Raw genomic sequence first — 57,508 nt, 5'->3', positions numbered from 1 at the left:
GCGGAGGGAAGGGGAAAAGGGCAGGTAACGCCCATAAAAAAAGCCAACCGGAGGGTTGGCTTTTCAGAAAGCATTACATTATTTGCCGTCGTGGGCGTGCTCATCTTCGCGGCAATCGCCTTCGGCGCAGTGACCGTAAAGATAGAGGCTATGGTTAGTTAAGCGAATGCCATGTTTAGCCGCAATCTCACGCTGGCGGGCTTCGATGGAATCATCGCTGAACTCGACCACTTTGCCGCAGTCGAGGCAAATGAGGTGATCGTGGTGATGCTGTTGAGTCAGTTCGAAGACGGATTTACCGCCTTCAAAATTATGGCGGGTCACGATACCGGCATCATCAAACTGGTTCAGCACACGATACACGGTCGCCAGACCAATCTCTTCACCCATATCGATCAGGCGTTTGTATAAGTCTTCCGCACTGACGTGATGGTTATCCGGTTCCTGAAGAACTTCCAGAATTTTTAAACGAGGAAGCGTTACTTTCAGGCCAGCCTTCTTTAATGCGGTATTGTTGTCAGTCATGCGGAATCTGTCCTGTAGCTAAACGATTCACTTCATTAACAGAAGTGACAGAAATTGCACTTGAGATAATGCGTATCATTATAGAACTGCCATGGCTAAATGAAAACTGCAAGTCTCTGGCATATATTGTTAATCAAAACGTGGTATCGCCGACAAACACACTGTGCAACACCCGATTGGCATCCAGCCATTGTACAGGGTCAGACGAAAAAGTTACAAATTTGTAGCAATTATTTTGATTGGTTTTATCTATTGATGCGGCGCAGATGGAAATCTGCGCCGCACGAAATCAGGCATTAATGATTTCGTCGAGGTGCAGCTCTTCAGAGATCTGCTTAACCCATTTTTCTACGCGTTCTGCTGTCAGTTCTGGCTGGCGATCTTCATCGATAGCCAGACCGACAAAGTGGTCGTCGTCAGCCAGGCCTTTAGACGCTTCAAAGTGATAACCCGCAGTCGGCCAGTGACCAACGATAGTTGCGCCGCGCGGTTCGATGATGTCGCGAATGGTCCCTAACGCATCACAGAAATATTCTGCGTAATCTTCCTGGTCGCCGCAGCCGAACAATGCAACCAGTTTGCCATTAAAATCAATGTCTTCGAGGGTAGGGAAGAAGTCGTCCCAGTCACACTGCGCTTCACCGTAGTACCAGGTTGGGATGCCGAGCAGCAGAATGTCATAACCTTCGAGGTCTTCTTTGCTGCTTTTTGCAATGTCATGAACATCGGCAACGTCTTTACCAAGCTGTTTTTGAATCATTTTTGCGATGTTTTCGGTATTACCGGTGTCGCTGCCGAAAAAGATGCCAGTGATTGCCATGAGTAAAATAACCTCTTGAAACTTATTGAAATGGTGGTGGCGCATTGCCCACGGATAAGGGCAATCATAGCAGAACAGTCAGGCATGCGGAAACAGCAAACACGCAGGACTGCACTCTGTGCTACACGATTTATGATTTAGAGCAGAAATTCAGACTATGCCTGACCGCGCAATGTGCTGAGTTGGGTCATCAGCATCTCTTCGATGAGTTCACTGCGACTCATGTTGCGCGCCTCGGCCAGCTCGTTCAGAGCGTCAACGGCATCAGCGTTCAGTTTCAGTTCGACACGCTTAAGCCCGCGAACTTTGTCACGCTTAAGCTGATTACGTTTATTAATACGTAACTGTTCATCACGCGAGAGCGGATTAGTTTTGGGTCGTCCCGGGCGACGCTCCTGCGCGAACAGATCTAATGTCGTACGGTCCGTTTGTTCTTTGGCCATGATCTTGGTGACTTCGGGGAAACAATCAGCCAGGCGTCTGCCCGGATGGATAGCGCGCCATAATACATCAGCAGGGGTGACACGCCAACGCCCACGCGCGTAATCGCGCGCAGACGCTGAGTTTTTAATCAGTTAGCCTGTTCGTTCAGATAACGACGGATGGCGCGCAGCACCGCCTCCGGTTTTTCCGCATGCACCCAATGACCGGCTCCAGCAATAACATGCGCCCGAGCCTGTGGGAATTGCGCCAGCAGTTGTTCGCGATACGCTTCGGTAACATACGGTGAGTTGCCGCCAGGGATAAACAGCGCCGGGTGCTCCCATGCAGGAATGGTTTCCCAACCGACGATATGAGGATACTGATCCCACAGCACGGGAACGTTAAAACGCCACTCGCCGTCGACGAAAGATTTCAGCAGAAACTGGATTACGCCTTCTTCATGCAGATGTTGACGCATGACGCTGGCCGCTTGCTGACGCGAAGTGGCCTGGGCATCGGTTACGGCATTAATAGCGGTAAAGATCGCATCGTGACGGCGAACATGATAGTCGACCGGCGCAATATCAATGGCCACCAGTCGATCGATACGATCAGGAGCCAGCGCGGTTAACGCCATGACGGCTTTTCCCCCCATCGAGTGACCAATAAAGGTCGCCTTTTCTATTTGCTGAGCGTCCAGCGTATCCAGCAAATCTTGCGCCATGGCCGGATAATTCATCTCAGGGGAACGAGGGGAGAGGCCATGATTTCGCATATCGACCTGGATGATATCGTGATCGACCACCAGATCGCGTGCCAGGATCCCCAGGTTATCCAGACTGCCAAACAGGCCGTGAACCAGGACGATGGGAGAATTATTGTGCAGGTTTTGCGCAGATTGCGCTCGGATATTCAATTTCATGGCAAAGTTCTTTTTTTCACACTCACGGGTTAGGGTATCATGTTGACCATTCTGCCACATGGCTGCAACAACTACGGTTACTCTGAGTTTTGCTGGTCACCAGGCTTGACGCTATCCGCTGTTGGGATTTGCCTTTACACTACGTGTGTTTACCCCGACAACTTGTATTCAGCTAAACACTGCACTGGATTAAGATGAAAACGATTGAAGTTGATGATGAACTCTATAGCTATATTGCCAGCCACACCAAGCATATTGGCGAGAGCGCATCCGACATTTTACGGCGTATGTTGAAATTTTCCGCCGCATCACAGCCTGTCACTCCGGTAGTCAAAGAAGTCCGCGCTGTGCAACCTGTCGTGGAAGCTAAGCCGGTTAACCCCGTAAAAGATAAAGTGCGCGCGATGCGTGAACTGCTGCTGTCCGACGAATACGCGGAACAGAAGAAAGCAGTAAATCGCTTTATGCTGGTGCTGTCTACACTCTATTCACTGGATCAAAACGCGTTCGCCGAAGCAACGGAATCGTTGCATGGCCGTACGCGCGTTTATTTTGCAGCGGATGAACAGACGCTGCTGAAAAATGGTAATCAAACCAAACCGAAACACGTGCCAGGCACGCCGTACTGGGTGATCACCAACACCAATACCGGCCGTAAATGCAGCATGGTTGAACACATCATGCAGTCAATGCAATTCCCTGCGGAATTGATTGAAAAGGTTTGCGGAACAATTTAATCCTTGCATTAGAAGGACCAGGCAATGGCAATCCACAACCGTGCAGGTCAACCTGCGCAACAGAGTGATTTGATTAACGTCGCCCAACTGACGGCACAGTACTATGTACTGAAACCAACAGCAGGGAACGCTGAGCACGCCGTTAAGTTCGGTACGTCCGGACATCGTGGCAGTGCAGGTCGTCATAGTTTTAACGAGCCGCATATTCTGGCTATCGCTCAGGCGATTGCTGAAGAACGTGCGAAAAACGGGATTACTGGCCCGTGCTATGTGGGCAAGGATACCCACGCGCTGTCTGAACCGGCTTTTATCTCTGTACTGGAAGTGCTGGCGGCGAACGGCGTTGACGTCATCGTGCAGGAAAATAACGGCTTTACGCCAACCCCTGCTGTGTCGAATGCTATCCTGGTCCACAACAAAAAAGGCGGCCCGCTGGCTGACGGCATTGTGATCACGCCGTCCCACAACCCGCCGGAAGATGGCGGCATTAAATATAACCCGCCAAACGGTGGTCCGGCAGATACCAACGTCACCAAAGTGGTGGAAGACAGAGCCAACGCGCTGCTGGCTGACGGTCTGCAAGGCGTGAAGCGCATGTCGCTGGATGCTGCGCTGGCATCTGGTCATGTAACAGAGCAGGATCTGGTTCAGCCGTTTGTTGAAGGACTGGCTGACATCGTCGACATGGCAGCGATCCAAAAAGCGGGTCTGACACTGGGTGTCGATCCGCTGGGCGGTTCCGGTATCGAATACTGGAAGCGTATTGCTAAGCACTACAACCTGAACCTGACTATCGTTAACGATCACGTTGATCAGACTTTCCGTTTCATGCATCTCGACAAAGATGGCGCAATCCGCATGGACTGCTCCTCCGAGTGCGCGATGGCGGGCCTGCTGGCGCTGCGCGACAAGTTCGATCTGGCCTTTGCCAACGACCCAGACTACGACCGTCACGGTATCGTCACCCCGGCAGGGCTGATGAATCCGAACCACTATCTGGCGGTGGCGATCAACTACCTGTTCCAGCATCGTCCGCAGTGGGGCAAAGACGTTGCCGTTGGTAAGACGCTGGTGTCCTCGGCGATGATTGACCGCGTGGTGAATGATTTAGGGCGTAAACTGGTCGAAGTGCCGGTTGGCTTTAAATGGTTTGTTGACGGTCTGTTCGACGGCAGCTTTGGCTTTGGTGGTGAAGAGAGCGCGGGGGCATCTTTCCTGCGTTTCGACGGTACACCGTGGTCGACCGACAAAGACGGCATCATCATGTGCCTGTTGGCGGCAGAAATTACTGCAGTGACCGGTAAAAATCCGCAGGAGCACTACAACGAACTGGCTGCCCGCTTTGGTGCGCCGAGCTACAACCGCCTGCAGGCAAGTGCGACCTCCGCGCAGAAAGCGGCGCTGTCTAAGCTGTCTCCGGAAATGGTGAGTGCCAGCACGCTGGCGGGCGACCCGATCACCGCACGTCTGACGGCGGCACCGGGCAACGGTGCTTCTATCGGCGGTCTGAAAGTGATGACTGACAACGGCTGGTTTGCCGCTCGTCCGTCCGGCACCGAAGACGCTTATAAAATCTACTGCGAGAGCTTCCTCGGTGAAGAACATCGCAAGCAGATTGAAAAAGAAGCGGTTGAGATCGTCAGCGAAGTGCTGAAAAACGCGTAAACCGTAGGCCGGATAAGACGCTAGCGTCGCTATCCGGTATGAATAAAAAAGCCGGATAGCTTTGTGCTGATCCGGCTTTTTTTATTCGGCTTAGATTCACGGCATAAACCGATAACCAATCCCGGTTTCGGTCAGAAAATGACGCGGACGCGCCGGGTCCTGTTCCAGCTTCTGGCGCAGGTGTCCCATGTAAATTCGCAGATAGTGACTGTGTTCGACGGCGTTCGGTCCCCAAACCTGATTTAGCAACTGGCGTTGCGTTAGTACCTTTCCGGCATTATTCAGCAGTACCGCTAACAGGCGAAACTCAATCGGCGTCAGATGAATCTCTTCATCACCACGATGTACGAGGCGGGCGGCGATATCTACTTTTACGTTGGAAAAATGCACCACCGGCTCGGGAGACGCGCCGCTGGCGTGGCGGCGCAATGCCACGCGTAATCGCGCCTGTAGCTCGCCAATACCAAAGGGTTTACTGAGATAGTCATCGGCACCGGCATCCAGAGCGGCGATTTTATCGCTTTCTTCGCTGCGGGCTGAGAGCACAATTACCGGTATCGCGCTCCATTGTCGCAGGTCACGAATAAAATCAATGCCGTCACCGTCCGGCAGACCGAGATCGAGAATGATGAGATCGGGTTTTCGCGTGGCGGCTTCCAGCAGACCACGTTGCAGCGTTTCCGCTTCATATACACGCAGACCATCGGCTTCCAGCGCGGTGCGCAGAAAGCGACGGATAGCCTGTTCATCTTCAACAATCAGTACGTTCGTCACATATCCTCATGAAAATCTTCAAGTTCAGGGGGGATTTCCTGGGGCAGTGTAACACGGAAACATGCTCCTCCCTGTGCGCGATTGTGGACGGAAATCGTACCGCCGTGCACGTCCACAATGGCCTGACAGATTGCCAGCCCCAGCCCAACGCCCGGTACCGATGACTCTTTGTTTCCCCGGGAAAACTTGTCAAAAACTCGCTGCTCCATACCCGATGGAATGCCGGGACCATTATCCCAGACGTCCAGTTGCAGGTGCTCGCCATCGACGCTGGCATCAATACCGATTTGCGCCGCTGGACCTGCGTATTTAACGGCGTTTTCCAGCAGATTAATCAGCACCCGTTCAAAGAGTGGGCCATCGACGTGGATCAGCGTTAACGGTGCTGGTAGCGACAAATTAATAGGAGCAGAGAGTCCTGGCTCCAGCATCTGCAGGGCGCTGCCGACCACCTCTTCCAGTGTTAACCACTCCTTCTTAAGATTAAAGCCGCCAGACTGAATTCGCGCCATATCCAGCAGGTTATTAACCAGTCGGGTAGTATTCAGGACGTGCTGGCGAATCTCACTGGCCTGGCGCGCGTGCGGCGATCCTTCGCTTGCCAGATCCAACGTTAAGATCTCTGCCTGACCAAACAGCACCGTTAGCGGTGTACGTAAATCGTGGGAAAGGGCGGCGAGCAGCGCGTTGCGAATGCTTTCGCGCTCGCTGGCAAACCGGGCTTGCTCTTCGCTGGCAGTCAGCGTCAGACGCTCCAGCGCACTGGCGACCAGTAAAGTGAAAGTTTCTAGCAGGCGTTGCTGTTCGGGGATCATCAGCTGGCGTAAATTTCCCGGTTCCACCACCAGCAGCCCATGCGTTTTGTCGGCACTTTTTAATGGTAATATTTGATACGGCACACCTGGCAACGTGTCAGTACCTGCGCCAGCCGGTTGCCCTTTATCAAAGCTCCATTGGGCAATGGCATCATCCCACGGCGTCATGCCCTGTTGATGGGTGAGAGGGGCCAGCTTACCGTTCTCACCGGGCAGTAAAACCTGGCTGCGGGCCTGGAACGTTGAGGCAATAAACTGTTCGCTGGTGGCGGCAATATCTTGCTGACTACGCCCAACGGCCAGCGCTTTTGACATCTCATACAAATGGCGCGTACGTTGTTCACGATAACGGGCCACCCGCGCCTGATAACGCACTCCGGCGGTAAGATTACCGATTACCAGCCCTACCGTTAGCATCACGGCGAAGGTAAGCAGGTACTGGACATCGGAAACGGCCAGCGTGCCGCGCGGAGCAATAAAGAAGAGATCGAAGCTGGCGACGTTAATAAAAGTTGCCAGCACCGACGGCCAGCGTCCGTAAAAGAGGGCGATAACCACCACGCCCAATAAATAGATCATCACCAGGTTGGCGGCGTCAAAGGCCATCAACCACTGCATGGCAATCAACGTAATGATGGCGCACAGCGCGACGGCAACCACACAACCCTGAATTTGTACCCGCCATTTATCCTTAAAGGTGCGGTTATCTGCAGTTTGTAGCACAGGGCGCGAAGGTGGCTCATCGAGCGCAACAATCATCAGGTCGAGATCCGGTGCGCGATGGGCCAGTTTGTCAGCAAAGGAATCACTGCGCCACCAGCGTCGTGTAGTCGGACGTCCGAGGACAATTTTTCCCAGATTATGCTCACGGGCGTAGCGGATTACCGCCTTGTCTTCAGCGGGATCGGAAAGGGTGGCGGTTTCTGCACCCAGCTCCTGGGCTAACCGCAGAGCGCTTAGGATTGCCCGGCGCTGTTTTTCGGGCAGTCGGTGCAGCGCTGGCGTTTCGACATACACTGCATGCCAGACGCTGCCGAGGCGCGCTGCCAGACGCGCGGCAGCACGCACCAGTTTTTCGCTGCCGGTATTGTGTCCAATGCACAGTAAAATGGCGTCACGGGTATGCCAGACTTTTTCTTCCCCCGGACGCCCTCGCCAGGCACGCATCTGATCGTCAACCCGATCGGCCGTGCGGCGCAGGGCCAGCTCACGTAGCGCGATCAAGTTCCCTTTGCGAAAGAAATGCTCGATGGCTCTTTCCGCCTGACCGGCGATATAGACCTTGCCTTCGTTCAGGCGTTGGCGCAAATCGTCGGGGGGAAGATCGACCAGCACCACATCGTCGGCGGCATCGAAAAAAGGATCGGGGACGGTTTCGCGAACCTGAATGCCGGTGACGCCGCTGACCACATCATTGAGGCTTTCCAGATGCTGCACGTTGACGGTAGTAAAAACGTCAATGCCGGCTTCGAGCAGTTCTTCAATATCTTGCCAACGCTTAGGGTGGCGTGAGCCAGGCGCATTACTGTGTGCCAGTTCATCCATCAAAATGAGCGCCGGACGGCGGGCCAGCGCCGCGTCGAGATCGAACTCGCTGATATGACGACCATGGCGCGCCTGTCTCTTTAGCGGCAGGATGCTGAGACCGTCCAGCAGCGCGGCGGTCTCTTTGCGTCCGTGGGTTTCCACCACGCCAATCAGCACATCTAACCCCTGCGCCCGCAGCCGCTGGGCCTCTGCCAGCATGGCCCAGGTTTTACCGACGCCAGCACACGCGCCGAAGAAAATTTTCAGTTTTCCGCGGTGCGGGGCAGCGGTCTGCTCCAGCAGGCGATCGGGGTCGGGGCGTAAGGGTTCGTTATGCATGTCCTTTTTCTCAGTGCTTATCCAGCGCTAAATTAAGTTCCACCAGGTTCACCACCGGCTGGCCGATAAAACTGACCAACGGCTTTTGCGTGTATTGTGCAACCAGGCGCGTGACCTCTTCAATGCTGAGGTTGCGAGCCTGCGCCACGCGGGGGATTTGCCAGGCCACCGCGGCGGGTGTCAGGTTGTTGTCCAGCCCGCTGGCAGAAGCCGTTACCAGCTCTACTGGAACGACAGCATTTGCCTGCGGGTTAGCTGCACGCAGCGCGGCTATCCGGCTTTGCAGCTGTTTATCCAGTTCCGGGTTGCTGGCTGCCAGGTTACTGCCGCCTGAAGCCATTGGATTATAGGGCATTTCTGCTGTAGCAGACGGACGTCCCTGAAAATAACCGGCCGCGGTAAAATGTTGCCCAATGAGCGCAGAGCCGCGAACGACCTGACCTTCGCGCAGAAGCGAGCCGTTAGCCTGGTGGGGAAACCACCACTGCCCCAACGCGGTGGTCAACAACGGGTAAGCCCCGCCGGTGATAAGCATCAGGAAAATCAATGTTGATAATGCAGGACGTAATCCACTCATCTGAAACCTCACACCAGACCCAGCAGGGTCAGCAGTAAATCAATTGCTTTGATACCGATAAACGGCACAACCAGACCACCCAGACCATAGAACCACAAATTACGGCGCAGCATTGCGGATGCGGATAACGGTTTGTAGCTCACGCCTTTAAGCGCCAGCGGGATCAGAAAGACGATAACCAGCGCATTAAAGATAACCGCGCTGAGGATCGCCGAGTCCGGCGAATGCAGACCCATCACGTTAAGCGCATTGAGCTGCGGGTAGGTGGCGGCAAACGCGGCCGGGATAATGGCGAAATACTTCGCCACATCGTTGGCGATACTGAAGGTGGTCAGCGAACCACGCGTCATCAGCATCTGTTTACCAATGTGCACCACTTCAATCAGCTTGGTGGGGTTAGAGTCGAGATCCACCATGTTGCCCGCTTCCTTCGCCGCCTGGGTCCCGGAATTCATGGCGACCGCCACGTCGGCTTGCGCCAGCGCCGGGGCGTCATTGGTTCCGTCGCCGGTCATCGCCACCAGACGACCTTCCGCCTGATACTGACGAATCAGCGCCAGCTTGGCTTCCGGCGTGGCTTCAGCTAAGAAGTCATCTACCCCGGCTTCTGCCGCAATCGCGGCGGCGGTTAAACGGTTATCGCCGGTGATCATCACCGTTTTGATGCCCATTTTGCGTAGTTGGGCAAAACGTTCTTTGATTCCGCCTTTTACGATATCTTTCAGGGCAATCACGCCCAGTACGTGGGAGCCTTCGGCAACCACCAGCGGTGTAGCGCCTAGGCGTGCGACGTTTTCGACCTTCTGCTCCACGTCGGCAGGGAAGTGGCCGCCGTTGGCTTCGACGTGACGACGAATAGCATCGACCGACCCTTTGCGGATCATGCGGTTGTCGATGTTGATCCCGCTCATCCGACTTTGGGCGGTAAACGGTACAAAGGTGGCGTGTAGCGATTGCACGTCGCGAATACGCAGATTAAAGCGCTGTTTTGCCAGAATCACGATACTGCGGCCTTCAGGGGTTTCATCGGCCAGAGATGAAAGCTGCGCGGCGTCGGCCAGCGTTTTTTCGTCCACGCCCTGGGCGGGCAGGAAATCTGAAGCCTGGCGGTTACCCAGCGTAATGGTGCCGGTTTTGTCCAGCAGCAGTACGTCCACGTCACCCGCAGCTTCTACTGCACGTCCGCTGGTGGCGATGACGTTCGCGCCCAGCATGCGGCTCATCCCGGCGACGCCAATTGCAGAGAGCAACCCACCGATGGTGGTGGGGATCAGACACACCAGCAGGGCAACCAGTACCGTGACGCTGACCGCGCTACCACCCCAGGCGGAAAACGGCCACAGCGTGGCGGTCGCCAGCAGAAAAACGATGGTCAGGGCTATTAACAGGATCGTCAGGGCGATTTCATTCGGCGTTTTACGCCGCTGCGCGCCTTCAACCATGGCGATCATCCGGTCGAGGAACGTTTCACCAGGGTTTACGCTACATTCGATCACCAGCCAGTCGGAGAGGATGCGGGTCCCGCCGGTGACGGAGGCGAAATCACCACCGGATTCACGAATGACCGGCGCGGATTCACCGGTAATGGCGCTTTCATCCACCGATGCGCCACCTTCGATGACTTCGCCGTCACACGGGATAATATCGCCCGCTTCTACTAACACGATATCTCCTTTGCGCAAATCCTCCGCCGGAACGTGATCCATGGCGGCACCGTATTTCGGTTCGCGGAGTTTGCGAGCAAAAGCGGTTTTTTTCACTCCTTTCAGACTGTTAGCCTGAGCCTTACTGCGTCCTTCCGCCAGCGCTTCGGCAAAGTTGGCGAACAGTACGGTGACCCACAGCCACAGACTTATCGCGCCGGTAAACCACGGATTGCCTTGCATATGGCCTGTGGCCATTGCCAGCGTTAACAGGGTTGTCAGCAGACTGCCCAGCCAGACGATAAACATCACCGGATTGCGCCACTGGGTATGTGGGCTTAATTTTTTCACGGCATCCATCAGCGCCTGTGCGACCAGAGATGGTTCGAACAGCGCCAGTTGCTTGCGACTCATAGTCATGTGCTCCGCATCACTCAGTGTAATGACAGGTATTCTGCGACCGGGCCAAGCGCCAGGGCAGGAACAAAGGTGAGGGCGCCAACCAGTAACACCGTACCGATTAACAACCCGACAAACAGTGCACCGTGGGTAGGCAGCGTGCCTGGACTTGCTGGCTGGATCTTTTTACTGACCAGCGATCCGGCAATTGCCATCACGGGGATGATCACGCCGAAACGGCCGAAGAACATGCACAGGGCCAGCAGACAGTTCCAGAACGGGCTGTTGGCGCTTAATCCGGCGAAGGCGCTGCCGTTGTTGTTCGCGGCAGACGATACGGCGTACAACACCTCACTAAAGCCATGAGGACCAGGATTGAGCATGGCGCTGCGTCCGGCGTCGCTCATCATCGCTATCGCCGTACCGAGCAGCACCAGCGCAGGGGTGACCAGAATCGCCAGCGCGGTCATTTTCATTTCACGCACGTCTATTTTCTTACCCAGATATTCCGGCGTGCGACCAATCATCAGGCCCGCGATAAACACCGCCAACAACACGAACAGCAGCATGCCGTACAGGCCCGAACCGACACCACCGAAGACCACTTCGCCAATCTGCATTAGCCACATCGGCACCATCCCGCCCAGCGCGGTGAAGGAGTCATGCATCGCATCGACAGCGCCGCAAGATGCCGCTGTCGTCATGACGGAAAAAAGACTCGTAGCCAGCACGCCAAAGCGGCTTTCTTTGCCTTCCATGTTGATATTACTGTCTGCACCGAATGCCATCAGGTGCGGGTTGCCTTGAACTTCGGCCCACATCACCACGGCTACGCAGACTACAAATATCAGCGACATGGCCCACAGCAGGGTCCGCCCCTGGCGACGATCGCCAACCACATCACCAAAGGCAAAACACAGCGCGGTAGGAATTAAGAAAATGGCCAGCATCTGTACCAGATTGGTCAACGCGGTAGGGTTTTCAAACGGATGTGATGAGTTAGCGTTAAAGAACCCGCCCCCGTTAGTGCCAAGCATCTTAATCGCTTCCTGTGAGGCGACGGGCCCCATCGGCAGCAGCTGTTTCACCCCTTCAAGGGTAGTAATGGGCTGATAGGGCAACACGTTTTGCAGCACACCTTGCTGAATGAAGAACAACGCAATGAGCAATGCAATGGGGAGCAGGATCCACAGCGTAATGCGAACCAGATCGACCCAGGCATTGCCCAGCGTGTTCATGCTCTGGCGAGTAAAGGCACGGGCCAGGGCAAAAATCACCGCAATCCCGGTTGCCGCTGACAGGAAGTTCTGCACGGTCAGCCCGACCATCTGGCTGAAGTAGCTTAAGGTGGTTTCGCCAGCATAGGATTGCCAGTTGGTGTTGGTGACAAAACTTACCGCCGTGTTGAGCGCCAAATCCCACGAAAGCCCAGGTAGCTGTTGCGGATTTAGCGGCAGCAGGTTTTGCGCCATCAGCATTGAAAACAGGACCAGCAACCCCAGCACATTGAGCGCGAGGATCGCCAACAGATACTGCCGCCAGTTCATCTCCTGCTGCGAGATGCCCAGACCGCGCCAGAGCAGATGTTCCACGCCAGCCAGGCCCGGCAGGGACGTATTATTGATCAGCCGAGCCAAGCCAAAACCCAGCGGTCTGGCGATGATAAACAGTACCAGCAAGAAACTGGCAATGAGTAAAAATCCTTGGGCCGCCATCAGAACGCCTCCGCATTAATCAGGGCATACACCAGATAACCTAATAATAAAAAGACCAGCACAATGCCGGTTATCACGCCTGCACTCACGGTGCACCTCCAGTGGCATAAATGTGATAACCAGAGCGTAGATTTTTGCTTGCAAAGATTTCGCAAAAATCAGTGGGAGGGGTGTAAAAAAAGTATAAAAATGGCAAAGACCATTATTTAACTAATGATTAGTATTAATTTAACCTTTATGTAACTTAATTACGGTTTTTAGCTAAACGGAGCATCAATAGATAAAAATAAGTGGTCGGATGAGTAGCAAAATTACACACAAGGCGGTATTATTTTCATCAGTTAACCAAGTTTATTTTTCCGGTGCGATTCACCGAACAGATATATGGGAGAGGATTATGGACTTTTATAAAGAATATCCAGCACACATTGTTTTCTTGCGCCGTACCTTTGCCGTTGTGGCGGGCGTGCTGGCGCTGCCGGTCATGTTGTTCTGGAAAGACCGCGCCCGTTTTTACAGCTATCTGCACCGCGTCTGGTCCAAAACTAGTGATAAACCGGTGTGGATGGAGCAGGCTGAAAAAGCTACCTGCGACTTCTATTAAGTTGTCGTTATTGTTCAAGAAAACCGCCAACAGCAATGTGGCGGTTTTTTTATACGCCGACGTCTACACTTATCTGAGTAACGGATAAGGAGTGGCGATGAGCACGAGAATTCCTGTTGGTATCCGCACCTGTCTGACCACAGAAGCGAGTGAGGCACCTCAGTTCGACGAAAATACATTAATACGTGTTTACGCTTTGCATGAATTGCACCGCCTGCGTCAGCGAAAATTAACGCGGGGCGCATTAATTGACTATCATACCCGCTACAAACTGGTACTACTGGCGCATTCCCAGCCAGAGTATCGGGAGCTTGGCCCCTTCGTTGCCGCAATCCATGAATGGCAAGATCTCGATGCTTTTTTTACCGAGTATCGCCTACGATTGATCCATCTGTTATTAAATCCTGCTACCCGGCGTAACCATACCAATGTATTGATGCACGTACAGGGCTATTTCCGTAATCAGCTCGATCTGCGTCAACGTCAGGAATTGACCTCGATAATCGATAACTATCGACGCGAGGCGCAGCCGCTACTTGCACCCTTAATGTTCCTCAAACACTATATGGCTGAGCACCCGAACACCTGGTTGTCCGGGCAACGTTATTTTGAACTCTGGCCTGCGATTTGGCGTTTACAGGGCAATGATTAATTTTTATCAGGGAGTGTTATGACCACGCATCTGGTCTGGTTTCGGCGTGATTTACGCCTGCATGACAATCTCGCGCTGGCGGCGGCTTGTCGGGATCGTTCTGCACATGTACTCGCGCTCTATATCTCCACGCCTGAACAGTGGAAGGCGCATGATATGGCCCCACGTCAGGCGGCATTGGTTAACGCGCAGTTGAACGCGTTGCAAACGGCGCTGGCAGAAAAGGGCATCCCGCTTCTGTTTCATGAAGTCGGTGATTTTGCGACCAGTGTGGAAACCGTCAAAAACGTCTGCGTACAGCATGGCGTCAGTCGAATATTTTATAACTATCAATATGAAATAAACGAACGCCAGCGTGATGCTGCCGTTGAAAAGTCAATACCTCAGGTGGTGTGCGAAGGGTTTGACGACAGCGTGATCCTGCCTCCGGGGGCGGTCATGACCGGTAATCACGAGATGTATAAAGTCTTTACGCCGTTTAAAAATGCCTGGCTGAAGCGGATAAAAGACGGGATCCCAGAATGTGTCAGTGCGCCGAAGGTGAGAGAAAGCGGTGCTCTTGACTCTCCATTAACATCCATCACGCTGAGCTACCCGCAGCAGGATTTTGATTCGCAGCAATTTCCGGCAGAAGAAAAATTGGCCATCGCGCAGTTACGCCATTTTTGCCAGCAGGCCGCCGGAGAATATGAACAACTGCGTGACTTTCCGGCGATTGATGGAACCAGTCGATTATCCGCGAGCCTGGCGACAGGAGGGCTATCGCCGCGCCAGTGCCTGAATCGACTGCTCGTGGAGCAGCCGCAGGCGCTTGAGGATGGGGCAGGCAGCGTTTGGTTGAATGAGCTTATCTGGCGCGAATTTTATCGTCATCTGATGACTTACCATCCGGCGCTGTGTCGGTATCAACCTTTTATTCGCTGGACCGATCGCGTGCAATGGCAGAATAATCCGACGCATTTGCAGGCCTGGAAAACAGGGAATACGGGCTACCCCATTGTGGATGCGGCCATGCGTCAGCTCAACGCCACGGGCTGGATGCATAATCGTTTACGAATGATTACCGCCAGTTTTTTAGTGAAAGACCTGCTGATCGACTGGCGTAAAGGCGAACAATATTTCATGTCGCAACTGATCGATGGCGACCTGGCGGCCAATAACGGCGGCTGGCAGTGGGCAGCCTCAACCGGAACCGACGCCGCACCGTATTTCCGTATCTTTAACCCCACGACGCAGGGCGAAAAATTCGACCGTGACGGTGAGTTTATCCGCCAGTGGGTGCCGGAACTGCACGACGTGCCGGGTAAAGCCATTCATGAACCGTGGTCGTGGGCTGAAAAAGCGCAGGTAACACTGAGTTATCCTCGCCCGATTGTGGATCATAAACAGGCGAGGCTGGCGACGCTGGCGGCATATGAGGCGGCGCGTAAGGGATAAGCGCGCAGCGGATTTCTGCGTAATACCTTCCAGCAGAATGAATATGTTGCAGTGGGGGGCATTTAGCGCTGAAGCGTGTACGCAAGGCTGCTAATGCCTTGATGAAGATGTTTTCCGCCAGCAGTAAAGTGCCGTCATCTTCATTCAGGTGACGGAATTTGATGACAACACCAACGACATCTACACCGCACGATGCGGTATTTAAAACGTTTTTACATCATCCAGAAACAGCTCGGGACTTCCTCGAAATTCATCTACCCGCAGATCTGCAAACGCTTTGCGATTTAAATACGCTGAAGCTGGAGTCAGAAAGCTTTATTGAAGCGGATTTACGTACCCGCTACTCCGACGTGCTCTGGTCTGTGCATACGCACGATGGTGAAGGTTATGTATACGTGGTTATAGAACACCAGAGTTCAGCCGATCCGCATATGGCTTTTCGTCTGCTGCGTTACGCAATAGCGGCGATGCAGCGTCATTTGGATGCCGGGCACAAAGAACTGCCGATTGTGATACCCATGCTGTTTTATCATGGCTGTCGAAGTCCGTATCCGTACTCACTGTGCTGGCTTGATGCGTTTACCGATCCTGTAACGGCACGGCAACTTTATGCCAGCGCATTTCCATTGGTGGATATCACAGTGGTGCCCGATGACGAAATCATGGCTCACAGGCGAATGGCACTGCTGGAACTAATGCAAAAACATATCCGTCAGCGGGATTTGATGGGGCTGGTAGATCAACTGGCCACGCTGTTACTTACAGGGTGCGCTAATGACACGCAACTACAGGCGATGTTTAATTACATCCTGCAATCCGGCGATGAATCTCGCTTTAATGAATTTATACAAGAGATGGCGCAACGGATCCCCCAACATAAGGAGAAGCTGATGACGATTGCCGAGCGGTTACGCTTAGATGGATTACAGGAAGGGTTGCAGCGAGGCAAACGAGAAGCCGCATTACGTATAGCGCAAACTATGTTGGAGCAGGGAATAGATCGCAACATGGTGCTTCTGGTTACAGGTCTTTCTGAAGAGGAGTTGACTGCCAGCCATGCGTAATTCCTGAAAAAAGCCCGAATCAGATTACATCATCGGGCCCCTACACTCAGGATTCTACCGCCAGTGAACGGTTTCTGAACTTAAGCGACTGGTACAGCCAAATCAGCAGCACCAGCACCACACAGGCCAGCGCGCCCCAGGTAATTTCACTAAAGACATCAATGTATGCATTGATGGAGTAGTTGATAGCGCCCGCAGCATCAAACGAACCTTGCGAGGTCTGATCGGCGATAACACCAGCCAGGTAGTTGGCGATGGCACCGGAAAGCAGCATATAAATGCCGGTTAATACGCCGGTAACACCAGGGATCTCAATACGCGTAATTTGTGACATTGCCACCGGATCGATAAACAGTTCGGCAAAGCCCATGACCGCTAACCCAAGTACCATCAGCGGCATGGAAGAGTGGCCGTAAGCAGCGGACCAGCGAGCGCTCAAGGTTAGAATACAGAATCCAGCGCTCATTAAGCCGAGGCCAAGGGCAAATTTACCCCAGATACGTACGGTACGATTGCCACTTACGCTTTCTTTGACTACCCACGCCAGTACGATACCGCACAGCATAACGGCAAAAGCGTTAACCGACTGGAACATCGCGGTAGGGACGGAATACCCCAGAATATCGCGGTTAACGAAGCGGTCGATATACAGGCTGATCGAACTGCCGCCCTGTTGAGCAAAGGCCCAAAACAACAGGCTAAAGAAGGTCAGTGTGACGATAAGCCCCAGCTCTTTGCGCTGTTTCTGCGTCTGTGCCTGGCGATAAATCTTCGCCAGAACTGCCAGACCAATAACAGTGGCAACAATCAGTGCATAAACGGACCACTCTTTCCAGAACAGCACGGTAATCAGCAGCGGTGTGGTAACTAGCAGAACTAACAGCCAGGCCCAGTTTGGCAGAATAAAGGTTTTAGCACACAGAACGGCCTTGTTGACGCCGGTGGTGTGGGCGAAATGGCGATTTCCACATAAGAAAATCACCAGCCCTGCCAGCATGCCGATGGCAGCCAGCGCAAAGCCCATCGCCCAACTGTACTCTTCCTGCACGTATCCGCAGGCAATTGGTGCGATGATCGAACCGATGTTACCGGCGGCGTAGAGCAGAGAGAATCCACCGTCGCGACGCGGGTCTTCAGGTTGATATAACTCGCCCAGCAGGCAACTGATATTTGATTTAAACAGACCGTAACCGCAGACAATTATCGCCAGCGACAAATAGAGGAACGCCGGAGCCATTTCACTGGCACCTAATACCAGATGTCCCACCGCCATTAAAAATGCGCCGATCATCACCGCCATTCGATTGCCGAGCACTTTATCGGCCAGGTATCCCCCGAGAATAGGGGTGACATAGACCAGCGAGCAGTAGGCGCTGAACAGTTCATATGCGTGATTATCGTCGTACTTAAGCTGGTTAGTGAGATACAGGATCAGCAGCGCACGCATGCCGTAAAAACTGAAGTATTCCCAGATTTGTAGCGCGACAACGTAGTATATCGCCCGTGGTTGAGATGCTTGTTTATTCATTATTTTCTCGAAGTAAATGCCTCGCGACTGGCTGAACGTGCTGCGCGAGTGTGTTTCCTTAAAGTTGTAACTTTGATACAGATCTGATTATTTTTGCAATATGCTGTCTGATTGCATAAATATACATGAATTAGATCGCGTAGTGGTAAGCAAATCACGTTCAAAGCGGGTGTGATTGTTTCTTTATGTGTCAGTGAAATGGCTATCGACGAACGCAGGCGGGGACGCTATTTTAACCTAAGCTGTGTTGCTGATTGGGCAGGCAGAAATGATGACTACGAGGACGATGATGAAAAACACCGAACTGGAACAACTGATCAACGACAAACTAAACAGCGCCGCCATTAGCGATTATGCGCCGAATGGTTTGCAGGTTGAGGGCAAAGAGACGGTGCATAAAATCGTGACCGGTGTGACTGCAAGCCAGGCATTGCTGGACGAGGCGGTACGCCAGCAAGCGGATGCGGTTATTGTTCACCACGGCTATTTCTGGAAAGGCGAATCTCCGGTTATTCGCGGCATGAAGCGCAATCGTCTGAAAACGCTGTTAGAAAATGATATCAACCTGTATGGCTGGCACTTGCCGCTGGATGCACACCCGGAATTGGGGAATAACGCGCAGTTGGCCGCGCTGTTGGGAATCACCGTGATGGGGGAAATTGAACCGCTGGTGCCATGGGGAGAACTCTCCATGCCGGTTCCGGGGCTGGAGCTGGCATCGTGGATTGAAGCGCGTTTAGGCCGTAAACCGTTATGGTGCGGTGATACCGGGCCGGAGAAAGTTCAGCGCGTTGCCTGGTGTACCGGTGGCGGTCAAAGTTTTATTGATAGCGCAGCCCGATTTGGTGTCGACGCCTTTATTACCGGTGAAGTCTCTGAGCAAACCATTCACTCAGCCCGCGAGCAGGGGCTGCATTTTTATGCTGCCGGTCACCATGCGACCGAACGCGGCGGCATTCGCGCATTAAGCGAATGGCTGAATGAAAATACCGATCTGGACGTAACCTTTATCGATATACCTAATCCAGCGTAATAAAGAGGGATGAAAGTGCAGCGAGCGCGTTGTTATCTGTTAGGTGAAACGGCGGTGGTTCTTGAACTGGAGCCCCCCATCACGCTGGCGACTCAGAAACGCATCTGGCGTCTGGCTCAGCGTTTAGTTGACGCCCCGAATGTGCTTGAAGCTATTCCGGGAATGAACAATATCACGGTTACTCTACGCGACCCGCAAACGCTGGCGCTGGATGCGATTGAACGCCTGCAGCGCTGGTGGGAAGAGAGCGAAGCACTGGAGCCGGATTCACGTTTTATTGAAATACCTGTGACCTATGGTGGTGAGTTTGGCCCTGATCTGGCAGAGGTCGCCCGACACAGCGGATTAAGCGACAAGCAGGTCGTCGAACTTCATGCGTCAGTTGACTATGTGGTGTGGTTTATCGGTTTTCAGCCGGGATTTCCCTATCTCGGGAGCTTACCTGAACAGCTGCATACCCCCAGACGTGCGGAACCGCGTTTGCTTGTTCCGGCAGGTTCTGTCGGTATCGGTGGATCTCAAACGGGGATCTACCCGCTTGCAACACCTGGTGGATGGCAATTGATTGGGCGTACCTCCGTTTCGTTATTTGATCCAAAACGGGAGGAGCCGATTCTGTTACGGGCTGGCGATACCGTGCGTTTTGTCCCGCAGAAGGAGGGGATATGTTAAACATCATCCGCGCTGGCATGTACACCTCAGTACAGGACGGGGGACGCCATAGTTTTCGTCAATCCGGAATTAGTCACTGTGGCGCGCTGGATAAACCGGCGTTGAACGTGGCTAACCTGCTGGTGGGTAATGATGCGAATGCCGCAGCGCTGGAAATCACGCTGGGGCAACTGGTGGTGGAGTTTGAAGCCGATGGCTGGTTTGCCCTGACCGGTGCTGGATGCGAAGCGCATCTGGATCGAACTCCCGTATGGAGCGGATGGCGGTTACCGGTAAAAGCCGGGCAGCGCCTGACGCTAAAACGCCCGCTTCATGGCATGCGCAGTTATCTGGCGGTAGCGGGCGGTATTGATGTTCCTGAAGTGATGGGTTCGCGTAGTACCGATCTGAAAGTGGGCATTGGTGGGTTTGAAGGGCGTCTGCTGCGTGATGGCGACCGACTGGCGATTGGCGTATCGACCCGGCAATTCAGCGGGCCACAAGGTGTAAAACAACTGATGTGGGGTAATCTCATTCGCGCACTGCCCGGCCCTGAATATCAGGAGTTTGATGAGGTATCGCAGGCCTCTTTCTGGCGCTCGCCGTGGCAGCTTAGCCCGCAAAGTAACCGTATGGGGTATCGTCTTCAGGGGCAACCGCTGACGCGCACGACCGATCGCGAGCTGCTGTCGCATGGTTTGCTCCCCGGCGTGGTGCAGGTTCCGCATAATGGCCAGCCAATCGTGCTGATGAACGATGCTCAGACGACGGGTGGCTATCCGCGCATCGCCTGTATTATCGAGGCAGATATGTATCATCTGGCGCAGATCCCGCTCGGTCAGCCGATTCATTTTGTGCAGTGTTCGCTGGAGGAAGCGCTGAAGGCGCGGTACGACCAGCAGCGTTATCTTGAACAGTTAGCATGGCGACTTAACAATGAAAATTGATCTCAATGCAGACCTCGGTGAGGGATGTGCGAACGATGCAGCGTTGCTGCAATTGGTGTCATCGGCCAACATCGCCTGTGGGTTTCACGCCGGCGATGCGCAAACTATGCTCTCAAGCGTGCGTGATGCGTTAAAAAATGGTGTGGCGGTAGGCGCACACCCCAGCTTTCCGGATCGGGAAAATTTTGGTCGTAGCGCCATGACCCTGCCTGCACAAACGGTGTATGCGCAGACGCTGTATCAAATTGGCGCGCTGGCTGCCATCACGCGGGCAGAAGGCGGCGTGATGCGCCATGTCAAACCGCATGGCATGCTCTATAACCAGGCGGCGAAAGATCCTCAATTGGCTGATGCGATTGCGAAAGCGGTTCATGCCTGTGATCCGTCGCTGGTTCTGGTCGGGCTGGCGGGAAGCGAACTGATTCGCGCTGGAGAACACTATGGCTTGAAAACGCGTCAGGAGGTTTTTGCCGATCGGGGTTATCAGGCCGATGGCAGTCTGGTACCTCGCAGCCAGCCGGGCGCACTGATTGAGGATGAAGAGCAGGCGCTGGCGCAAACGTTAGAAATGGTGCAATCCGGCAGAGTAAAAAGCCAAAGTGGAACATGGGCAAGCGTAACTGCCCAGACGGTATGCATTCATGGGGATGGCGAGCACGCACTCGCTTTTGCCCGTCGCTTGCGTAGCGCCTTTAATGCATGCAATATTGAAATTGGTGCATAAGATTTACCATACAAAACAACAATATATTACACAACAACATATACGGGAATGAATTATGGGAGAGGTAATTTCTCTCTGGCCATTGACGGGGATCGCCGTCATCGTGGTCGGATTTCTTTTACGTTTTAATCCGGTATTGGTGGTTATTATTGCCGGGATCGTCACGGGACTGGCGGCGCATATGCCGATCGCCACCATCCTCGAGAAGCTGGGTGAAGGTTTTCTTAACACCCGCAACCTGCCGTTTATCCTGCTGATCCCACTGGCGGTTATTGGCCTGCTGGAACGTCACGGACTCAAAGAGCGCGCTCAGGCGTGGATTGCGAAAATCCGCAGTGCCACCAGTGGCCGTCTGCTTATTGTCTATCTGTTCATTCGTGAAGCGACCGCTGCGTTAGGGTTGACGAGCCTGGGGGGGCATCCGCAGATGGTGCGCCCGCTGCTGGCGCCAATGGCGGAAGGGGCCGCCGAGAAAAATCACGGCGAGATACCCGGCGCGGTTCGCTATCGCCTGCGCGCAATGTCAGCGGCGACCGATAACGTCGGGCTGTTTTTCGGTGAAGATATCTTTGTTGCCTTCGGCGCGATCATATTCATGCACAACTTTATGCTGGAGTCTGGTGGGATCCAGACCGAACCGCTGCATATCGCCTTGTGGGGGATCCCGACGGCAATTTGTGCTTTCCTGATCCACGGCACGCGTTTGTGGCGTCTGGATAGCTATTTGCAACGTGAAGTGGCGAAAGCGAATGCCGCAGCGAAAGGGGAAGCGAAATGAATTTTCAACAAAGCTATCTCTACTGGCTGGCAGGTGCGGTATTACTGATTGTGGCGCTGATGTCCTGGCAGGACAAAGCAAACCCGCGCCGTTTCACCACAGGCCTGTTTTGGGGCATATATGGCGTACTGTTTCTGCTTGGTGACTGGACATACTCGCTGTTTGGCGATAAACGCGCAGTGCATATTGCCGTCGGCGTTGCGGTGGTTGTGCTGGCCCTGATCGCGGGTTTTGGTGGTGTGAAGCTGGGAAGCTACCATCAACGCACGCAGCAACAGCGCGAAGAAAGCGCCAGCCGCCTGGGCAACCGCCTGTTTTTCCCGGCATTAGCGATCCCGGTGGTAACGGTCATTGGCGTACTGATGTTCAACCATATTCCGGGCTTACAGGATGCGCTGTTCGGGCCGGGTAATCACGCCACGCTGGTAACGCTCTTTTCAATGACAGCGGGCTCGTTGATTGGTCTGGCGATGGCGATAAAAATGACCCATGAGCGGGTGCATCAACCGATTCAGGAGGCACGCCGTCTGCTGGACTCCATTGGCTGGGCGTTCATTCTGCCGCAGATTCTGGCTACGCTTGGGCTGCTGTTTACAGCGGCGGGTGTCGGTAGCGGCATTTCATACCTGACGCAGGAATATCTGGCGGTGGATAGTCGCTTTATCGCGGTGGCGGTGTACACCATCGGCATGGCATTGCTGACCATGGTTATGGGTAATGCGTTTGCTGCTTTCCCGATCGTGACCGCTGGGATTGGTATTCCAATCCTCGTACTGCAACACGGCGGCAACCCAGCGGTAATGGCGGCGATTGGTATGTTCTCCGGCTATTGTGGGACGCTGATGACGCCGATGGCGGCGAACTTTAATATTGTTCCTGCAGCGTTGCTGGAACTACCGGACAAAAATGCGGTGATTAAAGCGCAGGTGCCAACCGGCATACTGCTGCTGCTGGTCAACGTGTTCCTGATGTATTTCCTGATGTTCCTGTAAGGAGGAAGGATGAAAACAGTACTCATCACGGGATTTGAACCCTTTGGCGGCGAGTCAGTTAACCCTTCCTGGGAAGTGGTCTCGAGCCTCGACAATGCTATTATCGGCGGATGCCGCGTAATAGCCCGCCAACTACCGTGTGTCTTTGGTGAGTCTCTCGCTGTACTCAATGCCGCGATTGACGCGTTGTCGCCATCACTGGTGCTGGCTGTGGGGCAGGCGGGTGGTCGCACGGATATCACCGTGGAACGCGTGGCGATTAACGTTGACGATGCGCGTATTGCGGATAACCAGGGGCAACAGCCGGTCGATGTGCCGATTGTGGTCGATGGCCCGGCGGCATGGTTTAGTACGTTGCCGATTAAAGCGATGGTTGTCGCCATGCGCAACGCGGGAATTCCGGCCTCGGTTTCCCAGACTGCGGGTACTTTCGTGTGTAACCACGTGATGTATGGCCTGCTGCATAAACTACGCGACGTACCGGCGGTGAAGGGCGGCTTTATTCATATCCCTTATTTGCCGCAACAGGCTGCACAGCATCCCGGGGCGCCAAGTATGGCGACAGAAACGGTGCGCCGTGCGCTGGAGATTGCGATTGCCACCGCCTTGCAGGTGGAAAGCGATATCGCAGTGACGGGCGGCGCAACACATTAACAAAGGAAAGTATTATGCCTGAAGGCCCGGAGATCCGCCGCGCGGCGGATAACCTGGAGGCGGCAGTCAAAGGCAAACCCCTGACGGATGTCTGGTTTGCCTTTGAGCAGTTAAAACCGTATCAATCTCAACTGATTGGGCAACGTGTTACCCAGCTTGAAACGCGGGGGAAAGCATTACTGACCCATTTTTCTAATGGCCTGACGCTGTACAGTCACAATCAGCTCTATGGCGTGTGGCGAGTGGTGGACACCGGCAAAATCCCGCAAACTTCGCGGGTACTGCGCGTCAGGCTGCAGACACACGACAAAACTATCCTGCTCTATAGTGCGTCTGATATTGAAATGCTGACGCCAGAACAGCTCACCACCCATCCGTTCCTGCAACGGGTAGGGCCGGATGTACTGGATTTACGTTTAACGCCTGATGAGGTTAAAGCGCGTCTGTTATCTCCGCGTTTTCGCAATCGCCAGTTTTCTGGTCTGCTATTGGACCAGGCATTTCTGGCGGGATTAGGTAACTACCTGCGGGTAGAGATCCTTTGGCAGGTTGGGTTGACCGGGCAGCATAAAGCGTTGCAGCTTAGTGATGAGCAACTGGATCAACTGGCACATGCGCTGCTTGATATTCCGCGGCTGTCTTATACTACCCGCGGCCTGGTCGATGAGAATAAACATCACGGTGCGTTGTTTCGCTTCAAGGTCTTTCATCGGGACGGCGAAACCTGTGAGCGTTGTGGTGGAATAATCGAGAAAACGATGCTCTCTTCGCGCCCCTTTTACTGGTGCCCGGGTTGTCAGCACTAAGCGGGTTGTTTTGGTGCGTGCACCGAAATAAACCGCGCGACTGCGGGGCCAGTTAACAAAATGCTGAACAGTCGCAGGGTTTGCATCGCCATGATGAGCGCCATATCAGCGTGGCTTCCTGCGGCGATCACCGCAACAGAATCCACTCCTCCAGGACTGGTTGCCAGATAGGCAGTGAGAAAGTCGATCTGCATGTAATGCGCCAGTCCCCAGGCCATGGCTGCGCAGATCGCCATCAGTGAAAAAATGGACAACAGGATCTGTGGCAGTGGTCGTAACGCCATCAAAAAGATCTGCTTGTCAAAGCCAAGACCGATTTGCCAGCCAATTGACATATAGGCTATTGCCAGTAGCCATTCCGGCAGTTCAATCACCATCACTCCGCTTGCATTCAGCAAGGCCCCCACCAGCATTGGCAATAGCATAACACCAGAGGGAATACGCAGTAGGCGCCCAGCCGTGCCGGCAACGGCGGCCAGCATCAGAGTGCTGAAAAGATTGCCGCTTAGCGGCGGAAACCAGATGATTTGTTCACTGACCGTTTGGGCCTGGTCGCCCATCACCAGCCGGGTGACCAGCGCTGCCGCGCCGACCACCAACAGTACGCGCAGATACTGCATAAACGCCACCAGCCGGATGTCGGCGCCATAATCCTGGGCCATTGCGACCATTGCTGCTGCACCGCCTGGTGACGAGCCCCACGCACCGGTATTCCCCGGTAGATTACTATAGCGAACCAGCAGCCAGCCGATTATCGCGCTGCTGATAAGGGTTGCCAGCAGGATAACAATCACCATCGGCCAGTGGGCTGCAAGGGTTGTGAAGATTGAACCGGTCAGATTTTGGGCAATCATGCAGCCGAGAATCGCCTGTGCGCCAAGAAACGTGCTGCGAGGAGGATGCAGCGAGATGCCGCGCATACTGAAAATGATGCCGACGATCATCGAACCGAGCAGCAAGGGGCCTGGAAGATGGATAAACAGAAAGAGCAGGGAAAGAAGGAGCGATAGCACAAACAACAGGCTCCACTGCAAAACAGGCATCCCATGCTCCCTTGTTTTATACTGCATTCAATGTCTTGATACAGCATAGAGAAAAAGTCAGCTGAAAAAAATATCAGGTATCAATAAAAACGGACTAACCGGCGATCGGGTATTGATGCCTGTTATCTGAAAAAATCGTCGACAGCATCATTCCAGGCATGCCCGAAGATAGACCACTCCTGACTGATTGTAGGTGGAAAATCGCTCCGGCAGTATCCATTCTTAGATTCAAAATCAAAGACGCCATGTGGGTAACCATTTATCAGCAACACACATTTCTTACTATTTTCTGACCAACCGATCTTCACATCTGATGGGATATGTCCATCTGAAACGTCTTCTGCATTGTAAATATGTAGAGCATCTTTGATAGGATTTCCGTCTACAGATTCATCAAGTGCATAGAAATATTCGGTTTGACCATTATCTTCAAATACAGCAGCGTATGAACCTTCAGGAGCTAAACTTTCTATTACCTGCTTTTCACCGACGATGAGTTGAGCTTGAACCGTGACCGTTATTGTCATTTTAATTTCCCTGGATGTATAAAACTACGCTATTCTGAAATTGATATTAATGATTTAAATGCTTGATTTGAAATGTTTAGGTTGATTCTTTAAATGATGAGCGTCCCTGGGACTTACGCCATTTTTTGATTTCATCGATGATGCCTTGTGGGCTATCTTCCTTGTCATCCGGGGGATAAAAAATCAATCCATCACTTTCCGGATGATCCACGATTTTATCGAAATGATCGACTAATGAGTCAATATGAGATTCAAGTTCTCTTCCTTTCAGATTGTAAACGTTACTGAAAAATTCATTCAGAAATTCTATAAATTCAGCTTCAGTGTAGTCTTCTATTTTTTGTTTAAAATGAATCATATATTCACCTTAATAATAAGAGGCTTTGCAAAATGCTGTTATTTGTTTTTGAAATAGTTATTCAGCTTTTAAAATTAAAAGCAACTGACCTAAAACCTTGTTTAACTTTTCAATCAGCTCATTTTTATCCCATCCTGAGGATGTTTTTATCATAGGGTGATCCCAATCGTCATCCGATATAACCTGGATAAGAAACTCCCCTTTCTCGTCAAGCGAGGGGTACCAGCCGATGTCTATGACAACACCATTATTTTGGGTTAGTTGAAATAAATCTTCATCTAGTCGGATAGCCTCCTCTGATACTGTTTTGGTAAAATCTATAGTAGATAACTCATCGTAAATACTCTTCACATTTTCAATGAAATAATCTATCCCTAAAATATTGAAATTGGTTTTCAATTTGTTTTTCCATTACCTGTGAAGGTTTTTATTCTGAATCTTTAAATGACGCTCGTCCCTTGGACTTACGCCATCTTTTGATTTCATCAATGATGCCTTGTGGGCTATCTTCCCTGTCATCCGGGGGGTAGAAAATCAAACCATTACCTTCCGGATGATCTACGATTTTATCGAAATGATCGACTAATGAGTCGATGTAAGATTCACGGTCCATTTCGCCTTGATAGCGCGGATTTGCGGAGAATTCATTCAAGAGTTCTATGAATTCAGCTTCGGTGTAGTCTTCGATCTTTTTAAGATGATTCATATACTCACCTTTATAATAAGTTTCTTTGTATAGCTCATTTAGAATCTTTAAATAACTCTAATCCATGAGATGTTCTCCACTTTTTTATTTCCTTAAATATTCCTAAGGGTGAACATTCAATCTCATCTGGAGTATTAAAAATCAGTCCATTACCAAGTGGATGCTGGGTGACTTTGACTACATGTAGTTGTAGGTTATCGATAAATTTACCAAAATCACTAGCATTTAGTCCATGTTTATTCTCAAAAAAGTTAGATAGTAGATCAATGAACTCTGACTCAGTGTAATCGCTTATTGTTTTTTCATTATCTATTAGCATTTTTATGTATTCCTATATGTAAGCGAGGAGTAGTAATATTTATATTATCCATATTAAACGCTTCTCCGCCATGCTGGATTTCTTCTAAGTGATGAAGTTCAAAAGTGCTTCTGCCACCTACTTGCTCTGAAGGACCAGGATATGGTGCTAACCCCATTCTTATCAGGGTTTGGTTAGAAGGTTTAAAATCCTTCATAAGCTCAGGGCACTCTGACACCGCAAGCCAGAACTCTCTTCTGAAATGGTCAAAGTTGCGAAACGTTCTTCCCCGCAGCTTATCTGCCACCTGTGCCGGTATCGGCGCTCTCAGCCCTGAACTGGCGGCTTCAAGCCAACGATTATTTCCGGATAAAATTTCACCGTGGCCGGTTGCTGTACCGGGTTCGTCCCGGGCTGTTTTCAGGTATACATATATCGGCTGAATGCCTGAATCGGCCGGAAAGACCAGAATATAATCGTTAAAATCGGCGACATCCGGCACAAGGAACGGTGGCGTGGTGTACTCATTTTTGCCATCCGGGATGGGTGTCACCAGAATTGTTGGCTGATCAAGCGGTGGAACATTGCTTCCTGTGTGATTAGGTAAATCACCCGTCGCGGGGTCATCCGGCGTCCAGGTGATTAACGGCCCGTCTACGTCGTGGGCGGGTGTAAATTCATAGCGATGATGGTCATCATTCCACACCATATTTGCGACGCGCACGTTTTCATACGGAGTACCTTCGCCGGTATGCACGCCGTAGACTTGCGACTTACCGTGAATGTCGGTTCCCCAGAAAAAACGAACGCGGGTTGTGGCAGTGCCACCTACCAGCGCCTTTTTCCGCAGTTCTTCTTCATACCAGAACTCATCGCGTCCGGGAACGCGTGCGCTGCCCGTACCCGCGGACGGAATATACAGCGCGGAAGCCAGCGCTCCGATATAAGGAACGCCTCGTGCGGCGCTGAGCATGCCACCGAGTGACCACTCGCCCCACACCTGCGTCAGCCCACCTAAGATCGGCTGCGCGGTCGAGGCTTCTGCAGGCTGCGCATATCCGCAACAATCATTGACGGAAGATTGTGCGAAAACCGCCATCTGACCGAAGTTTTCAGCCGATTCTTCACGGCTCCCTGCGTCTGTACAGCCTTTCTCTTTCAGACAGGATTTGGCATAGACCGGTGTGACTGCAGGAATGAGTGGTGCTGGGGGGGGAGGTCGGTTCGCAACGGGTATTATCGAACTAGCCGGCTGATTGCGGGGTGGTATAAATAAACGGTTGTACTCAGCATGCAATGTCAGGTAGTTAAATTCCGTATTGGCAATCAGGTGCTTGCAAAGAATATAGTCATACGATACCGCAATTTCTTCGGTATCCAGCTCGTTTAGGGCCACATAGGTTTGTATGCTTTTTACCGAAGCATTTCTTAATTGAATATAATAGTAGCGTTCCCATCTGCCGAATCTGTTTATTCGCCATAAATCAATTTCAATAAATAGACGTTCATTGTTATTGATGGCGTTAATAAATAGTGGTGTGCTTTTATCAATTAATTTTTCAAATCTTAGCATCCGGGTATTAATACCAGAACCCGTATTAACTAATCCGTTAGAGAGCGAAAAAGCAAAAATCTCATCAGGATGGTTTTCCTGCCAGCGATTTCCTATCGATGCGTCTGTACCACAACCAGAAGAGATATCGCCTTGTCGCTCACCTGTTATCTTCAGATAAATAAGGTCGCCCATGCCATTTAATCCAGCGCTGTGTTTTATGAGGCTGGATTAAATAGTTAATGAATTTAAAGATCAAATAATGCTTTGGCAATTAATGCTATATTAAACAGGGTAGTAATTGCGCTCAATTAAATATATTAAAGGGCGAGTAAACGAGAGAAGGTAATATTGAAGAGGTGAATGCAATGAACAAGACGGGAACTGAAAAAAACCACCGGAATTATCCGGTGGCCTGAACAATTAACGCTTAATATCAGACTTAAAATCGCGCTTGTCGTAGCCGGTGTACAGCTGACGCGGACGCGCGATTTTCATGCCGTCGGTGTGCATTTCGTTCCAGTGTGCAATCCAGCCAACGGTACGTGCCATGGCGAAGATCACGGTGAACATGGAGGACGGAATACCCATCGCTTTCAGGATGATGCCGGAGTAGAAGTCTACGTTCGGGTAGAGTTTCTTCTCAATGAAGTACGGGTCGTTGAGCGCAATGTGCTCAAGTTCCATCGCCACTTCCAGCAGATCATCTTTGGTACCCAGTTCTTTCAGCACTTCGTGGCAGGTTTCACGCATGACGGTAGCGCGCGGGTCATAGTTTTTATAAACACGGTGACCAAAGCCCATCAGACGGAAGGAATCATTCTTGTCTTTCGCGCGGCGAACAAATTCCGGAATGTGTTTAACAGAGCTGATTTCTTCCAGCATTTTCAGCGCAGCTTCGTTTGCGCCGCCGTGTGCCGGTCCCCACAGGGAAGCAATACCTGCCGCGATGCAGGCAAACGGGTTAGCGCCAGAAGAGCCCGCGGTACGTACGGTAGAGGTTGAGGCGTTCTGTTCGTGGTCAGCGTGCAGGATTAAGATACGGTCCATTGCGCGTTCCAGAATCGGATTCACTTCGTATTTTTCGCACGGCGTAGAGAACATCATGTTCAGGAAGTTACCGGCGTAGGAGAGATCATTACGTGGGTACACGAACGGCTGCCCGATGGAATATTTGTAGCACATCGCTGCCATGGTTGGCATTTTGGACAGCAGGCGGAAGGCGGCGATTTCACGGTGACGCGCGTTGTTTACATCCAGCGAGTCATGATAGAACGCTGCCAGCGCTCCGGTTACACCGCACATAACGGCCATCGGGTGAGAGTCGCGGCGGAAACCGTGGAACAGACGGGTGATCTGCTCGTGGATCATGGTATGGCGAGTGACTGTGGTTTTGAACTCGTCGTACTCTTCCTGCGTCGGTTTTTCGCCGTACAGCAGGATATAACACACTTCCAGATAGTTGGACTCGGTCGCCAGTTGGTCAATCGGGAAGCCGCGATGCAGCAAAACACCTTCGTCACCGTCGATGAAAGTAATTTTGGATTCGCAGGATGCGGTAGAGGTGAAACCTGGGTCAAAAGTAAACATCCCTTTTGAGCCAAGGCTACGAATATCAATAACATCTTGACCGAGCGTACCTTTCAGCACATCCAGTTCAATAGCAGCGTCACCATTTAGAGTGAGTTTTGCTTTAGTATCAGCCATTTACGGTCTCCTTAGCGCCTTATTGCTTAAGACTGCCGGAACTTAAATTTGCCTTCGTGCATCAATAAACCGTTACCAGTTTGTTATTTGGCTCGCCGCTCTGCGAAAGAGGGGATGACCTGGGTACAGAGCTATGGGCGCTTGCAGGTAAAACGGTCTTTTCATGGCGAATAAACTGCAAATCAAGAACTTAGCAATCCGAATTATTTAACCTGTCTATCACTAATAACTGTCCTGAAGGTATTGGTCAATACTTCCACACTGTTACATAACTAAATCTCCGGTGAAAGAGTGACCCCATAACTTTTACGCATTATATGCTTTTTCTGGTGTCGTTTGTAACAACTTTGTTTAATGATTGTCAAATCAGATGATTAAAAATTAAAATAATGTTGTTATCGTGACCTATGTCACTGTTCGGGATAAAACCCGACAAACTATATGTAGGTTAATTGTAATGATTTTGTGAACGTCCTATACTGCCGCCAGGTCTCCGGAATACCCTGCAATCCCGAGCCAACCAGCGTTGTAACGTGTCGTTTTAGCATCTGGAAGCAGTGTTTTATATGACGCGTAGTTATAGTAAGGACGCTGTCTGACCCGCACGCAGACCGGAGGAAGGAAATCCCGTCGTCTTTCAGGCTACAGGTGTCTTCATCTTCTGTACCCGAAGTCTAAAGGGAATAATAAGAACAGCATGTGGGCGTTATTCATGATAAGAAATGTGAAAAAACAAAGACCTGTCAATCTGGATCTGCAAACGATCCGGTTCCCAATCACGGCGATAGCGTCCATTCTCCATCGCGTATCCGGAGTGATCACCTTTGTGGCGGTCGGGATTCTGTTGTGGTTATTGGGTACCAGCCTTTCCTCCCCTGAAGGTTTCCTCACTGCGTCATCCATTATGAATAACTTCTTTGTGGAGTTAATTCTGTGGGGGATCCTGATTGCGCTGGCATATCACGCCGTAATGGGCATTCGCCATCTGTTGATGGATTTTGGCTATATCGAAGAAACCCTCGAAGCAGGGACACGCTCCGCCAAAATTTGTTTCGTTATCATTGTCGTGCTTTCACTTCTCGCAGGAGTCCTCGTATGGTAAGCAACGCCTCCGCATTAGGACGCAACGGCGTACATGACTTCATTCTGGTCCGTGCTACCGCTATCGTTCTGACGTTATACATCATCTATATGGTCGGTTTCTTCGCCACCAGCGGCGAGCTGACGTATGAAGTCTGGACCGGTTTCTTCTCATCGGCATTCACCAAAGTCTTCACCCTGCTGGCACTTTTCTCCATCTTGATTCATGCCTGGATCGGCATGTGGCAGGTGTTGACCGACTACGTTAAACCTCTGGCTGTGCGCCTGATTCTGCAACTGGCTATCGTTGTTGCGCTGGTGGTTTACGTCATTTATGGATTTGTTGTGGTGTGGGGTGTGTAATGAAACTGCCAGTCAGAGAATTTGATGCTGTTGTGATTGGTGCCGGCGGCGCAGGTATGCGCGCGGCGCTGCAAATTTCCCAGAGCGGTCAGACCTGTGCGCTGCTCTCCAAAGTGTTCCCAACCCGTTCCCATACCGTATCCGCGCAGGGTGGCATCACCGTTGCGCTCGGTAATACCCATGAAGATAACTGGGAATGGCACATGTACGACACCGTTAAAGGGTCGGACTACATTGGTGACCAGGACGCTATTGAATATATGTGTAAAACCGGTCCGGAAGCCATTCTGGAGCTGGACCACATGGGACTGCCGTTCTCTCGCCTCGACAATGGCACAATTTATCAACGTCCGTTTGGTGGCCAGTCGAAGAACTTCGGCGGCGAGCAGGCGGCACGTACTGCGGCAGCGGCCGACCGTACCGGTCATGCACTGTTGCACACGCTGTATCAGCAGAACCTGAAAAACCATACCACCATCTTCTCCGAGTGGTATGCGCTGGACCTGGTGAAAAACGCCGATGGCGCAGTTGTCGGTTGTACCGCGTTGTGTATCGAAACCGGTGAAGTGGTTTACTTCAAAGCCCGCGCGACCGTGCTGGCGACCGGTGGTGCTGGCCGTATTTATCAGTCCACCACTAATGCCCACATCAATACCGGTGACGGTGTTGGTATGGCTATCCGCGCTGGCGTGCCGGTGCAGGATATGGAGATGTGGCAGTTCCACCCAACCGGTATCGCCGGTGCAGGCGTTCTGGTAACAGAAGGCTGCCGTGGTGAAGGTGGCTACCTGCTGAACAAACATGGCGAACGCTTCATGGAGCGTTATGCCCCGAATGCGAAAGACCTGGCGGGTCGTGACGTGGTGGCGCGTTCCATCATGATCGAAATTCGCGAAGGTCGCGGCTGCGACGGCCCGTGGGGTCCGCACGCCAAACTGAAACTCGACCACCTGGGTAAAGAAGTGCTGGAATCCCGTCTGCCGGGTATTCTCGAACTGTCCCGTACCTTTGCTCACGTTGACCCGGTCAAAGAGCCGATTCCGGTTATCCCAACCTGCCACTATATGATGGGTGGTATTCCGACCAAAGTAACTGGCCAGGCGCTGACCGTGAATGAGCAGGGCGAAGATGTGGTGATCCCTGGGCTGTTTGCCGTCGGCGAAATCGCCTGCGTATCGGTTCACGGCGCCAACCGTCTGGGCGGCAACTCGCTGCTGGACCTGGTAGTATTTGGTCGTGCGGTTGGTCTGCATCTGCAGGAATCCATCGCTGAGCAGGGTGACCTGCTGGATGCGACCGAAGATGAAATCGACGCTTCTCTGGCGCGTCTGAACCGCTGGAACGGTAACCGTAACGGTGAAGACCCGGTGGCGATTCGCAAAGCGCTGCAAGAATGTATGCAGCATAACTTCTCGGTATTCCGCGAAGGCGATGCGATGGCGAAAGGTCTGGAAGAGCTGAAAGCGATCCGCGAACGCCTGAAAAATGCCCGTCTGGACGATACCTCCAGCGAGTTCAACACCCAGCGCGTTGAGTGTCTGGAGTTGGATAACCTGATGGAGACCGCGTACGCCACTGCAGTATCTGCAAACTTCCGTACCGAAAGCCGTGGCGCGCATAGCCGCTTCGACTTCCCGGAACGTGATGATGAAAACTGGCTGTGCCATTCCCTGTACCTGCCAGAATCGGAATCCATGACGCGACGTCAAGTCAATATGGAACCGAAGCTGCGCCCGGCATTCCCGCCGAAGATTCGTACTTATTAATGCGGAGACAGGACAATGAAACTCGAGTTTTCAGTTTATCGCTATAACCCGGATGTTGACGACGCTCCGCGCATGCAGGATTACACCCTGGAGGCGGAAGAAGGGCGCGACATGATGCTGCTGGATGCATTGATGCAGCTGAAAGAAAAAGATCCGTCACTGTCGTTCCGCCGCTCCTGCCGTGAAGGGGTTTGTGGCTCCGACGGTCTGAACATGAACGGCAAAAATGGACTGGCCTGTATCACTCCTATTTCTGCGCTGAATCAGCCGGGCAAAAAAATTGTCATTCGCCCGCTGCCGGGTTTACCGGTTGTGCGCGATTTGGTGGTAGACATGGGGCAATTCTACGCACAGTATGAGAAGATTAAACCTTACTTGTTGAATAATGGGAAAAATCCGCCAGCTCGTGAGCATTTACAAATGCCAGAGCAGCGTGAGAAGCTCGATGGGCTGTATGAATGTATTTTGTGTGCATGCTGCTCAACGTCCTGCCCATCATTCTGGTGGAACCCGGACAAATTTATTGGCCCGGCAGGCCTGCTGGCAGCGTATCGCTTCTTAATTGATAGCCGCGATACCGAGACCGACAGCCGCCTGGAAGGTTTAAGTGACGCTTTCAGCGTATTCCGCTGCCATAGCATCATGAACTGCGTCAGCGTATGTCCGAAAGGACTAAACCCGACGCGCGCCATTGGCCATATTAAGTCGATGCTGCTCAAACGTAGTGCGTAAGTAGTTGTAGTGGTTGCCGGATGGCGACGTAGCGTCTTATCCGGCCTACGGGTTATGTACCTTGTAGGTCTGATAGGCGAAGCGCCATCAGGCAATGGTTGCCGGATGCGACGTAGCGTCTTATCCGGCCTACGGGTTACGTACCTTGTAGGCCTGATTAGCGAAGCGCCATCAGGCAATTTAAGTGCAGGAAACCTCTAAAAACTGCCACATTATTAGACAGTTTTTAAAGGTTCCTTAGCGGACGCAGATGACACGACAGTCCGCAACAAGTGAACCCCGGCACGCACATCGGTGTGCGTGGTAGTATCCACGGCGAAGTAAGCATACAAATGCTTAAGGGATCACGATGCAGAACAGCGCTTTGAAAGCCTGGTTGGACTCTTCTTACCTCTCTGGTTCTAACCAGAGCTGGATAGAACAGCTCTATGAAGACTTCTTAACCGACCCTGACTCGGTAGATGCTAACTGGCGTTCGACGTTCCAGCAGTTACCTGGTACCGGAGTCAAACCGGATCAACTTCACTCAAAAACACGTGATTATTTCCGTCGACAGGCGTTGATTACCCCACGTTACTCTTCTTCTATTTCCGACCCTGATGCCAATGTGAAGCAGGTTAAAGTCCTGCAGCTCATTAACGCCTACCGTTTCCGCGGTCATCAGCATGCGAATCTTGATCCGCTGGGACTGTGGCAGCAAGAAAATGTGGCCGATCTGGACCCGTCTTTCCACGATCTGACCGATGCGGATTTCCAGGAAAGCTTTAACGTAGGTTCTTTTGCCGGCGGCAAAGACACGATGAAGCTGAGCGACCTGGTTGTTGCGCTGAAACAAACCTACTGCGGCCCAATTGGCGCCGAGTATATGCACATCACCAGCACTGAAGAAAAACGTTGGCTTCAGCAGCGTATCGAGTCTGGCCGTGCCGCATTCAGTAGCGAAGAGAAGAAACGTTTCCTCAGTGAACTGACCGCAGCAGAAGGTCTGGAACGCTACCTGGGCGCTAAGTTCCCGGGCGCGAAACGCTTCTCGCTGGAAGGCGGCGATGCGTTAATCCCAATGCTCAAAGAGATGATCCGCCACGCCGGTAACAGCGGTACCCGTGAAGTGGTACTGGGCATGGCGCACCGTGGTCGTCTGAACGTTCTGGTTAACGTACTGGGCAAACGCCCGCAGGAACTGTTCGACGAATTTGCGGGCAAACATAAAGAACACCTCGGCACCGGTGACGTGAAGTACCACATGGGCTTCTCATCAGATATCGAAACCGAAGGCGGTCTGGTGCACCTGGCGCTGGCGTTTAACCCGTCGCACCTGGAAATCGTTAGCCCGGTGGTTATCGGTTCCGTACGTGCGCGTCTGGATCGTCTGGACGAGCCGAGCAGCAATAAAGTCCTGCCAATCACCATTCACGGTGATGCGGCAGTTACCGGGCAGGGCGTGGTTCAGGAAACCCTGAACATGTCGAAAGCGCGTGGTTACGAAGTGGGCGGTACCGTTCGCATCGTTATCAACAACCAGGTGGGCTTCACTACGTCTAACCCGCTGGATGCGCGTTCTACACCGTACTGTACCGACATCGGTAAGATGGTTCAGGCGCCGATTTTCCACGTGAACGCGGATGACCCGGAAGCGGTCGCTTTCGTGACCCGCCTGGCGCTGGATTTCCGTAATACCTTTAAACGCGATGTCTTTATCGATCTGGTGTGCTACCGCCGTCACGGCCACAACGAAGCCGACGAGCCGAGCGCAACCCAGCCGCTGATGTATCAGAAAATCAAAAAGCATCCGACCCCGCGCAAAATCTACGCTGATAAGCTGGAAGCGGACAAGGTCGCCACGCTGGAAGATGCGACCGAGATGGTCAATCTGTACCGTGACGCGCTGGATGCTGGCGAATGCGTAGTGAAAGAGTGGCGTCCAATGAACATGCACTCCTTCACCTGGTCGCCGTACCTCAACCACGAATGGGATGAAAACTACCCGAACAAAGTTGAGATGAAGCGTCTGCAGGAGCTGGCAAAACGTATCAGCACCGTACCTGAAGCGGTTGAAATGCAGTCGCGTGTTGCCAAGATTTACGGCGACCGCCAGGCCATGGCCGCAGGCGAGAAGCTGTTTGACTGGGGTGGTGCAGAGAATCTGGCTTACGCCACGCTGGTTGACGAAGGCATTCCGGTCCGTCTGTCGGGTGAAGACTCCGGTCGCGGAACCTTCTTCCACCGTCACGCGGTGATTCATAACCAGGCGAACGGTTCAACCTACACGCCGCTGCAGCATGTGCATAACGGACAGGGCACCTTCCGCGTATGGGACTCCGTGCTGTCTGAAGAAGCCGTGCTGGCGTTCGAGTACGGTTATGCCACAGCAGAACCGCGCACGCTAACCATCTGGGAAGCACAGTTCGGTGACTTCGCTAACGGTGCACAGGTCGTTATCGACCAGTTCATCTCTTCCGGCGAGCAGAAATGGGGCCGTATGTGCGGTCTGGTTATGCTGCTGCCGCACGGCTATGAAGGTCAGGGTCCGGAACACTCCTCCGCGCGTCTGGAACGTTATCTGCAACTTTGCGCTGAGCAAAACATGCAGGTTTGCGTCCCGTCTACCCCGGCGCAGGTTTATCACATGCTGCGTCGTCAGGCGCTGCGCGGTATGCGTCGTCCGCTGGTGGTGATGTCACCGAAGTCGCTGCTGCGTCATCCGCTGGCGGTGTCTACGCTGGATGAACTGGCAAATGGTACTTTCCTGCCAGCCATTGGCGAAGTAGATGAACTTGATCCTAAAGGCGTGAAGCGCGTCGTGATGTGTTCTGGTAAGGTTTATTACGACCTGCTGGAGCAACGCCGCAAGAACGACCAAAAAGATGTCGCCATTGTGCGCATCGAACAGCTCTATCCGTTCCCGCATAAAGCGGTGCAGGAAGCGCTGAAACCATTTGCTCACGTACATGATTTTGTCTGGTGCCAGGAAGAGCCGCTCAACCAGGGCGCATGGTACTGCAGCCAGCATCATTTCCGTGAAGTAATTCCATTTGGGTCAGCTCTGCGTTATGCAGGTCGCCCGGCCTCTGCCTCTCCGGCAGTAGGGTATATGTCCGTTCACCAGAAGCAGCAACAAGATCTGGTAAATGACGCGCTGAACGTCGATTAAATAAAGGATAAATAATGAGTAGCGTAGATATTCTTGTTCCCGACCTGCCTGAATCCGTAGCGGATGCAACGGTTGCAACCTGGCACAAAAAACCGGGCGATGCAGTACGTCGTGATGAAGTACTGGTAGAAATCGAAACTGACAAAGTGGTACTGGAAGTACCGGCATCAGCGGACGGTATTCTTGATGCTGTTCTGGAAGATGAAGGGACAACCGTCACTTCTCGCCAGATCCTCGGTCGCCTGCGTGAAGGCAACAGCACCGGTAAAGAAACCAGTGCTAAGTCTGAAGAGAAAGATTCTACTCCGGCACAGCGCCAGCAGGCGTCTCTTGCTGAGCAGAACAACGATGCCCTGAGCCCGGCGATCCGTCGCCTGCTGGGTGAGCATAACCTCGAAGCCAGCGCTATCAACGGCACCGGTGTCGGCGGTCGTATCACCCGTGAAGATGTTGAAAAACATCTGGCGAAAGCTCCGGCTGCGAAAGCCGAAGCAAAAGCGCCGGCTGCAGCACCTGCACCGCAGGCTCAACTGGGCGCGCGTGGCGAAAAACGTGTTCCGATGACCCGTCTGCGCAAACGCGTAGCCGAGCGTCTGCTGGAAGCGAAAAATTCTACCGCCATGCTGACCACGTTCAACGAAGTCAACATGAAGCCAATCATGGACCTGCGTAAGCAATACGGTGATGCGTTCGAGAAACGCCACGGTATCCGTCTGGGCTTTATGTCTTTCTACGTGAAAGCGGTTGTTGAAGCGCTGAAACGCTATCCGGAAGTGAACGCGTCCATCGACGGCGATGACGTGGTTTACCACAACTACTTTGATGTCAGCATGGCGGTCTCCACGCCGCGTGGCCTGGTCACGCCGGTCCTGCGTGATGTGGATCTGCTGGGTATGGCTGACATTGAGAAGAATATTAAAGAACTGGCAGTTAAAGGTCGCGACGGCAAGTTGACGGTTGAAGATCTGACGGGTGGTAACTTCACCATCACTAACGGTGGTGTGTTCGGTTCCCTGATGTCTACGCCGATCATCAACCCACCGCAGAGCGCCATCCTGGGTATGCATGCCATCAAAGATCGTCCGATGGCGGTAGACGGCAAGGTTGAAATCCTGCCGATGATGTATCTGGCGCTGTCTTATGACCACCGTCTGATCGATGGTCGTGAGTCAGTAGGCTTCCTGGTAACCATTAAAGAGTTGCTGGAAGATCCAACGCGTCTGCTGCTGGACGTGTAGTTAATAAGAGTATCACCTGCCCCGTAGGTCTGGACGCTTATCAGACCTACGGGTAAAAGATAACGATTACCTGAAGGATGGACAGAACACATGAACTTACATGAATATCAGGCAAAACAACTTTTTGCCCGCTATGGCTTACCGGCACCGGTGGGTTATGCCTGTACTACTCCGCGTGAAGCCGAAGAAGCTGCATCTAAAATCGGCGCTGGCCCGTGGGTAGTGAAATGTCAGGTTCACGCTGGTGGCCGTGGTAAAGCGGGCGGTGTGAAGGTGGTAAACAGCAAAGAAGACATTCGCGCTTTTGCTGAACACTGGCTGGGTAAACGTCTGGTCACTTACCAGACAGATGCTCATGGCCAACCGGTAAATCAGATTCTGGTTGAAGCCGCGACCGACATTGGTAAAGAACTTTACCTCGGCGCAGTTGTTGACCGTAGCTCCCGTCGCGTGGTCTTCATGGCCTCTACCGAAGGCGGCGTGGAAATCGAAAAAGTAGCGGAAGAAACCCCGCACCTGATCCACAAAGTGGCGCTCGATCCGCTGGCAGGCCCGATGCCTTACCAGGGTCGTGAGCTGGCGTTCAAACTGGGTCTGGAAGGTAAACAGGTTCAGCAGTTCACCAAGATCTTCATGGGTCTGGCGACTATCTTCCTGGAGCGCGATCTGGCGCTGATCGAAATCAACCCACTGGTTGTGACCAAGCAGGGGGACCTGATCTGCCTCGACGGCAAACTGGGCGCTGACGGCAACGCACTGTTCCGCCAGGCTGACCTGCGCGAAATGCGCGACCAGTCTCAGGAAGATCCGCGTGAAGCGCAGGCTGCACAGTGGGAACTGAACTACGTCGCACTGGACGGCAACATCGGTTGTATGGTTAACGGTGCGGGCCTGGCAATGGGCACCATGGACATCGTTAAGCTGCACGGCGGCGAACCGGCTAACTTCCTCGACGTTGGCGGCGGTGCGACCAAAGAGCGTGTAACCGAAGCGTTCAAAATTATCCTCTCTGATGACAATGTTAAAGCCGTACTGGTTAACATCTTCGGCGGTATCGTACGTTGCGACTTGATCGCTGACGGTATCATCGGCGCGGTAGCAGAAGTAGGTGTAAACGTTCCGGTCGTGGTACGTCTGGAAGGTAACAACGCTGAACTCGGCGCGAAAAAACTGGCTGATAGCGGCCTGAATATTATTGCAGCGAAAAGTCTGACGGATGCAGCTCAGCAGGTTGTTGCCGCAGTGGAGGGGAAATAATGTCAGTTTTAATTAATAAAGATACCAAGGTTATCTGCCAGGGCTTCACCGGTAGCCAGGGGACATTCCACTCCGAACAAGCGATCGCTTACGGTACGCAAATGGTCGGTGGCGTTACGCCGGGCAAAGGCGGCACCACGCATCTGGGTCTGCCAGTGTTCAACACCGTACGTGAAGCGGTAGAAGCGACCGGCGCAACCGCCACCGTTATCTATGTTCCGGCACCGTTCTGCAAAGATTCCATTCTGGAAGCAATCGATGCAGGCATCAAGCTTATCATCACCATCACCGAAGGTATCCCAACGCTGGATATGCTGACCGTGAAAGTGAAGCTGGATGAAGCTGGCGTACGCATGATCGGCCCGAACTGCCCAGGCGTTATCACTCCGGGTGAATGTAAAATCGGTATCATGCCGGGCCACATTCACAAGCCGGGTAAAGTGGGTATCGTTTCCCGTTCAGGTACCCTGACCTATGAAGCGGTTAAGCAGACCACCGACTATGGTTTCGGCCAGTCTACCTGTGTGGGCATCGGTGGCGACCCGATCCCAGGCTCTAACTTCATCGACATCCTGAAGCTGTTCCAGGAAGATCCGCAGACTGAAGCGATCGTCATGATCGGTGAGATCGGCGGTAGCGCGGAAGAAGAAGCAGCTGCTTATATTAAAGATCATGTGACCAAGCCGGTTGTGGGTTACATCGCGGGTGTGACTGCGCCGAAAGGTAAGCGTATGGGTCACGCGGGTGCGATCATCGCGGGTGGTAAAGGTACAGCGGATGAGAAATTCGCTGCGCTGGAAGCCGCAGGCGTGAAAACTGTTCGTAGCCTGGCCGATATCGGCGAAGCGCTGAAAACCGTTATTAAGTAAGAAATAAAAAAACAGCCCTGACTCTCTGCATAGTCAAGGGCTGGTCCCGTTTCGACATGGTTGGCCATCTGATGATGGCCTTTTTTTTGCCGGGAATTTAGCGTTCAGCCAGCGTTTTCAACCAGCGAATTCCGCTTTCCGGTGAGGTCATTACCGGCACCGGCGGGGAAGGGAGCTGTTGTAAAACGCGCGCCATCGAAGCCTGCGCCAGCATCACGACATCCGCCTGGGTAAAGGCGCTCTGTAACCCTTCACTGACGATACGGTCATGGGTATCCATATCTCCCGCCAGCAGCGCGTGGAATGCATCCTCCATTAATACAGGCGTAATGGTTCGTGATTTACCGCTTTGCTGAACTTTACGCTGGACGTAATCCAGCGTTGGCTTCAGCGTGGTTGCCACAGTTGCCAACACGGCGATCCGCTCGCCTTTTCCAATCGCCTCTTCTACCATCGCGCGGTCAATGCGCGCGAGCTGGAGTGGAGTCATAAACTGGCATTGCTCCACCGCAGTACCAATTGAAGAGCAGGCGGTAATAAAGATATCGCAGTCCGCCTTTTCAGCAATATGCACATAGTCGGCGATGCGGGCGGCAATATTTGGCGATACGCCTCCGGCTTTCATCACCTGTTTAATCATAGATTCTTCAACCAGGTGCATCACTTCGACCTCCGGCATGATGTCGGCGATCAGCTGTTGCATTATCGTAAGCGTGGCTGCACTGGTATGCAGCATGGCGACCTTTTTCATTGGGCAATCTCCTTAAGTAACGTTTCCGCGACGGACAGCGCCGCATCATGATCTTCCTGCGCGGATAAACCGCCCACCGCGACGGCTCCAAGGCATTTCCCCTGGTGCAGAATCGGGATCCCGCCCGGCAGCGCCGTAAAACGCGGATCGGCAAAATAGCTAATATCCAGCTGCTCTTTTTGCAGACGCTGTAAAAATGCCTGCGTGGTGCAGCCCAGGCGGCTGCTGGTGCGCGCTTTACGCTGGGTTAACTCGATGGTTAACAGTTTGGCGTTATCCATCCGCGCAAAGCTGAGCAGTTCTCCATTGGCATCGCATACGGCCACGCTTAACGGGCGATTTGCATAACGTGTTTCGGCGAGTTCGAGCGCATAGGTTACGGCGCGCAGGGCGTGTCCCAGAGTGAGAGTTGTCATCGTGATTATCCTTTCGACAGATTTTCGCAAGCAGGTTGAACGGGATCTTTGGCTGCTGCTACCTGCGCCTGTCTGGCGTCTTTTTTGCGCCAGTAGTTGGCGAGCAGCGAGCCGCTAACGTTACCCAGCGGTGTCATCACCGCTGATGCGAGTCCAACCGTTGCCAGTTTGCCCATCGCGGCGGCAAGCCCTGACGCCATACCGCCGTTTTGCAGGCCGACTTCAAAGGCCACGGTACGGGCAGACTGCACGTCCATGCGGAAGATCCAGCGGCTCATCAGATAACCAATCAGGAAGCCGCCGAGGTTATGCATCAACATGGCGAAGCAGAGCAGGAAACCGACCTGCACCAGGTTGTCGCGCCCGGCTGCGGCGGCGGTGGTGGTAAAGAAAATGATCCCCATCATTGAGATGGTTGGCATGACCTTCTTCACGCCCGCCACGCGGCCATACAGCCAGTTGTAGAACAATGCCCAAACGAGGCCGCCTGCTACGAAGTTGAGGACCACCGCGTACATCTGCGCTTCGGCGCTGGCATGACCAAACAGCGCGTCCCAGCCGCCGGCAATCATATACAGCAGCCAAATTGCGCCGATCCCGGCCAGCATCTGGACAACACGGCGTCCGCGCACGCCTGCATAGGTTTTCAGATAGTCATGCAGAATTGCTGCGCCAATGGGAATTAATACGATTTTCACCACGTCCATCACCATCGCGGTGAGCTGGATATCGATCATCGAACCCGCCAGCAGATTAACCCACAACGGTGTCATTACCGTTGCCGCCAGCGTTGAGACTGCGGCGATTGATACCGCCAGCGCGAGGTTGGCGTTGGCGATGTAAACCATCACCGTCGACGAGAGACCGCTGGGGCAAGCGCCAATCAATAAAATGCCTACCGCGACTTCAGGCGGAAAATCAAAGATCAGGGTAATGCTCAGGCCGAGCAGGGGCATGATCACGAAATGGCAGAAGGTACCGATAAAAACTGCCCACGGCATTTTGGCGACATCAATAAAATCCTGGATCGTTAGCTTGGTGCCCATGCTGAACATGGTGGCCTGAATCACAAGGAACACGATCCATTTATGGGTGATATTGAAACCGCCCCAGACGATCAGATCCGTAGACCAGATCATGGCGGCAACAAAACCGGCGATGATCCACAACGTAAACTGATAGCTGCGTAAACCAGGCCAGTAGCCTGCACCGGCGGCGAATCCGACGGTGAACATCACCAGCCCCGGCTGCCACAGCGCCGTGGACTGGATGAGCGCGCCGATAATCGCCAGCGCCACGCCCGCAACGCTGATGCCGAGTCCGGTTTTGTGAATAACAGTGGTCATAGTCATGTTGAAATGTCCTTGCTGTTGTTATTGCTGCCGGGGTGGAATAGATAACATGCGCCGCGCAATTTCCGGCGTAGCAACTTTTTTATCCATACTGCGAATGAGCGTAGCGAGTTTGGCTACCTGCTGATAATTATGCTGAGCTTTTTCTTCGGCGCTTAAATAATAACTATCTTCATAGCCGATTCGCACTTCACTGGCACCCATAGCGACCGCGGCAGCGATAATATCGAAATTCCTTCTGCCAAAATGAGTAATTCCCCATAAGGCGTCGCGTGGGATCATGCTACGCAGAGCAATTAATGCATCAACGGTTGCAGGCGTACTGCCGCGGTGACCGAGAACAATATTAAAGAGCATAGGTTTTTGAAATTTTATTTTATCTTCAAGGTTCAGGATGTTATTAATCATGCCGATTTCAAAAACTTCAAACTCTGGAATAATATTGCGTTCAGTTATTTGCCGTGAACAATATTCCACGTCCGGACCGGGATTAAAATACACCGCATCACCGAGGTTAACGGAACCGACGTTCAGCGAGGCCATCTCCACGCCGGGGCAGGCCAGTGGCGCGCAGCGCTCGGCGATGGACATCGAAGAGACGCCGCCGGTAGAAGCCTGAATAATCAGGTTTGAATGGCGCATAACGCGGTCAATTGTTGCCTGAAAGTCGGTAGTATCTGGCGTCAGGCGTCCCTGTTTATCGCGAACGTGTAAATGGACGATGGACGCGCCATGTTCTACGCTGGCGAGTATTTCCTGCGCCAGTTCTTCGGGTATAACTCTGGGGCAATCCGCGGCAACGGGTGCCAGCGAAATAATAACAGTATCCGACATTTTTTCCTCCGGTACAGAGATATTAAAATTATAGGTAAGGCGTTATCCAGCGTAATGATTCCGGCCCTGATGTTGACGGTTGATATTCACAGCCAATCCAGTCCTGGTAATTCATTTTTCTTATAAAATTAAATAGCCATGCTTCATTTAACTCCCCGGTTCCTGGTTCATGGCGATAAGGAACAGAAGCGATTTGAAAATGTTTAATAAGGGTAAAATAGCGTTCGATATTTTTCGCCACGTTGCCATGAGTTTTCTGACAGTGGTAAATATCAAACTGTAAGCCGATATTCTTCTTACCAACCTCGTGAATGATAGATTCAGCCAGCGGGAAACTGTCAATAAAATAATCGGGCATATCCTGCGAATTTAATGGTTCAATCAGTACATCGATTTCCGCGTCTACCATCACATCGCAGGCGATGCGCAGTCGATTCGTCAGGAGGTCGCGCTGGGCGTGCAGCGTCAGGTCATTGCAGCGCAAGCCGGACATAACGTGAACCCGGCGACAGCCCAGCGCCGTGGCGTAATCTCGCGCCACGTTCAGGCTGTGATGAAATTCCTGGTCTCGACCGGGCAATGCAGCGAGTCCCCGTTCACCCTGTGCCCAGTTGCCAGCCGGGGCGTTCATCAGCACCACCGGCAGAGATGTTTCCCGCTGAGCGGCCCGCAAATGCTCCAGCGGGTGCTGCCAGAGAAACAGCCCTTCTACGCCGCGAAAACCGGCTGCTTTTGCCGCCTGAAATCGACCCTCTATCGGTAAATCAGTAAATAACCAGTCGAGGTTAGCCGCTAACTTCAGCATGGCGTGCACCCTCCCGGCCATCAACCAGATGCAGCTTAACGCCCTGGCTGGCAATAGTCTGCTGCGCATTTTCCGGTAACCGGTTATCAGAAATAATGTCGGTTAACTGCTCCAGCCCACAGATGTGGAACATGCCGTATTTGCCAAACTTACTGCTGTCGCAGACCAGCACCCGACGCCGGGAGACGGTGAGCACCGCTTCTTTGACCGAGGCTTTCCCTTCACTCGGTGTCGACATGCCGCGCTCGGTATCCCACGACGATGAGCTGAGAAACGCCACATCAATATTAATGGTGCGCAGAAAACTGGCGGCGCTTTTGCCAAGACATGAGCGGTTACGCTGATCCACCAGACCGCCGGTGTGATAGAGCGTAATGTGTGGCATATCCATCAGATAGTGGCTGATGGAAAAATCGTTGGTGACGACCGTCAGATTGAAACAGTGGCTGGCGGCTACCGCTTTCGCCACTTCAAACAACGATGTTCCGGCATCCAGATACAGCGTTTGTCCGGGCTCAATGAGCATAGCGGCGAGCTGGCCCATTTTGCGCTTCACATCATGATTCAACTCGGCTTTTTCCCGCCACGGCAGTTCGGATTTCAGCAGGTTATTGAGCTTCACGCCGCCGTTAATGGCGATAACTTTGCCTTCTTCTTCCAGCAACTGAATGTCGCGACGTACGGTCATATGCGACACGCTCATTAGATCTGCCAGTTCATTAAATGAGGCGGCATTTTTTTCGTGCACGTAGCGGTAGATAAAATCACGTCGTTGCTCGGGGATCATCATGGCACCTCACGCTTGCCGGGAATGTTCAAGTTCGGCCACCGCCTCTTCTGAGAGCGGAACATAGCCGAGCGGTTTTAATGTCAGCCAGATGCGGGCGCTGTCTTCCAGTTCCTCGGCGTTAAACACCGCCTCACGCAGCGAGCGACCGCTTACTACCGGCCCGTGATTGGCCAGCAACGCAGCCGTATGATCTGCCGCGATTTCACTCAGTGCGCTGGCAATGCCTTCATGGCCGGGCTTGAAATAAGGCAGCAGCGGTAGCTGTCCGACGCGCATCACATAGTATGGCGTTAGTGGCGGTAGACAGTTTTCTGGTGTGGAGCAAGGCAGACAGGAGAGCGCGGTCAGCCATGGAGAATGCAGGTGCACAACCGCGCCGCAGGATGGCCGATGCCGATACCACGCCAGATGCATGGGTACCTCTTTTGACGGTTTGTCGCCGCTAAGATGCACGCCGTTGGCATCCAGCCTACTTAGCGTGGCAGGATCAAGCTCACCCAGGCAGGAGTTGGTCGGGGTCACCAGATAGCCGCCATCCGGCAATTTGACGCTGAGGTTGCCGGAGCCGCCGCTGCTGTAACCACGCATAAACAAGGAACGGCCATAGTGGACGAGTAGTTCGCGCAGTTGGTGTTCACTCACCGGATTCATAATGCGTACTCCTGGGCTGTAAAAAAGAAATCTTCGTCACCAAAGTTGCCTGACTTCAGCGCCAGCGCCAGACCGGAGGAAAATACCCACGGCACGCCAGGCGCAATGGCTTTGCCAACGGACAGACGCTTCACCTGCAGTGCCTCTACCACCGTGCCGGATGTTTCTCCGCCTGCGACGATAAAGGTGTTTACACCTGCAACTTGTAGCTTTGCGCTCAGTCGGGAAAAAGCGTGTTCGATCGCCTGGCTGGCAGTCTGTTCGCCGTACTCTTGTTGAATGCGTTGGAGTACGTCTGGCGGCTGGGTGGCGTATATCATCGGCGCGAATGGGTCGTTGATATGCGTCATCGCCCAGGCACATAGTTCATCAGTGTAGCGTTCTGTATCAGACAGGCAGCGGGCCACGTCGAGTACACGAGAGGCTGCTGCGGCCTTATAGCGATTGACCTGACGATTACTCATTGCAGAACAGCTACCGGAGAACACCACCGTTTTAGCAGGTAGTGGAAAAGCGTCCGGCGGCATGGTTTGCTGAGTTCCGGTGCAGGCGGCCAGTGCGCCACCGAGCCCGGAGCCCCCGGCTAACAGAGGGCTGGCATGGAGTGCCTGCGCCAGCGTGTTGAGATTTGCTTCATCCAGCGTATCGACGATAACGTGACGCGTACCTTCAGCCTGAAGTTGGGCCAGAGCGTTAGTGACCGCTTCCACACCTTCACGCAGTATCGTGAGGTTAATGCAACCAACCTTACCTGGCGTTTGCGCGCTCAGCAGGCGCGGCAGGCTGGCATCGGTCATAGGATTAAGCGGATGCTTTTCCATCCCGGATTCGTTAAGCAGTACGCCGTTTACAAAAAGATGACCATGCACCACCGTGCGCCCGTTTTGCGGCAGGGCGGGGCAGTGGACGATCACGGGTGTATGCAGCTCGTTCATCAACGCATCGCTGACCGGTCCAATGTTGCCTGTTGGCGTGGAGTCGAACGTCGAACAATATTTAAAATAGATCTGGCGGACACCTGCCTTTTGTTTCAGCCAGCGGGCACAGGACAGAGATTGTGCGATGGCCTGTTCTGCGGGTAATGAGCGGCTTTTCAGCGAGATGACGATAGCGTCAACCTCCTCATTCCAGCATTGAGTGGTATCAGGCATTCCGGGCAGTAGCGCAACGCGCCACCCCTGCTGCGCCATAAAGCTTGCAATGTCCGTTGCGCCGGTGAAATCGTCGGCGATAACGCCTGTGGTGACGGCCATGGATCAACTCCGTTCAGATTGTTTGCTAATTGAACATATTATTCAGGAGGGCCTTTCACATTCACATGATGATTATCACAAATAAGCACATCATTGATTCACAGTAAAAACGAGTAATCTATTGAAAATAATGGATAAAGATGTTTGGTGTTACGAAAAGAGCCTCACAAGAGAGTGTGAAGATTCGTTAATCTTTGAGAAAGCGAAGTCAGTAGCATGCAGTGGAGTATTATCGAGGTCGCTTTAACTCTCTTGCCAATTGATCATAATCATCTGCATAAATGAGATTATTTTTTGCGGTGAGCATCATTCTTTCTCTTGATTAAATTCTGCATATTACCGGCTTTAATTTCATTAATGCCGGAGGATGCCGTGTCGTTGAAAATCCAGGATGATTATCTACAACGTTTTTTCTCGATAGCAAAAGTATTCTCCAGTGCGACTGGATTAGCCACGGTTGTGGTTGATGTTAACGGAAAAACTCTCTCGGATTGCCATAACTTTAATTCGTTCTGCACATTAATGCGGGCGGATGAACGCTATTGTACGAGTTGCCAAAAGTGTGACAAATATTGTGCTTTTGAAGGATTAAAACACCTTAAACCCAGAATACTCAGCTGCCATGCAGGGCTAAGTCTGTTTTCTATGCCATTAATTCGCGAGGGGCATCTGTACGGTTTTATGCTCTGTGGGCAGGTGCGGGCAAAATATCAGGAATATAAAACTATCGTTATTGATAATGAATGCTCATGGATGGATGAACCAAAAATAAAAGCTGAATGGAGTCAGGTGGCGGTAGTCGATAATAATACACTGGTGGCATCAGCTAATTTATTAAATTATATTGTTGATAATTTTGAGACAGAACAGCAACAACCTGATGAGTTTGTTATCCCGCCGACCAGTTACATGCGTCATTATTTTACAGAGCCTTCCCGACACGAGAAAAAGCTTCTGGCAGCGTTGCGTTATATTGATGAGAATTTATATAGTGAATTATCCCTGGAATCCGTAGCAGCTCACGTTTGCTTAAGCGCAAACTATTTCAGCCGTTTTTTTAAGAAACGGCAGGGCGTTAACTTTAAAACCTGGGTGAATCAGAAAAAAATGCAAAAAGCGGGGGAGTTATTGCACGATCCCGTTCATTCAATAGACAGCATTGCCCGGAAACTCCAATACGCACAAACCAGTTACTTTTGCCGTGTTTTCCGGGCGGCGCATCAAACGTCGCCCCAGTCTTTTCGTCATGCCAGACTGTCACAGTAAAGGTTTTCCGGCAGCGTGATGGCTTCAGGGATAAAAGAGAGCCGATCGCTCAGGGTTACCACATCACCAATCACTATCAGCGCAGGGGGGAGGATGTTAGCTTCCTGCGCCTTGCTCAGTAGTGAACCGAGCGTACAGGTCAGTCGGCGTTGGTTATCGCGGGTGGCGGACATAATTAGCGCTGCAGGCGTATCTGCTGATTTTCCACCCATCAATAATTCCTCACAGATAAACGCCAGATTGGCGATACCCATGACGATAACCAGCGTACCATTCAGTTTGGCCAGCTGACGCCAGTCCTGCTGTTGGTTGCCCTCCCGCGTATGACCGGTTACCACGTGAAATCCCGAGGCGAAATCGCGGTGTGTTACCGGAATCCCGGCATAGGTCAGGCCACCAATGGTTGAGCTAATACCCGGCACCACTTCAAACGGGATGCCCGTCTCGACGAGATCTTCAACTTCTTCAGCCCCACGTCCAAAAACATACGGATCGCCGCCTTTCAGACGCACAATATTATTGTGCGTTTGGGCATACTGGACAAGCAGTGCATTGATTTCATCCTGCGGTACACAATGGAAACCCGGGTTTTTGCCGACATTGATAAGCAGACAATCAGGTAATGCCCATTCCAAAATTTTAGGATTGACCAGCCGATCGTAAATAATGACATCAGCCTGTTTAATGCACATCATTGCTTTGAGGGTAAGTAATGAAATATCACCGGGACCTGCCCCAACGAGCCAGACCTTTCCGAAAGTTTTCACATTGTGTCCTTTATCACATCGTTCAAAAAAAGGCAGAAACCACATCAAGGAATGATAAAAAGCAGTCGTTTGCCCGTAAGTTATAACGTGAAATTATCCAAAATTATCGCACTGATAATATTGATTAATCTCGCAAAGTTTTTTCTGCAATAAACAAGATGACTTGAAAAATTATTAAGAACTTATTGGCACCATTTGCTTAGGTTTAACCTTATTTAAATTGTGTTTATTGCTGCTCTTGAGTATTATTGGTTAATATTTATCCGCCATCAGTGTGAGTAAATCATGGATTGGATCAATGACATTAATGGATGAAATAAAATATAACTCTCGGTGCTTATCTGGGTAGCTTGAATTATTTTTTATAAATTAAACTATTTTTGTACGCTGCATATGGAAGAGGTTATGAGAGGAAAAATACCCAAGACGGAGTTGCTGGTAACTTTTGAAGTTGTTGCGCGTCACGAAAGTTATACCCGGGCAGCTGAAGAGCTGGCTTTGACACAAAGTGCTGTTTTCCGCCAGGTAAATGCACTGGAGGATTTTCTCAATACCGCGCTATTTAATCATGCCAAAAAACGCATTTTCTTAAATGCGGCCGGCAAACACTATTTAAGTATCGTTAAAGAAACGTTAAATAAACTTGAACGAGATACGACGACGATAATGACCTGGCAGCCGACGGTACAGGTTATTGAGCTGGCGGTGAATCCGACGTTCAGCACGCACTGGCTGATCCCAAACCTGCGTGAATTTAACAAACTTAATCCTGATATTATCGTGAACATTCATTCCCTGGCGAATATTGGTGATTTTCTCAATCGAGAGTATGACGCGGCAATCATGCGCGAAGACTTTTATTCGCCATGGTCAGGGGTTGAGTACCTGTTTGAAGAGGAAATTCTGCCGGTTTGCAGTCGCTGTTTGCTGGCCGAACCGGAACGAAAACTGGCGGTGAACGAATTACTAAACGAATTTCCGCTCTTGCATCAAAGCACGCGCATCAAAGGGTGGCAGGAGTGGTTTGCGCTGTCAGATGTCAGCAGTCCGCTGGTGAATAAAGGTCCGAGATTTGATTTGTTATCGATGCTGATCGCGGCGGTCCGCTCTAATCTGGGCGTTGCGCTGCTCCCACGTTTTGCCATTCAGCACGATCTGGACAGCGGTGATATGGTCATTCCTTGCGATGTTCCAATGCGTACCGGGAATCGATTTATTATGACGTGGCGTGAAGAGAAATCGGAATCCGAGCATTTACAGATTTTCCGTAACTGGTTGCTCAGTAAGTCCGTGGTATCGGCTGCCTGAAGGTGGCTTGCGCCTTATCAGGCCTACAACGATGGGTAGGCCGGATAAGACGCGTTAGCATCGTTATCCGGCAAAAGAACGGCTACCAGTCGATCCCAACCTGTGCCTGAATACCGCGGTCAAACGCGTGTTTGACCGGGCGAATTTCACTGACCGTATCGGCCAGTTCCAGTAACAGCGTATGGCATCCGCGTCCTGTGACGATAACGCTCTGACCGGCAGGACGATTTTCGATGGCGCTGATAACCTCTTGCGTATCCAGATAGTGGTAAGCAAGCATGTAGGTGAGTTCATCCAGCACCACTAGATCGTAATGCGCATCAGCCAGCATGCGCTTACTTTCCTGCCAGACAACCGTTGCCGCCTCGATATCTGCTTGCCGATTTTGGGTTTCCCAGGTAAATCCGGTACCCATAATATGGAACTCGACGCCGAGGGGGTGCAGCGTGTTGTACTCGCCATTATCCCACTGGCCCTTAATAAACTGCGCGATGCCAACGGTTTTTCCGTGACCCACTGCGCGCGTTGCCGTGCCAAAGGCTGCGGTGGATTTTCCTTTTCCGTTGCCGGTGAAGACAATCAGGATCCCTTTCTTCTCCGTTGCCGCCGCTACGCGGGTATCAACCTGCTCTTTCAGCTTCTGCTGACGCTGACGGTGTCTGTCGTTATTGGCGCGCGCTTCCATGGAAACTCCTTAATGCCCTGCCGGACAAGTTGCGCAGCGATGCTGCTGCTCGAACTGGCTAAAGAAGTTATTGCCTTTGTCATCCACTAATACGAAGGCCGGCATATTTTTAACTTCCATCATCCATACAGCTTCCATTCCCAGTTCGGGATATTCAAGGCACTGCAGGCTTTTCACGTACTGCTGCGCCAACAGGGCTGCTGCACCGCCAATGCTGCCGAGGCTAAATCCACCGTGTTTCTGACAGGCATCAGTGACCTGCTGGCTGCGGTTACCCTTGGTGAGCATAATGAGGCTGCCGCCTTGTGCCTGGAAAGCATCGACATACCCATCCATGCGCCCGCCGGTGGTGGGCCCCATCGAGCCACAGGCCTGATTTTCCGGGGTTTTGGCGGGACCCGCGTAGTAAACGATATGCTTTTTCATGTATTCCGGCATCGGTTCGCCGTTATCCAGTCGCGCTTTGATGTTCGCGTGGGCGATATCGCGAGCGACAACAATCGGGCCGCTTAACGACAGGCGTGTACCAATGGGCAGAGCGGAAAGGTCATGCAGGATGTCACGCAGCGGACGGTTCAGATCCAGTTGTACGGTCTGAGCGCCGTTTTCTACTCGCTGTGAATCAGGAATGAATTTGCCCGGATTATGCTCGAGTTTCTCCAGCCAGATTCCGTGTTTATTAATTTTGGCCTTAATGTTACGGTCGGCAGAGCAGGAGAGGGCCATCGCGATTGGGCAAGAGCCGCCGTGGCGCGGTAAGCGAATTACGCGGATATCGTGGGCAAAGTATTTGCCGCCAAACTGCGCCCCGATGCCAAACTCGCGGCTGGCATTGAGCAACTCGGCTTCCAGCGCCGTATCACGGAACGCCTGGCCCAGCTCGTTCCCGCTGGTGGGTAGATTATCGTAATATTTGGTTGAAGCCAGTTTGGCGACTTTCAGCGCCTGGTCGGCGGATAAGCCCCCAACCACAAAAGCGATGTGATACGGCGGACAAGCGGCTGTACCCAGTGATTTCATTTTTTCGATCAGGAACGCAGTGAGTTTTTCCGGCTGTAGAATGGATTTGGTTTCCTGGTACAGCGCCGCTTTGTTAGCTGAGCCACCACCTTTATTGACGAACAGGAAACGGTATTCGTTACCTGGGGTGGCGCTAATATCGATTTGTGCGGGCAGGTTGGTCTGGGTATTGGCCTCGGTATACATATCCAGCGGGGCATTTTGCGAGTAACGCAGGTTGTTTTCGGTAAAGGTGGAATACACGCCTTTGCTTAATGCTTCTGCGTCATCGCCGCCGGTCCAGACATGTTGTCCTTTGCTGGCCACAATGGTTGCCGTCCCGGTATCCTGGCAGTTGGGCAGTACGCCTTTAGCTGAAACCTCTGCATTGCGCAGCAGCTGCAATGCGACGTACTTATCGTTACTGCTGGCCTGAGGGTCGTGCAGAATGCTGGCAATTTGTTTTAAATGTCCGGCGCGCAGGAAAAATGAAGCCTCATAAAACGCCTGCTGTGCTAACAAGGTTAACGCTTCCGGTGCAACCTTGATCACTTCCTCTCCGTCTAACTCCGTTACCGTAACGTGCTGGTTACTAAGTAATTCATACTCGGTACTATCCTTACTCTGAACAAAGAGTTCCTGCCAGACAAATGGTTTAGACATGTTTACTTCTCACCTCTTCGTGTTGTTTACCGAATGGCGCTTCGCTTATCCGGCCTACGATTAACGCATTGGTGTAGGTCGGATAAGCGAAGCGCCATCCGGCGTAAAGTTATTTGGCTAAAAAGACATTGGCTTTTGTCGCTTCGGCGACATATTCGATAGTTTTCTGGGCACGAACGCTGTTTCCGGCTTCATCAAGCGGCGGAGAATAGACCGCAATCGCATATTCGCCTGGGACAACGGCAACCATGCCGCCGCCGACGCCGCTTTTCGCCGGGATGCCAACGGTGTACAGCCATTTACCGCTACCGTCGTAAAGCCCGGCAATTGCCATTTCTGCCAGCACCTGCGGAACATATTTCTCATTCAGCAACTGTTTACCGTTGAACGGAGATTTGCCTTTGTTCGCGAGTACAGCACCCATTTTGGCCAGTTGCTCAACGGTGATATCCACCGAGCACTGGCGGGTATAAATTTCAACGGCTTCGTCAGTGTTGCCATAGAAGCTGTTATAGGATTCCATCAGTTTGGCCAGCGCCTGATTGTGCTGGTTGGTTTCCATTTCAGATTTGAAAACCGGTTCGTTCACGGTGAGAGTGGCATCGGCCCAGACGTTCAGGTTGTCGAGGATTTTGTTCCAACGATCGGTTTTGTCTTTGGCTTCGATCAGGCTAACGGTGCTCATGGCCCCGGCGTTTACCAGAGGGTTTTCAGGCGCGCCTTTGGTCAGTTCAACGGCTAAACCTGAGTTGAATGGCATTCCGGTGGCATTGGCGCCAAGTTTATCCAGCACTACCTGAGGACCGTGCTGCTCCATGGCAAGCGCCATGGTGAACACTTTACTCAGGGATTCCATTGGGAAAGGTTTGTTAACATCGCCAACCTGGTAGATCTTGCCGTCCACCGTCGCAATGGTGATGGCAAAATTTTTCGGGCTATAGGTCGCCAGAGCAGGGATGTAGTCGGCGACTTTTCCATCGTTGTTACTTTTGTACTTCTGATGAGCCTGTTCTATCAGCTTGGCGTAGTCGGGCGTGGTTTGCGCGAATGTGGTTGCGCTAAACAAGACGCTGAAAGAAAAGAGACTCACGCCGAGAATTGTTTTATTCATTATGCATTCCTGTTGGTGTTGTTGGGAAAACTATCCTGTAGGCCGGATAGGGCGTTCACGACGCCATCCGGCCTACGATTAGTTGTTGTTCTATTGTCAGGACAAAGCGATTTCCGTTTCGGTAACCGGACGTTCCTGCTCCGGGGACTTCACTGGTGCAGAGCCACGGCAACCCTGGCCGAAGTGTTCACCTTCCCAACGGCTGACAATGGCTGCTCCCATTGCGTTACTCATAACGTTCGTGGCGGAACGACCCATATCGAGGAACGGATCGACACCCATCAGCAGAATCAGACCTGCTTCTGGAATGTTGAACTGGTTCAGGGTTGCAGCGATAACCACCATTGATGCGCGCGGTACGCCTGCCATTCCTTTTGAGGTCAGCATCAGGATTAACAGCATGGTGATTTGCTCGCCCATGCTCAGTTCGATGTTGCACGCCTGGGCAATAAAGACGGTGGCAAATGAGCAATAAGCCATGGAACCGACCAGGTTAAAGGAATAACCGATAGGCAGAACGAAGCTGGCAATTTTTGACGAAACACCGAATTTTTCCAGCTTGTCCAGCGTACCCGGGAAGGCGGCTTCAGAGCTTGAAGTGGTAAAGGCCAGCAGAGCGGGTTCGAGGATTGATTTCGTTAAACGCGCGATGCAAGGCCCGACGATCATCGTAGACAGGCCAATCAGGATCGCCCACAGCATACCCAGCGTCAGGTAGAACTCACCCATGAAGATCCCGGCGCTAACCATCACACCCAGACCACGTTCGGCAATCAGACCTGAAATAGCGGCAAAAACGGTCAATGGTGCAAACAGCATGACGTAACCCGTCAGCTTCAGCATGACGTGCACCAGTGAATCCAGCACTTTCACGATAGGATCGGCTTTTTCACCAATCGCAGCGAGGCTGCAACCGAGGAAGATTGAGAACACGACGATCTGCAGAATTTCGTTACGCGCCATCGCATCGACAATACTGGTCGGTACCGCGTGTGAGATGAATACTTTCAGCGTGAATGGCTCTGACTTAACGGCGGCAACGGCTCCGACGTCATGTGGCACAAAGTTGATACCTGCGCCTGGCTGGAAGATATTAACGATAACCAGACCCAGTGCAATTGACACCAGAGAGGCGCAAATAAACAGGAAGAAGGTTTTCGAAAATATACGTCCCAGCGTTTTGGCATCGCCCATTTTGGCAATACCTACAACCAGAGTTGAAATAACCAATGGAGCGATAATCATTTTCACCATACGTAAGAATATGGTGGTGAAAATGGAAATGTCTGCTGCATAAGATTTTGCTGTTTCAGCCGCGGCCATATTATTTATGGCCACCCCGGCAATCATGCCGAGTATCAGGCCTAATATGATCATCTTCGTTAAACTAATTTTCTTCATGTGTACTCCATCGGATAAAGGCTGGTAATTGGAATTGTGTAGGGTGGCGTGTGCCTGAACCTGGACAGCAGCTCAGACGCACGCCTGTTGTGACCAACCGCATGAATAATTCGAAGCACTGTGATACAGCTGAATTCTGTGCTCCAATGGTTGTTATTGTGTTTTTTTGTTACAAGTCGAACTCAATACTTAATAATGGAGCGTGTTGCTGCGCACCATAAACATCATTGTCACCGACGTTGCCGGAAATAATATCTCGTGGCATGACGATTTTTACGGCATTCGCTGGATCGAACCAGACGATATTGTGAATAAATTCAGGCTCAACATTATATAAACCGGCAATAAGCTGCGGCGTTAATTGCTCGCAGGCTTTTACCCGCTGATAGTCTTCCCTTGTTTTAAATAAAATATCTAAAACCAGTTCGTACGGTCCGGCGTTTTTGGAACGAATTACTTGCGCCAGTGAACAAATTGAGTGTTTCATGCCTGAACTCCTTCTGGCGTCACCTGTTCAATGTGGAAATCAAAACGCAGCGCATCGCTCGCTTCAATCAGGTGATAGATCGAGAACTCATACACCGGTCCACTCTGAATATCAGATGGCGAGAACGGGAAGGCGAGGTTGCCCGCAGTCGCAATGCGATTTTCATAGCCGTAGTGCAGCAGGGTAGAGCGCACCAGCGAGCAAACGCTGTTGGCGATATCCTGCGTTGGCGCAACGACATCCAGTAGAATTCCCAGTTCATGGCCCGCAGTTTTCATCGGCTCATGGTTGCCCATCACACCGTTCTTACCGTAAAGGTGGAACGTCATGCTGATACTGTCGTCATTCAGTGAGAGGTTACGTGCAACGCTTGCCTGTACCTCTTCAAGAATCGTGTCAATCCCGGCAATCATAATAGGGTCACGTGTTCCGGCGATGGTCAGGCAACGGAAGCCAACCTGGCGTGCACCTTCCAGTTTCAACGCATACGGTGTTTCTTCATGGCGTGAACCGCTGACATACACTTCACCCTCGTTAACCTGGGTGAAAGTGCATGCCTTCAGGTTCAGCA

At 52.2% G+C, this 57,508-nt stretch carries 58 protein-coding genes and 2 pseudogenes (1 of these 60 running past the window's edge); 24 read left to right on the top strand and 36 right to left on the bottom strand.

The genetic code is table 11. The annotated features are described in order from the left end of the window. Positions 1-78: 78 nt before the first annotated feature. The 5 genes from fur to ybfF all read right to left on the bottom strand — a co-directional run bounded on the left by fur (position 79) and on the right by ybfF (position 2,690). Entirely contained in the window at positions 79-525 is a 447-nt protein-coding gene (fur, locus tag OGY17_RS05585) for a ferric iron uptake transcriptional regulator (protein ID WP_003022836.1), read from the bottom strand. Continuing rightward, on the bottom strand, positions 518-604 hold the full coding sequence (locus OGY17_RS05580) for a ryhB-regulated fur leader peptide (RefSeq protein ID WP_100247215.1): 87 nt from the start codon (positions 602-604) through the stop codon (positions 518-520). The genes fur and OGY17_RS05580 overlap by 8 nt, the downstream gene beginning before the upstream one ends. Before the next feature lie 210 nt (positions 605-814). Then, positions 815-1,345, bottom strand: coding sequence for a flavodoxin FldA (gene fldA, locus OGY17_RS05575; RefSeq protein WP_003022839.1), 531 nt, complete (start codon positions 1,343-1,345; stop codon positions 815-817). A 155-nt stretch (positions 1,346-1,500) separates the two neighbouring features. Further along, a complete protein-coding gene (gene ybfE, locus OGY17_RS05570) occupies positions 1,501-1,788 on the bottom strand; it encodes a LexA regulated protein (protein WP_003831362.1) in 288 nt (95 codons plus the stop codon). 128 nt (positions 1,789-1,916) lie between these two features. After that, positions 1,917-2,690 (bottom strand): esterase, encoded by a 774-nt coding sequence (ybfF, locus tag OGY17_RS05565; protein ID WP_048236466.1) that lies wholly within the window; start codon positions 2,688-2,690, stop codon positions 1,917-1,919. 194 nt (positions 2,691-2,884) lie between these two features. Between ybfF and seqA the strand changes: the two genes are divergently transcribed. Both seqA and pgm read left to right on the top strand, forming a co-directional pair. After that, entirely contained in the window at positions 2,885-3,427 is a 543-nt protein-coding gene (seqA, locus tag OGY17_RS05560) for a replication initiation negative regulator SeqA (RefSeq protein WP_048214679.1), read from the top strand. A 24-nt stretch (positions 3,428-3,451) separates the two neighbouring features. Further along, positions 3,452-5,092, top strand: a complete 1,641-nt coding sequence (gene pgm / locus OGY17_RS05555) for a phosphoglucomutase (alpha-D-glucose-1,6-bisphosphate-dependent) (protein WP_008784117.1) — start codon at positions 3,452-3,454, stop codon at positions 5,090-5,092. 96 nt (positions 5,093-5,188) lie between these two features. Here pgm and kdpE read toward each other — a convergent pair whose 3' ends face one another. Genes kdpE through kdpF form a run of 6 tightly spaced genes read right to left on the bottom strand, consistent with a single transcriptional unit; the run spans position 5,189 to position 12,970 of the window. After that, positions 5,189-5,866, bottom strand: coding sequence for a two-component system response regulator KdpE (gene kdpE, locus OGY17_RS05550; protein WP_048226088.1), 678 nt, complete (start codon positions 5,864-5,866; stop codon positions 5,189-5,191). Further along, positions 5,863-8,547 (bottom strand): two-component system sensor histidine kinase KdpD, encoded by a 2,685-nt coding sequence (gene kdpD / locus OGY17_RS05545; RefSeq protein WP_032942706.1) that lies wholly within the window; start codon positions 8,545-8,547, stop codon positions 5,863-5,865. The genes kdpE and kdpD overlap by 4 nt, the downstream gene beginning before the upstream one ends. A gap of 10 nt (positions 8,548-8,557) precedes the next feature. After that, positions 8,558-9,124 (bottom strand): potassium-transporting ATPase subunit KdpC, encoded by a 567-nt coding sequence (kdpC, locus tag OGY17_RS05540; RefSeq protein WP_071445737.1) that lies wholly within the window; start codon positions 9,122-9,124, stop codon positions 8,558-8,560. A gap of 8 nt (positions 9,125-9,132) precedes the next feature. Next, positions 9,133-11,181, bottom strand: a complete 2,049-nt coding sequence (kdpB, locus tag OGY17_RS05535; RefSeq protein ID WP_286606596.1) for a potassium-transporting ATPase subunit KdpB — start codon at positions 11,179-11,181, stop codon at positions 9,133-9,135. Between the two features lie 20 nt (positions 11,182-11,201). Continuing rightward, positions 11,202-12,881, bottom strand: a complete 1,680-nt coding sequence (gene kdpA, locus OGY17_RS05530; protein ID WP_286606594.1) for a potassium-transporting ATPase subunit KdpA — start codon at positions 12,879-12,881, stop codon at positions 11,202-11,204. Further along, positions 12,881-12,970 carry a K(+)-transporting ATPase subunit F gene (gene kdpF / locus OGY17_RS05525; protein ID WP_001670793.1) on the bottom strand — a complete coding sequence of 30 codons (90 nt, stop codon included), beginning with the start codon at positions 12,968-12,970 and terminating at the stop codon, positions 12,881-12,883. The genes kdpA and kdpF overlap by 1 nt, the downstream gene beginning before the upstream one ends. Positions 12,971-13,278: 308 nt before the next feature. Between kdpF and OGY17_RS05520 the strand changes: the two genes are divergently transcribed. The 4 genes from OGY17_RS05520 to OGY17_RS05505 all read left to right on the top strand — a co-directional run bounded on the left by OGY17_RS05520 (position 13,279) and on the right by OGY17_RS05505 (position 16,638). After that, complete coding sequence (locus tag OGY17_RS05520) at positions 13,279-13,485, top strand: YbfA family protein (RefSeq protein WP_003022870.1); 207 nt, start codon at positions 13,279-13,281, stop codon at positions 13,483-13,485. Between the two features lie 97 nt (positions 13,486-13,582). Next, positions 13,583-14,137, top strand: coding sequence for a DUF1722 domain-containing protein (locus tag OGY17_RS05515; protein WP_286606592.1), 555 nt, complete (start codon positions 13,583-13,585; stop codon positions 14,135-14,137). A gap of 18 nt (positions 14,138-14,155) precedes the next feature. After that, on the top strand, positions 14,156-15,574 hold the full coding sequence (gene phrB, locus OGY17_RS05510) for a deoxyribodipyrimidine photo-lyase (RefSeq protein WP_286606589.1): 1,419 nt from the start codon (positions 14,156-14,158) through the stop codon (positions 15,572-15,574). 161 nt (positions 15,575-15,735) lie between these two features. After that, on the top strand, positions 15,736-16,638 hold the full coding sequence (locus OGY17_RS05505; RefSeq protein WP_020996544.1) for an Rpn family recombination-promoting nuclease/putative transposase: 903 nt from the start codon (positions 15,736-15,738) through the stop codon (positions 16,636-16,638). A gap of 46 nt (positions 16,639-16,684) precedes the next feature. On the opposite strand, the gene dtpD is transcribed toward OGY17_RS05505, so the two are convergent. Further along, positions 16,685-18,166, bottom strand: a complete 1,482-nt coding sequence (dtpD, locus tag OGY17_RS05500; protein WP_008784127.1) for a dipeptide permease DtpD — start codon at positions 18,164-18,166, stop codon at positions 16,685-16,687. A 289-nt stretch (positions 18,167-18,455) separates the two neighbouring features. Here dtpD and ybgI point away from each other — a divergent pair, with 289 nt between their 5' ends. Genes ybgI through nei form a run of 8 tightly spaced genes read left to right on the top strand, consistent with a single transcriptional unit; the run spans position 18,456 to position 24,751 of the window. Next, positions 18,456-19,199 carry a radiation resistance protein YbgI gene (ybgI, locus tag OGY17_RS05495; protein WP_003831390.1) on the top strand — a complete coding sequence of 248 codons (744 nt, stop codon included), beginning with the start codon at positions 18,456-18,458 and terminating at the stop codon, positions 19,197-19,199. 15 nt (positions 19,200-19,214) lie between these two features. Then, on the top strand, positions 19,215-19,871 hold the full coding sequence (gene pxpB, locus OGY17_RS05490; protein WP_003831391.1) for a 5-oxoprolinase subunit PxpB: 657 nt from the start codon (positions 19,215-19,217) through the stop codon (positions 19,869-19,871). Continuing rightward, complete coding sequence (gene pxpC, locus OGY17_RS05485) at positions 19,865-20,797, top strand: 5-oxoprolinase subunit PxpC (RefSeq protein WP_048214672.1); 933 nt, start codon at positions 19,865-19,867, stop codon at positions 20,795-20,797. Before pxpB ends, pxpC begins: the two co-directional genes overlap by 7 nt. Then, on the top strand, positions 20,787-21,521 hold the full coding sequence (gene pxpA / locus OGY17_RS05480; protein WP_191215049.1) for a 5-oxoprolinase subunit PxpA: 735 nt from the start codon (positions 20,787-20,789) through the stop codon (positions 21,519-21,521). The genes pxpC and pxpA overlap by 11 nt, the downstream gene beginning before the upstream one ends. 55 nt (positions 21,522-21,576) lie before the next feature. Then, complete coding sequence (locus OGY17_RS05475) at positions 21,577-22,299, top strand: DUF969 domain-containing protein (RefSeq protein WP_003831395.1); 723 nt, start codon at positions 21,577-21,579, stop codon at positions 22,297-22,299. Further along, positions 22,296-23,291: a DUF979 domain-containing protein gene (locus OGY17_RS05470; RefSeq protein ID WP_032942722.1), complete on the top strand. Its 996-nt coding sequence runs from the start codon at positions 22,296-22,298 to the stop codon at positions 23,289-23,291. Before OGY17_RS05475 ends, OGY17_RS05470 begins: the two co-directional genes overlap by 4 nt. A gap of 9 nt (positions 23,292-23,300) precedes the next feature. Further along, positions 23,301-23,945: a pyroglutamyl-peptidase I gene (pcp, locus tag OGY17_RS05465; RefSeq protein ID WP_003831398.1), complete on the top strand. Its 645-nt coding sequence runs from the start codon at positions 23,301-23,303 to the stop codon at positions 23,943-23,945. 14 nt (positions 23,946-23,959) lie between these two features. Next, positions 23,960-24,751 (top strand): endonuclease VIII, encoded by a 792-nt coding sequence (nei, locus tag OGY17_RS05460; RefSeq protein ID WP_153753522.1) that lies wholly within the window; start codon positions 23,960-23,962, stop codon positions 24,749-24,751. On the opposite strand, the gene OGY17_RS05455 is transcribed toward nei, so the two are convergent. The 9 genes and pseudogenes from OGY17_RS05455 to OGY17_RS05415 all read right to left on the bottom strand — a co-directional run bounded on the left by OGY17_RS05455 (position 24,748) and on the right by OGY17_RS05415 (position 31,256). After that, positions 24,748-25,794: an AbrB family transcriptional regulator gene (locus OGY17_RS05455; protein WP_286606585.1), complete on the bottom strand. Its 1,047-nt coding sequence runs from the start codon at positions 25,792-25,794 to the stop codon at positions 24,748-24,750. The genes nei and OGY17_RS05455 overlap by 4 nt on opposite strands. 122 nt (positions 25,795-25,916) lie before the next feature. Further along, a complete protein-coding gene (locus OGY17_RS05450) occupies positions 25,917-26,321 on the bottom strand; it encodes a DUF2251 domain-containing protein (protein WP_286606583.1) in 405 nt (134 codons plus the stop codon). A 76-nt stretch (positions 26,322-26,397) separates the two neighbouring features. After that, positions 26,398-26,679, bottom strand: a complete 282-nt coding sequence (locus OGY17_RS05445; protein ID WP_286606581.1) for a bacteriocin immunity protein — start codon at positions 26,677-26,679, stop codon at positions 26,398-26,400. A gap of 57 nt (positions 26,680-26,736) precedes the next feature. After that, complete coding sequence (locus tag OGY17_RS05440; protein ID WP_286606579.1) at positions 26,737-27,078, bottom strand: hypothetical protein; 342 nt, start codon at positions 27,076-27,078, stop codon at positions 26,737-26,739. A 28-nt stretch (positions 27,079-27,106) separates the two neighbouring features. After that, positions 27,107-27,385 (bottom strand): bacteriocin immunity protein, encoded by a 279-nt coding sequence (locus tag OGY17_RS05435; protein ID WP_286606577.1) that lies wholly within the window; start codon positions 27,383-27,385, stop codon positions 27,107-27,109. 34 nt (positions 27,386-27,419) lie between these two features. Next, positions 27,420-27,704: a bacteriocin immunity protein gene (locus OGY17_RS05430; RefSeq protein WP_137366193.1), complete on the bottom strand. Its 285-nt coding sequence runs from the start codon at positions 27,702-27,704 to the stop codon at positions 27,420-27,422. After that, a complete protein-coding gene (gene tssD / locus OGY17_RS05425; protein ID WP_286606575.1) occupies positions 27,691-29,430 on the bottom strand; it encodes a type VI secretion system tube protein TssD in 1,740 nt (579 codons plus the stop codon). Before tssD ends, OGY17_RS05430 begins: the two co-directional genes overlap by 14 nt. Before the next feature lie 228 nt (positions 29,431-29,658). Beyond that, positions 29,659-30,942: a citrate synthase gene (locus OGY17_RS05420; protein WP_003831404.1), complete on the bottom strand. Its 1,284-nt coding sequence runs from the start codon at positions 30,940-30,942 to the stop codon at positions 29,659-29,661. A gap of 203 nt (positions 30,943-31,145) precedes the next feature. Then, positions 31,146-31,256: pseudogene (locus tag OGY17_RS05415) on the bottom strand (hypothetical protein). A gap of 383 nt (positions 31,257-31,639) precedes the next feature. On the opposite strand from OGY17_RS05415, the gene sdhC reads away from it, so the two are divergent. The 8 genes from sdhC to sucD all read left to right on the top strand — a co-directional run bounded on the left by sdhC (position 31,640) and on the right by sucD (position 41,398). Beyond that, positions 31,640-32,044 (top strand): succinate dehydrogenase cytochrome b556 subunit, encoded by a 405-nt coding sequence (gene sdhC / locus OGY17_RS05410; RefSeq protein ID WP_003831406.1) that lies wholly within the window; start codon positions 31,640-31,642, stop codon positions 32,042-32,044. Then, entirely contained in the window at positions 32,038-32,385 is a 348-nt protein-coding gene (gene sdhD / locus OGY17_RS05405) for a succinate dehydrogenase membrane anchor subunit (protein ID WP_003831408.1), read from the top strand. Before sdhC ends, sdhD begins: the two co-directional genes overlap by 7 nt. After that, positions 32,385-34,151: a succinate dehydrogenase flavoprotein subunit gene (gene sdhA, locus OGY17_RS05400; RefSeq protein ID WP_003831409.1), complete on the top strand. Its 1,767-nt coding sequence runs from the start codon at positions 32,385-32,387 to the stop codon at positions 34,149-34,151. Before sdhD ends, sdhA begins: the two co-directional genes overlap by 1 nt. Before the next feature lie 15 nt (positions 34,152-34,166). Further along, the gene (sdhB, locus tag OGY17_RS05395; RefSeq protein ID WP_003022921.1) at positions 34,167-34,883 is read left to right on the top strand and encodes a succinate dehydrogenase iron-sulfur subunit SdhB; all 717 of its coding nucleotides are present in this window, start codon (positions 34,167-34,169) and stop codon (positions 34,881-34,883) included. 349 nt (positions 34,884-35,232) lie between these two features. Next, on the top strand, positions 35,233-38,034 hold the full coding sequence (gene sucA, locus OGY17_RS05390; protein ID WP_003831411.1) for a 2-oxoglutarate dehydrogenase E1 component: 2,802 nt from the start codon (positions 35,233-35,235) through the stop codon (positions 38,032-38,034). 14 nt (positions 38,035-38,048) lie between these two features. Further along, the gene (odhB, locus tag OGY17_RS05385; RefSeq protein ID WP_003022925.1) at positions 38,049-39,272 is read left to right on the top strand and encodes a 2-oxoglutarate dehydrogenase complex dihydrolipoyllysine-residue succinyltransferase; all 1,224 of its coding nucleotides are present in this window, start codon (positions 38,049-38,051) and stop codon (positions 39,270-39,272) included. Between the two features lie 90 nt (positions 39,273-39,362). Continuing rightward, the gene (sucC, locus tag OGY17_RS05380) at positions 39,363-40,529 is read left to right on the top strand and encodes an ADP-forming succinate--CoA ligase subunit beta (RefSeq protein WP_003022927.1); all 1,167 of its coding nucleotides are present in this window, start codon (positions 39,363-39,365) and stop codon (positions 40,527-40,529) included. Then, positions 40,529-41,398: a succinate--CoA ligase subunit alpha gene (gene sucD, locus OGY17_RS05375; RefSeq protein WP_003022929.1), complete on the top strand. Its 870-nt coding sequence runs from the start codon at positions 40,529-40,531 to the stop codon at positions 41,396-41,398. Before sucC ends, sucD begins: the two co-directional genes overlap by 1 nt. A gap of 97 nt (positions 41,399-41,495) precedes the next feature. On the opposite strand, the gene OGY17_RS05370 is transcribed toward sucD, so the two are convergent. From OGY17_RS05370 to otnK, 8 genes are read right to left on the bottom strand one after another with little or no spacing between them, the layout of a single operon-like run. Beyond that, the gene (locus OGY17_RS05370) at positions 41,496-42,149 is read right to left on the bottom strand and encodes an aspartate/glutamate racemase family protein (RefSeq protein ID WP_286606572.1); all 654 of its coding nucleotides are present in this window, start codon (positions 42,147-42,149) and stop codon (positions 41,496-41,498) included. Next, the gene (locus OGY17_RS05365) at positions 42,146-42,565 is read right to left on the bottom strand and encodes a GlcG/HbpS family heme-binding protein (RefSeq protein ID WP_032942726.1); all 420 of its coding nucleotides are present in this window, start codon (positions 42,563-42,565) and stop codon (positions 42,146-42,148) included. Before OGY17_RS05365 ends, OGY17_RS05370 begins: the two co-directional genes overlap by 4 nt. A 5-nt stretch (positions 42,566-42,570) precedes the next feature. Beyond that, the gene (locus OGY17_RS05360; RefSeq protein WP_286606570.1) at positions 42,571-43,917 is read right to left on the bottom strand and encodes a bile acid:sodium symporter family protein; all 1,347 of its coding nucleotides are present in this window, start codon (positions 43,915-43,917) and stop codon (positions 42,571-42,573) included. A gap of 21 nt (positions 43,918-43,938) precedes the next feature. Then, on the bottom strand, positions 43,939-44,751 hold the full coding sequence (locus tag OGY17_RS05355) for a beta-keto acid cleavage family enzyme (RefSeq protein ID WP_008784143.1): 813 nt from the start codon (positions 44,749-44,751) through the stop codon (positions 43,939-43,941). A 28-nt stretch (positions 44,752-44,779) separates the two neighbouring features. Further along, complete coding sequence (locus OGY17_RS05350; RefSeq protein WP_286606567.1) at positions 44,780-45,556, bottom strand: hydroxypyruvate isomerase family protein; 777 nt, start codon at positions 45,554-45,556, stop codon at positions 44,780-44,782. Further along, a complete protein-coding gene (locus OGY17_RS05345) occupies positions 45,537-46,346 on the bottom strand; it encodes a DeoR/GlpR family DNA-binding transcription regulator (RefSeq protein WP_172313033.1) in 810 nt (269 codons plus the stop codon). The genes OGY17_RS05350 and OGY17_RS05345 overlap by 20 nt, the downstream gene beginning before the upstream one ends. A 6-nt stretch (positions 46,347-46,352) precedes the next feature. Next, positions 46,353-46,997 (bottom strand): 3-oxo-tetronate 4-phosphate decarboxylase, encoded by a 645-nt coding sequence (gene otnC / locus OGY17_RS05340; protein ID WP_008784146.1) that lies wholly within the window; start codon positions 46,995-46,997, stop codon positions 46,353-46,355. Beyond that, positions 46,994-48,250, bottom strand: a complete 1,257-nt coding sequence (otnK, locus tag OGY17_RS05335) for a 3-oxo-tetronate kinase (RefSeq protein WP_286606565.1) — start codon at positions 48,248-48,250, stop codon at positions 46,994-46,996. Before otnK ends, otnC begins: the two co-directional genes overlap by 4 nt. Before the next feature lie 372 nt (positions 48,251-48,622). Between otnK and OGY17_RS05330 the strand changes: the two genes are divergently transcribed. After that, on the top strand, positions 48,623-49,516 hold the full coding sequence (locus OGY17_RS05330; protein ID WP_060682561.1) for a PocR ligand-binding domain-containing protein: 894 nt from the start codon (positions 48,623-48,625) through the stop codon (positions 49,514-49,516). Here the strand turns inward: OGY17_RS05330 and cobA are convergent. Beyond that, the gene (cobA, locus tag OGY17_RS05325; RefSeq protein ID WP_003831416.1) at positions 49,495-50,283 is read right to left on the bottom strand and encodes a uroporphyrinogen-III C-methyltransferase; all 789 of its coding nucleotides are present in this window, start codon (positions 50,281-50,283) and stop codon (positions 49,495-49,497) included. The genes OGY17_RS05330 and cobA overlap by 22 nt on opposite strands. A gap of 405 nt (positions 50,284-50,688) precedes the next feature. Here cobA and OGY17_RS05320 point away from each other — a divergent pair, with 405 nt between their 5' ends. Next, positions 50,689-51,591 carry a LysR substrate-binding domain-containing protein gene (locus OGY17_RS05320; protein WP_003022936.1) on the top strand — a complete coding sequence of 301 codons (903 nt, stop codon included), beginning with the start codon at positions 50,689-50,691 and terminating at the stop codon, positions 51,589-51,591. A gap of 82 nt (positions 51,592-51,673) precedes the next feature. On the opposite strand, the gene cobO is transcribed toward OGY17_RS05320, so the two are convergent. From cobO to OGY17_RS05290, 6 genes and pseudogenes are all read right to left on the bottom strand, one after another. After that, on the bottom strand, positions 51,674-52,276 hold the full coding sequence (cobO, locus tag OGY17_RS05315) for a cob(I)yrinic acid a,c-diamide adenosyltransferase (RefSeq protein WP_008784150.1): 603 nt from the start codon (positions 52,274-52,276) through the stop codon (positions 51,674-51,676). Between the two features lie 9 nt (positions 52,277-52,285). Further along, a complete protein-coding gene (locus tag OGY17_RS05310) occupies positions 52,286-53,938 on the bottom strand; it encodes a class I fumarate hydratase (RefSeq protein WP_270422899.1) in 1,653 nt (550 codons plus the stop codon). A 109-nt stretch (positions 53,939-54,047) separates the two neighbouring features. Continuing rightward, a complete protein-coding gene (gene glsA / locus OGY17_RS05305; RefSeq protein WP_032942734.1) occupies positions 54,048-55,049 on the bottom strand; it encodes a glutaminase A in 1,002 nt (333 codons plus the stop codon). Positions 55,050-55,168: 119 nt separating this feature from the next. After that, positions 55,169-56,450, bottom strand: a pseudogene (locus OGY17_RS05300) (dicarboxylate/amino acid:cation symporter); the annotation flags it as partial. A gap of 169 nt (positions 56,451-56,619) precedes the next feature. Beyond that, positions 56,620-56,937, bottom strand: a complete 318-nt coding sequence (locus OGY17_RS05295) for a DUF4387 domain-containing protein (protein ID WP_003831425.1) — start codon at positions 56,935-56,937, stop codon at positions 56,620-56,622. Further along, positions 56,934-57,508: the final stretch of an acyclic terpene utilization AtuA family protein gene (locus OGY17_RS05290; RefSeq protein ID WP_286606560.1), read on the bottom strand. 796 nt of this gene lie beyond the right edge of the window; only the last 575 of its 1,371 coding nucleotides appear in the window; the start codon falls outside the window, past its right edge — the gene reads right to left on this strand; it ends in the stop codon at positions 56,934-56,936. Before OGY17_RS05290 ends, OGY17_RS05295 begins: the two co-directional genes overlap by 4 nt.

It is taken from the genome of Citrobacter sp. Cpo126 (assembly GCF_030332445.1).
Lineage (GTDB): Bacteria > Pseudomonadota > Gammaproteobacteria > Enterobacterales > Enterobacteriaceae > Citrobacter > Citrobacter portucalensis.
This window is presented reverse-complemented; position numbering and strand designations above follow the sequence as displayed.

Coding starts and splice junctions, on each gene's coding strand:
- fur (WP_003022836.1), bottom strand. CDS start 525: ATGACTGACAACAATACCGCATTAAAGAAGGCTGGCCTGAAAGTAACG.
- OGY17_RS05580 (WP_100247215.1), bottom strand. CDS start 604: ATGATACGCATTATCTCAAGTGCAATTTCTGTCACTTCTGTTAATGAA.
- fldA (WP_003022839.1), bottom strand. CDS start 1,345: ATGGCAATCACTGGCATCTTTTTCGGCAGCGACACCGGTAATACCGAA.
- ybfE (WP_003831362.1), bottom strand. CDS start 1,788: ATGGCCAAAGAACAAACGGACCGTACGACATTAGATCTGTTCGCGCAG.
- ybfF (WP_048236466.1), bottom strand. CDS start 2,690: ATGAAATTGAATATCCGAGCGCAATCTGCGCAAAACCTGCACAATAAT.
- seqA (WP_048214679.1), top strand. CDS start 2,885: ATGAAAACGATTGAAGTTGATGATGAACTCTATAGCTATATTGCCAGC.
- pgm (WP_008784117.1), top strand. CDS start 3,452: ATGGCAATCCACAACCGTGCAGGTCAACCTGCGCAACAGAGTGATTTG.
- kdpD (WP_032942706.1), bottom strand. CDS start 8,547: ATGCATAACGAACCCTTACGCCCCGACCCCGATCGCCTGCTGGAGCAG.
- kdpC (WP_071445737.1), bottom strand. CDS start 9,124: ATGAGTGGATTACGTCCTGCATTATCAACATTGATTTTCCTGATGCTT.
- kdpB (WP_286606596.1), bottom strand. CDS start 11,181: ATGAGTCGCAAGCAACTGGCGCTGTTCGAACCATCTCTGGTCGCACAG.
- kdpA (WP_286606594.1), bottom strand. CDS start 12,881: ATGGCGGCCCAAGGATTTTTACTCATTGCCAGTTTCTTGCTGGTACTG.
- OGY17_RS05520 (WP_003022870.1), top strand. CDS start 13,279: ATGGACTTTTATAAAGAATATCCAGCACACATTGTTTTCTTGCGCCGT.
- OGY17_RS05515 (WP_286606592.1), top strand. CDS start 13,583: ATGAGCACGAGAATTCCTGTTGGTATCCGCACCTGTCTGACCACAGAA.
- phrB (WP_286606589.1), top strand. CDS start 14,156: ATGACCACGCATCTGGTCTGGTTTCGGCGTGATTTACGCCTGCATGAC.
- OGY17_RS05505 (WP_020996544.1), top strand. CDS start 15,736: ATGACAACACCAACGACATCTACACCGCACGATGCGGTATTTAAAACG.
- dtpD (WP_008784127.1), bottom strand. CDS start 18,166: ATGAATAAACAAGCATCTCAACCACGGGCGATATACTACGTTGTCGCG.
- ybgI (WP_003831390.1), top strand. CDS start 18,456: ATGAAAAACACCGAACTGGAACAACTGATCAACGACAAACTAAACAGC.
- pxpC (WP_048214672.1), top strand. CDS start 19,865: ATGTTAAACATCATCCGCGCTGGCATGTACACCTCAGTACAGGACGGG.
- pxpA (WP_191215049.1), top strand. CDS start 20,787: ATGAAAATTGATCTCAATGCAGACCTCGGTGAGGGATGTGCGAACGAT.
- OGY17_RS05475 (WP_003831395.1), top strand. CDS start 21,577: ATGGGAGAGGTAATTTCTCTCTGGCCATTGACGGGGATCGCCGTCATC.
- OGY17_RS05470 (WP_032942722.1), top strand. CDS start 22,296: ATGAATTTTCAACAAAGCTATCTCTACTGGCTGGCAGGTGCGGTATTA.
- pcp (WP_003831398.1), top strand. CDS start 23,301: ATGAAAACAGTACTCATCACGGGATTTGAACCCTTTGGCGGCGAGTCA.
- nei (WP_153753522.1), top strand. CDS start 23,960: ATGCCTGAAGGCCCGGAGATCCGCCGCGCGGCGGATAACCTGGAGGCG.
- OGY17_RS05455 (WP_286606585.1), bottom strand. CDS start 25,794: ATGCCTGTTTTGCAGTGGAGCCTGTTGTTTGTGCTATCGCTCCTTCTT.
- OGY17_RS05450 (WP_286606583.1), bottom strand. CDS start 26,321: ATGACAATAACGGTCACGGTTCAAGCTCAACTCATCGTCGGTGAAAAG.
- OGY17_RS05445 (WP_286606581.1), bottom strand. CDS start 26,679: ATGATTCATTTTAAACAAAAAATAGAAGACTACACTGAAGCTGAATTT.
- OGY17_RS05435 (WP_286606577.1), bottom strand. CDS start 27,385: ATGAATCATCTTAAAAAGATCGAAGACTACACCGAAGCTGAATTCATA.
- OGY17_RS05430 (WP_137366193.1), bottom strand. CDS start 27,704: ATGCTAATAGATAATGAAAAAACAATAAGCGATTACACTGAGTCAGAG.
- tssD (WP_286606575.1), bottom strand. CDS start 29,430: ATGGGCGACCTTATTTATCTGAAGATAACAGGTGAGCGACAAGGCGAT.
- OGY17_RS05420 (WP_003831404.1), bottom strand. CDS start 30,942: ATGGCTGATACTAAAGCAAAACTCACTCTAAATGGTGACGCTGCTATT.
- sdhC (WP_003831406.1), top strand. CDS start 31,640: ATGTGGGCGTTATTCATGATAAGAAATGTGAAAAAACAAAGACCTGTC.
- sdhD (WP_003831408.1), top strand. CDS start 32,038: ATGGTAAGCAACGCCTCCGCATTAGGACGCAACGGCGTACATGACTTC.
- sdhA (WP_003831409.1), top strand. CDS start 32,385: ATGAAACTGCCAGTCAGAGAATTTGATGCTGTTGTGATTGGTGCCGGC.
- sdhB (WP_003022921.1), top strand. CDS start 34,167: ATGAAACTCGAGTTTTCAGTTTATCGCTATAACCCGGATGTTGACGAC.
- sucA (WP_003831411.1), top strand. CDS start 35,233: ATGCAGAACAGCGCTTTGAAAGCCTGGTTGGACTCTTCTTACCTCTCT.
- odhB (WP_003022925.1), top strand. CDS start 38,049: ATGAGTAGCGTAGATATTCTTGTTCCCGACCTGCCTGAATCCGTAGCG.
- sucC (WP_003022927.1), top strand. CDS start 39,363: ATGAACTTACATGAATATCAGGCAAAACAACTTTTTGCCCGCTATGGC.
- sucD (WP_003022929.1), top strand. CDS start 40,529: ATGTCAGTTTTAATTAATAAAGATACCAAGGTTATCTGCCAGGGCTTC.
- OGY17_RS05370 (WP_286606572.1), bottom strand. CDS start 42,149: ATGAAAAAGGTCGCCATGCTGCATACCAGTGCAGCCACGCTTACGATA.
- OGY17_RS05365 (WP_032942726.1), bottom strand. CDS start 42,565: ATGACAACTCTCACTCTGGGACACGCCCTGCGCGCCGTAACCTATGCG.
- OGY17_RS05360 (WP_286606570.1), bottom strand. CDS start 43,917: ATGACTATGACCACTGTTATTCACAAAACCGGACTCGGCATCAGCGTT.
- OGY17_RS05355 (WP_008784143.1), bottom strand. CDS start 44,751: ATGTCGGATACTGTTATTATTTCGCTGGCACCCGTTGCCGCGGATTGC.
- OGY17_RS05350 (WP_286606567.1), bottom strand. CDS start 45,556: ATGCTGAAGTTAGCGGCTAACCTCGACTGGTTATTTACTGATTTACCG.
- OGY17_RS05345 (WP_172313033.1), bottom strand. CDS start 46,346: ATGATGATCCCCGAGCAACGACGTGATTTTATCTACCGCTACGTGCAC.
- otnC (WP_008784146.1), bottom strand. CDS start 46,997: ATGAATCCGGTGAGTGAACACCAACTGCGCGAACTACTCGTCCACTAT.
- otnK (WP_286606565.1), bottom strand. CDS start 48,250: ATGGCCGTCACCACAGGCGTTATCGCCGACGATTTCACCGGCGCAACG.
- OGY17_RS05320 (WP_003022936.1), top strand. CDS start 50,689: ATGAGAGGAAAAATACCCAAGACGGAGTTGCTGGTAACTTTTGAAGTT.
- cobO (WP_008784150.1), bottom strand. CDS start 52,276: ATGGAAGCGCGCGCCAATAACGACAGACACCGTCAGCGTCAGCAGAAG.
- OGY17_RS05310 (WP_270422899.1), bottom strand. CDS start 53,938: ATGTCTAAACCATTTGTCTGGCAGGAACTCTTTGTTCAGAGTAAGGAT.
- glsA (WP_032942734.1), bottom strand. CDS start 55,049: ATGAATAAAACAATTCTCGGCGTGAGTCTCTTTTCTTTCAGCGTCTTG.
- OGY17_RS05295 (WP_003831425.1), bottom strand. CDS start 56,937: ATGAAACACTCAATTTGTTCACTGGCGCAAGTAATTCGTTCCAAAAAC.